The sequence below is a fragment of the Rhizobium sp. N122 genome (assembly GCF_002211295.1).
Taxonomy (GTDB): Bacteria; Pseudomonadota; Alphaproteobacteria; order Rhizobiales; family Rhizobiaceae; genus Rhizobium.
The window spans coordinates 54,501-109,290 of the sequence record NZ_LOKU01000010.1 but is presented as its reverse complement, the minus strand read 5'-3'; the positions used below and the strand labels follow the sequence as shown (position 1 = coordinate 109,290).

General features: G+C 63.1%; 56 protein-coding genes and 2 pseudogenes (2 of these 58 only partly in view). 34 read left to right on the top strand and 24 right to left on the bottom strand.

The genetic code is table 11. From position 1 onward, the window contains the following. A protein-coding gene (locus ATY75_RS09575) for a diguanylate cyclase (RefSeq protein WP_088937348.1) crosses the window boundary here: on the top strand, window positions 1-1,545 show its 3' portion. Its footprint begins 324 nt before the window's first position; 1,545 of the gene's 1,869 nt are visible here — the last part of the coding sequence; the start codon falls outside the window, past its left edge; it ends in the stop codon at window positions 1,543-1,545. A gap of 42 nt (window positions 1,546-1,587) precedes the next feature. Here the strand turns inward: ATY75_RS09575 and ATY75_RS09570 are convergent, their stop codons facing one another. Beyond that, window positions 1,588-2,559: a glycerophosphodiester phosphodiesterase family protein gene (locus tag ATY75_RS09570; RefSeq protein ID WP_088937347.1), complete on the bottom strand. Its 972-nt coding sequence runs from the start codon at window positions 2,557-2,559 to the stop codon at window positions 1,588-1,590. A gap of 116 nt (window positions 2,560-2,675) precedes the next feature. On the opposite strand from ATY75_RS09570, the gene ATY75_RS09565 reads away from it, so the two are divergent. The 11 genes and pseudogenes from ATY75_RS09565 to ATY75_RS09515 all read left to right on the top strand — a co-directional run bounded on the left by ATY75_RS09565 (window position 2,676) and on the right by ATY75_RS09515 (window position 11,223). Then, window positions 2,676-3,482 (top strand): alpha/beta hydrolase, encoded by an 807-nt coding sequence (locus tag ATY75_RS09565; protein ID WP_088937346.1) that lies wholly within the window; start codon window positions 2,676-2,678, stop codon window positions 3,480-3,482. A gap of 46 nt (window positions 3,483-3,528) precedes the next feature. Beyond that, the gene (locus tag ATY75_RS09560) at window positions 3,529-4,539 is read left to right on the top strand and encodes a ligase-associated DNA damage response exonuclease (protein WP_088937345.1); all 1,011 of its coding nucleotides are present in this window, start codon (window positions 3,529-3,531) and stop codon (window positions 4,537-4,539) included. 204 nt (window positions 4,540-4,743) lie between these two features. After that, window positions 4,744-6,369: a cisplatin damage response ATP-dependent DNA ligase gene (locus tag ATY75_RS09555; RefSeq protein ID WP_088937344.1), complete on the top strand. Its 1,626-nt coding sequence runs from the start codon at window positions 4,744-4,746 to the stop codon at window positions 6,367-6,369. 119 nt (window positions 6,370-6,488) lie between these two features. Further along, entirely contained in the window at window positions 6,489-7,409 is a 921-nt protein-coding gene (locus ATY75_RS09550) for an alpha/beta fold hydrolase (RefSeq protein ID WP_064837522.1), read from the top strand. A 65-nt stretch (window positions 7,410-7,474) separates the two neighbouring features. Continuing rightward, a pseudogene (locus ATY75_RS09545) lies at window positions 7,475-7,677 on the top strand (hypothetical protein). 96 nt (window positions 7,678-7,773) lie between these two features. Then, on the top strand, window positions 7,774-8,580 hold the full coding sequence (locus ATY75_RS09540) for a L,D-transpeptidase (RefSeq protein WP_088937342.1): 807 nt from the start codon (window positions 7,774-7,776) through the stop codon (window positions 8,578-8,580). Window positions 8,581-8,754: 174 nt separating this feature from the next. Continuing rightward, window positions 8,755-9,489, top strand: a complete 735-nt coding sequence (locus ATY75_RS09535) for a L,D-transpeptidase (RefSeq protein WP_088937341.1) — start codon at window positions 8,755-8,757, stop codon at window positions 9,487-9,489. Between the two features lie 270 nt (window positions 9,490-9,759). Beyond that, window positions 9,760-9,969 (top strand): cold-shock protein, encoded by a 210-nt coding sequence (locus tag ATY75_RS09530; RefSeq protein WP_003546468.1) that lies wholly within the window; start codon window positions 9,760-9,762, stop codon window positions 9,967-9,969. A gap of 212 nt (window positions 9,970-10,181) precedes the next feature. Continuing rightward, on the top strand, window positions 10,182-10,466 hold the full coding sequence (locus ATY75_RS09525) for a hypothetical protein (RefSeq protein ID WP_064837528.1): 285 nt from the start codon (window positions 10,182-10,184) through the stop codon (window positions 10,464-10,466). Between the two features lie 56 nt (window positions 10,467-10,522). After that, complete coding sequence (gene rpsU / locus ATY75_RS09520; protein ID WP_003569533.1) at window positions 10,523-10,759, top strand: 30S ribosomal protein S21; 237 nt, start codon at window positions 10,523-10,525, stop codon at window positions 10,757-10,759. A gap of 230 nt (window positions 10,760-10,989) precedes the next feature. Then, complete coding sequence (locus ATY75_RS09515) at window positions 10,990-11,223, top strand: hypothetical protein (RefSeq protein WP_003580252.1); 234 nt, start codon at window positions 10,990-10,992, stop codon at window positions 11,221-11,223. Window positions 11,224-11,267: 44 nt separating this feature from the next. Here ATY75_RS09515 and ATY75_RS09510 read toward each other — a convergent pair whose 3' ends face one another. After that, window positions 11,268-11,756: a MarR family transcriptional regulator gene (locus ATY75_RS09510; protein WP_064837532.1), complete on the bottom strand. Its 489-nt coding sequence runs from the start codon at window positions 11,754-11,756 to the stop codon at window positions 11,268-11,270. 116 nt (window positions 11,757-11,872) lie between these two features. Between ATY75_RS09510 and ATY75_RS09505 the strand changes: the two genes are divergently transcribed. Further along, window positions 11,873-12,295, top strand: a complete 423-nt coding sequence (locus ATY75_RS09505; RefSeq protein WP_064837534.1) for an organic hydroperoxide resistance protein — start codon at window positions 11,873-11,875, stop codon at window positions 12,293-12,295. A 262-nt stretch (window positions 12,296-12,557) separates the two neighbouring features. On the opposite strand, the gene ATY75_RS09500 is transcribed toward ATY75_RS09505, so the two are convergent. Next, window positions 12,558-13,052, bottom strand: coding sequence for a MarR family transcriptional regulator (locus tag ATY75_RS09500; protein ID WP_088937340.1), 495 nt, complete (start codon window positions 13,050-13,052; stop codon window positions 12,558-12,560). Window positions 13,053-13,138: 86 nt separating this feature from the next. Between ATY75_RS09500 and ATY75_RS09495 the strand changes: the two genes are divergently transcribed. The 3 genes from ATY75_RS09495 to ATY75_RS09485 all read left to right on the top strand — a co-directional run bounded on the left by ATY75_RS09495 (window position 13,139) and on the right by ATY75_RS09485 (window position 15,336). Then, the gene (locus ATY75_RS09495) at window positions 13,139-13,867 is read left to right on the top strand and encodes a thioredoxin family protein (protein WP_088937339.1); all 729 of its coding nucleotides are present in this window, start codon (window positions 13,139-13,141) and stop codon (window positions 13,865-13,867) included. Window positions 13,868-14,036: 169 nt separating this feature from the next. Continuing rightward, entirely contained in the window at window positions 14,037-14,504 is a 468-nt protein-coding gene (locus ATY75_RS09490) for a DUF1579 domain-containing protein (RefSeq protein ID WP_064837540.1), read from the top strand. 52 nt (window positions 14,505-14,556) lie between these two features. Beyond that, window positions 14,557-15,336 (top strand): VOC family protein, encoded by a 780-nt coding sequence (locus tag ATY75_RS09485; protein ID WP_088937338.1) that lies wholly within the window; start codon window positions 14,557-14,559, stop codon window positions 15,334-15,336. A gap of 163 nt (window positions 15,337-15,499) precedes the next feature. Here the strand turns inward: ATY75_RS09485 and ATY75_RS09480 are convergent, their stop codons facing one another. From ATY75_RS09480 to ATY75_RS09460, 3 genes are all read right to left on the bottom strand, one after another. Continuing rightward, window positions 15,500-17,020 carry an ABC-F family ATP-binding cassette domain-containing protein gene (locus ATY75_RS09480; RefSeq protein ID WP_088937337.1) on the bottom strand — a complete coding sequence of 507 codons (1,521 nt, stop codon included), beginning with the start codon at window positions 17,018-17,020 and terminating at the stop codon, window positions 15,500-15,502. A 577-nt stretch (window positions 17,021-17,597) separates the two neighbouring features. After that, entirely contained in the window at window positions 17,598-19,226 is a 1,629-nt protein-coding gene (locus ATY75_RS09465; protein ID WP_088937334.1) for an ABC-F family ATP-binding cassette domain-containing protein, read from the bottom strand. A gap of 315 nt (window positions 19,227-19,541) precedes the next feature. After that, a complete protein-coding gene (locus ATY75_RS09460; protein ID WP_088937333.1) occupies window positions 19,542-21,104 on the bottom strand; it encodes a helicase HerA-like C-terminal domain-containing protein in 1,563 nt (520 codons plus the stop codon). Between the two features lie 199 nt (window positions 21,105-21,303). Here ATY75_RS09460 and ATY75_RS09455 point away from each other — a divergent pair, with 199 nt between their 5' ends. Continuing rightward, the gene (locus ATY75_RS09455) at window positions 21,304-21,699 is read left to right on the top strand and encodes a hypothetical protein (RefSeq protein WP_049734489.1); all 396 of its coding nucleotides are present in this window, start codon (window positions 21,304-21,306) and stop codon (window positions 21,697-21,699) included. Between the two features lie 42 nt (window positions 21,700-21,741). Here the strand turns inward: ATY75_RS09455 and ATY75_RS09450 are convergent. Further along, window positions 21,742-22,057: pseudogene (locus ATY75_RS09450) on the bottom strand (type II toxin-antitoxin system RelE/ParE family toxin). 3 nt (window positions 22,058-22,060) lie between these two features. Then, window positions 22,061-22,327 carry a type II toxin-antitoxin system ParD family antitoxin gene (locus tag ATY75_RS09445; protein WP_088937332.1) on the bottom strand — a complete coding sequence of 89 codons (267 nt, stop codon included), beginning with the start codon at window positions 22,325-22,327 and terminating at the stop codon, window positions 22,061-22,063. A gap of 253 nt (window positions 22,328-22,580) precedes the next feature. On the opposite strand from ATY75_RS09445, the gene ATY75_RS09440 reads away from it, so the two are divergent. Then, complete coding sequence (locus tag ATY75_RS09440) at window positions 22,581-22,898, top strand: hypothetical protein (RefSeq protein ID WP_088937331.1); 318 nt, start codon at window positions 22,581-22,583, stop codon at window positions 22,896-22,898. 15 nt (window positions 22,899-22,913) lie between these two features. Here the strand turns inward: ATY75_RS09440 and zwf are convergent, their stop codons facing one another. The 5 genes from zwf to ATY75_RS09415 all read right to left on the bottom strand — a co-directional run bounded on the left by zwf (window position 22,914) and on the right by ATY75_RS09415 (window position 29,406). After that, the gene (gene zwf / locus ATY75_RS09435) at window positions 22,914-24,431 is read right to left on the bottom strand and encodes a glucose-6-phosphate dehydrogenase (protein ID WP_088937330.1); all 1,518 of its coding nucleotides are present in this window, start codon (window positions 24,429-24,431) and stop codon (window positions 22,914-22,916) included. A gap of 277 nt (window positions 24,432-24,708) precedes the next feature. Further along, window positions 24,709-25,479, bottom strand: a complete 771-nt coding sequence (gene tam, locus ATY75_RS09430) for a trans-aconitate 2-methyltransferase (protein WP_088937329.1) — start codon at window positions 25,477-25,479, stop codon at window positions 24,709-24,711. Window positions 25,480-25,556: 77 nt separating this feature from the next. Continuing rightward, window positions 25,557-26,831, bottom strand: a complete 1,275-nt coding sequence (locus tag ATY75_RS09425) for a hemolysin family protein (RefSeq protein WP_088937328.1) — start codon at window positions 26,829-26,831, stop codon at window positions 25,557-25,559. Between the two features lie 574 nt (window positions 26,832-27,405). After that, the gene (locus ATY75_RS09420) at window positions 27,406-27,873 is read right to left on the bottom strand and encodes a cupin domain-containing protein (RefSeq protein WP_088937327.1); all 468 of its coding nucleotides are present in this window, start codon (window positions 27,871-27,873) and stop codon (window positions 27,406-27,408) included. Between the two features lie 489 nt (window positions 27,874-28,362). Continuing rightward, a complete protein-coding gene (locus ATY75_RS09415) occupies window positions 28,363-29,406 on the bottom strand; it encodes a zinc-dependent alcohol dehydrogenase family protein (RefSeq protein WP_088937326.1) in 1,044 nt (347 codons plus the stop codon). Here ATY75_RS09415 and ATY75_RS33835 point away from each other — a divergent pair. Both ATY75_RS33835 and ATY75_RS09410 read left to right on the top strand, forming a co-directional pair. Further along, window positions 29,396-29,644, top strand: a complete 249-nt coding sequence (locus tag ATY75_RS33835) for a hypothetical protein (protein WP_143535279.1) — start codon at window positions 29,396-29,398, stop codon at window positions 29,642-29,644. The two genes, ATY75_RS09415 and ATY75_RS33835, sit on opposite strands and share 11 nt — an antisense overlap. Window positions 29,645-29,656: 12 nt before the next feature. Further along, complete coding sequence (locus tag ATY75_RS09410) at window positions 29,657-30,544, top strand: branched-chain amino acid aminotransferase (protein ID WP_088937325.1); 888 nt, start codon at window positions 29,657-29,659, stop codon at window positions 30,542-30,544. A gap of 145 nt (window positions 30,545-30,689) precedes the next feature. Here ATY75_RS09410 and ATY75_RS09405 read toward each other — a convergent pair whose 3' ends face one another. Both ATY75_RS09405 and ATY75_RS09400 read right to left on the bottom strand, forming a co-directional pair. Next, window positions 30,690-31,373 (bottom strand): hypothetical protein, encoded by a 684-nt coding sequence (locus ATY75_RS09405; RefSeq protein ID WP_245317551.1) that lies wholly within the window; start codon window positions 31,371-31,373, stop codon window positions 30,690-30,692. Window positions 31,374-31,386: 13 nt separating this feature from the next. Further along, the gene (locus tag ATY75_RS09400; protein WP_064837576.1) at window positions 31,387-32,286 is read right to left on the bottom strand and encodes a LysR family transcriptional regulator; all 900 of its coding nucleotides are present in this window, start codon (window positions 32,284-32,286) and stop codon (window positions 31,387-31,389) included. Window positions 32,287-32,424: 138 nt separating this feature from the next. Between ATY75_RS09400 and ATY75_RS09395 the strand changes: the two genes are divergently transcribed. From ATY75_RS09395 to nadE, 4 genes are all read left to right on the top strand, one after another. Continuing rightward, a complete protein-coding gene (locus ATY75_RS09395; protein ID WP_088937324.1) occupies window positions 32,425-33,666 on the top strand; it encodes an HlyD family secretion protein in 1,242 nt (413 codons plus the stop codon). Window positions 33,667-33,737: 71 nt separating this feature from the next. Further along, entirely contained in the window at window positions 33,738-35,357 is a 1,620-nt protein-coding gene (locus ATY75_RS09390; protein WP_088937323.1) for an MDR family MFS transporter, read from the top strand. 30 nt (window positions 35,358-35,387) lie between these two features. Further along, window positions 35,388-36,578, top strand: coding sequence for an adenylate/guanylate cyclase domain-containing protein (locus tag ATY75_RS09385; protein WP_088937322.1), 1,191 nt, complete (start codon window positions 35,388-35,390; stop codon window positions 36,576-36,578). Window positions 36,579-36,886: 308 nt separating this feature from the next. Further along, a complete protein-coding gene (gene nadE, locus ATY75_RS09380) occupies window positions 36,887-37,720 on the top strand; it encodes an ammonia-dependent NAD(+) synthetase (RefSeq protein WP_088937321.1) in 834 nt (277 codons plus the stop codon). A gap of 6 nt (window positions 37,721-37,726) precedes the next feature. On the opposite strand, the gene gstA is transcribed toward nadE, so the two are convergent. Further along, entirely contained in the window at window positions 37,727-38,410 is a 684-nt protein-coding gene (gene gstA / locus ATY75_RS09375; RefSeq protein WP_088937320.1) for a glutathione transferase GstA, read from the bottom strand. Window positions 38,411-38,537: 127 nt separating this feature from the next. On the opposite strand from gstA, the gene ATY75_RS09370 reads away from it, so the two are divergent. Next, window positions 38,538-39,149: a TetR/AcrR family transcriptional regulator gene (locus tag ATY75_RS09370; protein ID WP_088937319.1), complete on the top strand. Its 612-nt coding sequence runs from the start codon at window positions 38,538-38,540 to the stop codon at window positions 39,147-39,149. On the opposite strand, the gene ATY75_RS09365 is transcribed toward ATY75_RS09370, so the two are convergent. Next, window positions 39,146-40,387 carry a multidrug efflux MFS transporter gene (locus tag ATY75_RS09365; RefSeq protein ID WP_088937318.1) on the bottom strand — a complete coding sequence of 414 codons (1,242 nt, stop codon included), beginning with the start codon at window positions 40,385-40,387 and terminating at the stop codon, window positions 39,146-39,148. The two genes, ATY75_RS09370 and ATY75_RS09365, sit on opposite strands and share 4 nt — an antisense overlap. A gap of 111 nt (window positions 40,388-40,498) precedes the next feature. On the opposite strand from ATY75_RS09365, the gene ATY75_RS09360 reads away from it, so the two are divergent. Then, window positions 40,499-40,840, top strand: a complete 342-nt coding sequence (locus tag ATY75_RS09360) for a nuclear transport factor 2 family protein (protein ID WP_088937317.1) — start codon at window positions 40,499-40,501, stop codon at window positions 40,838-40,840. A 14-nt stretch (window positions 40,841-40,854) separates the two neighbouring features. Here the strand turns inward: ATY75_RS09360 and ATY75_RS09355 are convergent, their stop codons facing one another. From ATY75_RS09355 to ATY75_RS09345, 3 genes are all read right to left on the bottom strand, one after another. Then, a complete protein-coding gene (locus ATY75_RS09355; protein WP_064837596.1) occupies window positions 40,855-41,586 on the bottom strand; it encodes a sulfite exporter TauE/SafE family protein in 732 nt (243 codons plus the stop codon). 58 nt (window positions 41,587-41,644) lie between these two features. Further along, entirely contained in the window at window positions 41,645-42,298 is a 654-nt protein-coding gene (locus tag ATY75_RS09350) for a class I SAM-dependent methyltransferase (RefSeq protein WP_088937316.1), read from the bottom strand. Window positions 42,299-42,404: 106 nt separating this feature from the next. Next, complete coding sequence (locus ATY75_RS09345) at window positions 42,405-42,731, bottom strand: hypothetical protein (RefSeq protein ID WP_088937381.1); 327 nt, start codon at window positions 42,729-42,731, stop codon at window positions 42,405-42,407. Between the two features lie 211 nt (window positions 42,732-42,942). Between ATY75_RS09345 and ATY75_RS09340 the strand changes: the two genes are divergently transcribed. Then, on the top strand, window positions 42,943-43,545 hold the full coding sequence (locus ATY75_RS09340) for a superoxide dismutase (RefSeq protein ID WP_003569477.1): 603 nt from the start codon (window positions 42,943-42,945) through the stop codon (window positions 43,543-43,545). A gap of 133 nt (window positions 43,546-43,678) precedes the next feature. After that, complete coding sequence (locus tag ATY75_RS09335; protein WP_088937315.1) at window positions 43,679-44,524, top strand: metallophosphoesterase; 846 nt, start codon at window positions 43,679-43,681, stop codon at window positions 44,522-44,524. A gap of 211 nt (window positions 44,525-44,735) precedes the next feature. Here ATY75_RS09335 and ATY75_RS09330 read toward each other — a convergent pair whose 3' ends face one another. Next, window positions 44,736-45,428, bottom strand: a complete 693-nt coding sequence (locus tag ATY75_RS09330; protein WP_088937314.1) for a YafY family protein — start codon at window positions 45,426-45,428, stop codon at window positions 44,736-44,738. Between the two features lie 130 nt (window positions 45,429-45,558). Between ATY75_RS09330 and ATY75_RS09325 the strand changes: the two genes are divergently transcribed. From ATY75_RS09325 to ATY75_RS09315, 3 genes are all read left to right on the top strand, one after another. Beyond that, on the top strand, window positions 45,559-46,194 hold the full coding sequence (locus tag ATY75_RS09325) for a LysE family translocator (protein ID WP_088937313.1): 636 nt from the start codon (window positions 45,559-45,561) through the stop codon (window positions 46,192-46,194). Window positions 46,195-46,388: 194 nt separating this feature from the next. Further along, complete coding sequence (locus ATY75_RS09320; protein WP_049734463.1) at window positions 46,389-46,829, top strand: cytochrome c; 441 nt, start codon at window positions 46,389-46,391, stop codon at window positions 46,827-46,829. A gap of 136 nt (window positions 46,830-46,965) precedes the next feature. Next, the gene (locus ATY75_RS09315; RefSeq protein ID WP_088937312.1) at window positions 46,966-47,880 is read left to right on the top strand and encodes a cytochrome c; all 915 of its coding nucleotides are present in this window, start codon (window positions 46,966-46,968) and stop codon (window positions 47,878-47,880) included. A gap of 12 nt (window positions 47,881-47,892) precedes the next feature. On the opposite strand, the gene ATY75_RS09310 is transcribed toward ATY75_RS09315, so the two are convergent. Then, complete coding sequence (locus tag ATY75_RS09310; protein WP_088937311.1) at window positions 47,893-48,387, bottom strand: GNAT family N-acetyltransferase; 495 nt, start codon at window positions 48,385-48,387, stop codon at window positions 47,893-47,895. A 279-nt stretch (window positions 48,388-48,666) separates the two neighbouring features. Here ATY75_RS09310 and dmeR point away from each other — a divergent pair, with 279 nt between their 5' ends. The 3 genes from dmeR to bla all read left to right on the top strand — a co-directional run bounded on the left by dmeR (window position 48,667) and on the right by bla (window position 50,972). Beyond that, a complete protein-coding gene (gene dmeR / locus ATY75_RS09305; protein WP_010021162.1) occupies window positions 48,667-48,939 on the top strand; it encodes a Ni(II)/Co(II)-sensing transcriptional repressor DmeR in 273 nt (90 codons plus the stop codon). Window positions 48,940-48,957: 18 nt separating this feature from the next. Then, window positions 48,958-49,962 (top strand): CDF family Co(II)/Ni(II) efflux transporter DmeF, encoded by a 1,005-nt coding sequence (dmeF, locus tag ATY75_RS09300; RefSeq protein ID WP_088937310.1) that lies wholly within the window; start codon window positions 48,958-48,960, stop codon window positions 49,960-49,962. A 107-nt stretch (window positions 49,963-50,069) separates the two neighbouring features. Then, window positions 50,070-50,972: a class A beta-lactamase gene (bla, locus tag ATY75_RS09295; RefSeq protein WP_088937309.1), complete on the top strand. Its 903-nt coding sequence runs from the start codon at window positions 50,070-50,072 to the stop codon at window positions 50,970-50,972. 242 nt (window positions 50,973-51,214) lie between these two features. Here bla and ATY75_RS09290 read toward each other — a convergent pair whose 3' ends face one another. Both ATY75_RS09290 and ATY75_RS09285 read right to left on the bottom strand, forming a co-directional pair. Continuing rightward, window positions 51,215-53,554, bottom strand: coding sequence for a glucose/quinate/shikimate family membrane-bound PQQ-dependent dehydrogenase (locus ATY75_RS09290; protein WP_088937308.1), 2,340 nt, complete (start codon window positions 53,552-53,554; stop codon window positions 51,215-51,217). A 141-nt stretch (window positions 53,555-53,695) separates the two neighbouring features. Then, a protein-coding gene (locus ATY75_RS09285) for a protein adenylyltransferase SelO (RefSeq protein ID WP_088937380.1) crosses the window boundary here: on the bottom strand, window positions 53,696-54,790 show its 3' portion. The gene runs 408 nt beyond the window's last position; 1,095 of the gene's 1,503 nt are visible here — the last part of the coding sequence; its start codon lies beyond the right edge, outside the window — the gene reads right to left on this strand; the stop codon is at window positions 53,696-53,698.

Sequence of the window (54,790 nt, the reverse complement as noted above, 5' to 3'; positions counted from 1 at the left end):
ATGCTGGTGTCCGCATTTGGACTGGTGCTCCACTTTCTGTTCGGCAGGGGCGTGGCGGATGTCAGAAAGGCGCTTGCCTGTGCGGTCATGGTGGCCTCGGTCACCCTGGCGATGAGCATTTTCCATCGAGGCGGCTGGTCGCATATCACCACCGTCAGCCTTGCCGCAATAGGCGTGAAGTTCGCCGCGACTTTGGCCGCGGCATGCGTCATCACCTATTTCCATGCCTTTACCCTCGAGCGCGATATCTTGAAGGCCGCCCTGACCCAGGCGCCTGATTTCCACTATGTCAAAGACCGCAACAGCCGGTTCGTCGTCACCAACCTCAACGTCGCGCGAAACCATGACCGCACCAAATCTTCGGAGATGGTCGGCCTGACGGATTTCGATCTCTATCCCCGCGAGACGGCGCAAGCATTCTTCGATCGCGAGCAGGAGATCATGGCGAGCGGGGAACCGCTGGTGGATTTCGAGGAGCCTCTTGTTGAAGAAGACGGCCGGGAACGTTGGTTCCTGACGTCGAAGATCCCGCTGCGAAACCGCCACGGCGATCTGGTCGGGCTTGCCGGCGTGACCCGCGATATCACCGAGAAAAAACGTCTGGTTCAGGAAGCCCTCGACAGCAAGAATGTGCTTTCCCAGGCGATGACCGAAATGTCCGATGGGCTTGCCATGTTCAATCCCGAGGGCCGGCTGGTGTTTTGCAACGATCAATATCGTGCCGCCTTTCCCCGTTCCGCCCATGCCAGACAACCCGGCGCCGGTATAACCGATATCCTGCAGGCGGTCGTGCGCAGTGGCGAGCGGGTCGATGTGAGCCCGGATGCCGTCGATGACTGGATCGAGATCTCCGCGGCGCAGCTTTTCCTGACCCAGGACAGCGAAATACCGATGTTCGACGGACGCTGGCTCCGGCAGCGCACACGTTTGGCGGCCGATGGCTCTGCCCTGGTGGTGGTTTCGGATATCACCTCGATGAAGGATTCCGAGGAAAGGCTGACGCAACTCGCCCTGAAGATGAAAGGGCTGGCCGACACCGATGCATTGACCGGTATTGCCAATCGAAGAGTGTTCGACGAGGCGATCTCGGAAGAGTTTGCGCGCGCCCGCCGGGCCGAATCCTCTCTCGGCCTGTTGCTGATCGATGTCGATCACTTCAAGGCTTACAACGATACCTATGGTCACCTCGAAGGAGACAACTGCCTGAGGGTGATCGGCGAGGTTCTCAGGTCGATTACCAAGCGGCCCTCAGACCTCGCAGCGCGATTTGGCGGAGAGGAGTTTGCCATTCTGCTTCCCGGCACGGACAGGGATGGCGCGCTGCGGCTCGCCAGGATGCTGCGCTCGGCATTGCATCGGCGCGCAATCCCGCACAGCGAAAGCAGCAAGGCGATCGTGACGGTGAGTATCGGCGTTGCCAACATCTCCGATAGATTTGCGACGCCGGCAGAGCTGGTCTCGGCCGCGGACCAGGCGCTCTACGCGGCAAAGAAGCACGGCCGCGACCGTGTCGAGGCCGCCGCGCATCAGGCAAGAGCCGCGTAAGCCGAATGCCGTGGCATCGCCAACTCTGTTTGAGGGCCGACGTCATTTGGCAAGCTTGCCGATCGCCTCGATCTCGTTCGTCCATATGCCCGCCGCATAGTTCTCCGGCAGTCGCGCCAACAGCGCGGGATCGTCGATGCCGGTGGAGAAATCGCTGCCGCGATAGGGGCCGAGCACGAAAACCTCGGTTCCGGCATCCTGCATCCGGTTGAGAAAACGATCCGGCCAGCCCCAGAGCCAGGGCGCAATATTGATCGGCACCAGCATCATCCGCTGTTTGCAGGCCTCCGGCAGCACGCCTGTCCAGCCATAGCCGATATAGCCGAAAAGGCACCCCTTCAGGCTCTGGCGCGAGGCGGTCTTGATAGCGGGCACGCGCTGCCGGATGACGTCGATCGGCTCATCGCCGCCATAGACGATGATTTCTGCCCGTCGGGCGGGTGAAAGTCCGTTGAGCACGGCGGCGAGCTTTTCGCCCTCGGACGGATCGCGGCTCTTGACGTTGATGAGGAAACGCCGATCCGGAAACGTCGAGAGCACCTCGGCCAGCGTCGGCATCATGCCGATGCCGCGGCCGCGGAAGGGAAAGCTCTTGCCGCCGTCAGCGGTATAGCCATAGCCGATGTCGAGGTTCCGCATCTCCGCCATCGAATGCTCTCGGGTGACGCCGTGGCCGTCGGTGCGGCAGTCGAGCGTCCAGTCGTGAAAGACCGCGAATTGCCCGTCTGTCGTCGGGTGCACGTCGATCTCGATAAGATCGGCGCCGGCGGCAAAGCCTGCCTGCATCGAACGGATCGTGTTCTCGAGATAATCGTGTTTCGGCGGCAGCATGCGGCTCGCGGTGCAGGTATCGTTCTTCAGATCGGTCTCGTCGAACCGCTGGGCAATGCCGCGGTGGGCGAGCAGCACCGGCTTTCCCGGCCGATGCGCGGCAAGCAGGCTGCTATTGTTGAGATAGATGGCGGCCGCGGCAAGCGCGACCGCCGCCGCGCCATAGAAAAGCTTCCTGCCCATATTGCTCCTCCTGATTGCATCGAAGAAGACGACAGCTAGAAAGCGATTCTGGTTGTTCTTGGGCTGTTTTCCGGCTTTTCTATGCGCGGTTATCTCAGGAGAGGACTGGCATCACGATGGAACAACAGGACGACGAACTCATCCGTTTCGAAGCCGAGGGCGCCGCACCCTTGCCGCCGGCTTCTGTCGAAGGTCATGTCGGACGTGCCGGCGCCCGCATCTGGTATGCGAGCTACGGCGCCGGGCCTGCCGTCATCCTGCTGCATGGCGGCCTCGGCCACAGCGGCAACTGGGGCTATCAGGTCCCGGCGCTGCTCCAAAGCGGCCGCCGTGTCGTACTGGTCGACAGCCGCGGTCATGGCCGCAGCAGCCGTGATGCCCGTCCCTATACTTATGAGCTGATGGCATCAGACGTGCTTGCGGTCATGGACGAACTCTCTCTTGAGAAAGCGGCCTTTGTCGGCTGGAGCGATGGCGCCTGCATCGCGCTGATCCTCGCCGCGACGGCGCCGTCGCGTGTCGCGGGCGTCTTTTTCTTCGCCTGCAACATGGATCCGAGCGGCACGCTGGAATTCGTTGCGACCCCGGTCATCGACCGATGCTTCAGCCGCCATGCCAAGGATTATGCGGCATTGTCCGCCACGCCGGACGATTTCAAGGGCTTCGTCGAGGCGGTCAGCCTGATGATGCGCACGGAGCCGAATTATCGGGCCGAAGACCTCGGCCGCATCGGTGTGCCGGTTACGATCGTGCTCGGCGAACATGACGAGTTCATCAAACCGGAACATGCCGAATATCTCGCCCGCAGCATTCCGGACGCTCAGATGATCACTCTCAGGGGCGTCAGCCATTTTGCGCCGCTGCAGCGGCCGGCCGAGTTCAACGCCGCAGTGCTGTCCTTCCTCGACGGGCTCCCGTCTTGAATGGCTCCCTCTGGCCTCGCGCCCATTTGCCGCTATCTCTTGCTGCATGAGAGCTGATGCACTGCTTTATCCCGCCCCGGAAGGGCTTTATTGCCCCGAAGGCGGATTCTATGTCGATCCGGTGCGGCCGGTGGAGCGGGCGCTCGTCACCCACGGCCATTCCGATCACGCTCGGCCGGGCCATGTGAACGTGCTCGCCACTCGCCAGACGCTCGACATCATGCGCCTGCGCTACGGCGTGGGTTTCTGCGTCAGCGAGCAGGCTGCCGCCTTCGGCGAGGAACTGCTGATCAACGGCGTCAAGGTGAGTTTTCATCCGGCCGGCCATGTGCTCGGCTCGGCGCAGATCGCCATCGAGAAGAACGGCACCCGCATCGTCGTCTCCGGCGATTACAAGCGCCGCCCCGACCCGACCTGCGCCGCCTATGTGCCGGTTGCCTGCGATGTCTTCATCACCGAGGCAACCTTCGGCCTGCCGGTCTTCCATCATCCCGATCCGATGTACGAGATCGGCAAGCTGCTGGCATCGCTCCGGCAGTTTTCCGAGCGCACCCATCTCGTCGGCGCCTATGCGCTAGGAAAGGCCCAGCGGGTCATAAGGCTGCTGCGCGATGCCGGTTACGGCGAGCCGATCTATATCCACGGTGCCATGGAAAAACTCTGCGATTATTATATTGGCGAGGGCATCGCTCTCGGTGAGTTGCTGCCGGCGACCATCGAGAGCCGCGACAAATCCGCCTTCAAGGGCGCCGTCGTCATCGGCCCGTCCTCGGCCTTCGCCGACCGCTGGGCGCGGCGCTTCAACGAACCGCTGCCGGCCTTCGCCTCCGGTTGGATGATGGTGCGCCAGCGCGCAAAACAGCACGGCGTCGAACTGCCGCTCGTCATTTCCGATCATTGCGACTGGCCGGAACTGACGGAAACCATCCGGGAGCTGCACCCGGCCGAAGTCTGGGTGACCCACGGCCGCGAGGAGGCGCTGGTGCGCTGGTGCCAATTGCAGGGCATCAAGGCGAAACCGCTGCATCTGGTGGGCTATGAGGATGAGGCGGATTGAGATGAGCGGCGTGCTGGATCAAAACCCCTCCCCAACCCCTCCCCACAAGGGGGAGGGGTTAGCCTGTTGCGCCCACCGCATTTTACCTGAGGCGGCTCTGCATGCAGGAGCGTTGCTTTGGGGCAAGACCCCGCCGCGGGTTAGTCCCTCCCCCTTGTGGGGAGGGGTTGGGGAGGGGTCTTTCTTTCAAGCCCGGAGGCCCACATGAAAGCCTTCGCCGACCTCCTCGACCGCCTCGTGCTGACCCCCAGCCGCAACGGCAAGCTGAAGCTGTTGACCGATTATTTCCGCGACACGCCGGATCCCGATCGCGGCTATGGCCTTGCCGCCATTGCCGGCACCCTGGAGGTGCGCAACGTCAAACCCGCCATGCTGCGCGAACTGGTGCTGGAGCGCATGGACGAGGTGCTGTTCCGCTATTCCTACGACTATGTCGGCGATCTCGCCGAAACCATTTCGCTGGTCTGGGACAATGAGCGGGATATCGACCGCTCCGCCCTTGCCCAGCCGCGTCTCGGCGATGTCGTCGCCGGCATGAATGCGCTCGGCCGCACGGAAGTGCGCAGCTTCGTCCGCGACCTGCTCGACCGGCTGGATTCATCCGGCCGGTTCGCCTTCATCAAGCTGGCGACCGGAGCCATGCGCATCGGTGTCTCAGCCCGTCTTGCCAAACAGGCGCTGGCCGATCTCGGCGATAAGGACGTCAGCGAGATCGAAACGCTCTGGCACGGTCTGCAGCCGCCCTATGAGACGCTGTTCGAATGGCTGGCGGGCGGCGGCGAAAAACCGGTTCTGGCGACGCCGGCGATCTTCCATTCGGTCATGCTCGCCAATGCGGTGGAGGAGGGGGATCTGACCGGCCTCGATCCGGCCAATTACGCCGCCGAGTGGAAATGGGACGGCATCCGTGTCCAGCTCTCCCGTTCCGGCGACCGGCGCAAGATCTATTCGCGCTCCGGCGACGACATTTCGGGCGCTTTTCCCGATATTCTCGATGCCATCAGTTTTTCCGGCGTTATCGACGGTGAGCTGCTGGTCGGCGGTACCGCCCGCTCCAATAGCCCGACCCGGACCTTCTCCGACCTGCAGCAGCGCCTGAACCGCAAGACGGTGACGCCGAAGATGCTGGCCGACTACCCCGCCTTCATCCGCACCTACGACCTCCTCTTCGACGGTGACGAGGATGTTCGCGGAAGAAGCTATACCGACCGCCGCGACCGTCTGACCGAGATCATCGATCGTGCCCCCCATGACCGTTTCGACCTCTCGCCGCTGGTGCCTTTTTCGTCCTGGGACGAACTCGACCGTCTGCGCGCCGCTCCGCCCGATCCGGTTATCGAGGGCGTGATGATCAAACGCCGCGATAGCATCTATCAGGCTGGCCGAATGAAGGGGCCTTGGTTCAAGTGGAAGCGCAATCCCTATAATGTCGATGCGGTGCTGATGTATGCCCAGCGCGGCCACGGCAAACGCTCCAGCTACTATTCCGATTTCACCTTCGGCGTCTGGGCCGACGATGAGGATGGCGAACAGCTGGTGCCTGTCGGCAAGGCCTATTTCGGTTTTACCGATGCCGAGCTCGAAGTGCTCGACAAATTCGTGCGCAACAATACCACCGAGCGCTTCGGGCCGGTGCGCGCCGTGCGCGCCGACAAGGATTTCGGCTTCGTCGTCGAGGTGGCCTTCGAGGGCATCAACCGCTCGACGCGGCACAAGTCGGGTGTCGCCATGCGCTTCCCCCGCATCGCCCGGCTTCGTCCTGACAAACCGACTTACGAGGCCGACCGGCTGCGCACGCTGATCGCCATGATCGACGCCAAGCCGGAATAATCTCCGGTCCCCCTGCGCAACAATGACGCAGTCCCAAAATTTCAACAGGATGTGTATTGGCGGCAACGATCTTCCGGTGCAAATCTGGTGTGCCGGGAAAATGATTTGGGTGCTGCGTTATGAGCTCGCATGAACGAAATTCCTTTTTCCGCCAACGCCGTGCCGTGCTGGCCGGTCTTGCCGGTGCACTCGTCCTGCCGCGCATGGCGGCCGCTTTCGATGTCCCGGAGGAGCCGCGCCTTGCCACGCATGATTACGCCAAGGTCCGCGGCCATTTCCGCACGAAGCTGTTGCAGAAGGGGCCGGCGCCCGACAAATACGAACCGCTGAGCACGCCTGCCGACGCCGAGAAGATCTTCTACCGCTCCGGCTACGGCGAGCTCGAACTGGCCGCCTGGGTCTCGAAGTACAAGCGCGAGCGCGCCGCCAAGCCTGCCGTGCTCTTCCTGCACGGCGGCAATGCCATGGGTATCGGCCACTGGCAGCTGATGAAGCCCTATATGGATGCCGGCTATGTCGTGATGATGCCGTCGCTGCGCGGCGAAAACGGCCAGATGGGCAACTTCTCCGGCTTCTACGATGAGGTCGACGACGTTCTTGCCGCCGCCGAGCGCATGGCGCATCTGCCGGGCGTCGATTCCGGGCGCCTGTTCATCGCCGGCCACAGCATCGGCGGCACGCTGACCATGCTGACGGCGATGAGCACCCATAAATTCCGCGCCGCCGCGCCGATTTCCGGCAATCCCAATGCCTTCCGCTTCTTCAACCGCTATCCCCAGGATATCCGCTTCGACGACAGCAATACGCATGAGTTCGAGGTGCGCTCGGCGCTCTGTTACGCCCAAAGCTTCAAATGCCCGGTCCGGGTCGTCCACGGCACTGAGGAAGCCCATTTCAACGACCGGGCCGATCTGCTCGCCCGCCGCGCCCGTGCCGCCGGCATCCATATCGAAACCGAAACCGTCGCCGGCAACCACACCTCGGCGCTGCCGGCCGAGATCGAACAGAGTATCCGCTTCTTCCACGGGGTGGCGGCCTGATTTTGCGCCGCCGCTTCAAATACAGGCCCGTTAGGCCTGCCGGCCTGACGACGAACGCAGAGACCATGATGTGCCGAACGACTTCCTCGAGCTGAAATCGCTCGTCTGGAATCGTGATCCCTTGGGCGCGATGCCTGCCTGCGAGGCTTTCGCGCTTTATGAACGCAACTGGCGTTTCGTCGATACAGGCAGGCTGACCGAGCGGGAGATGCGACTGATCCGCGATCTGGCTGGGGCCTACGGCAACGGCGCCCCGCTGATTTCCTGATTTCCGATCATAAATGACACCAGCCTCGCGCCAGCCGGGGATGCCATCGTCGCGACAGATATCGCTGTCTCGCCGATCGTTGATAAGGGTGGTTCCATGAATTTTCTGCGCCGGGTCCTCCCGATTGCCGGGCTCGTCATTGCAGCCGCGTCGCTGAGCGGCTGCAACATCCTCATTCCCGACGTCGCCGCCGATTTGCCCGCCCGCTTCGTCCAGGAAACCTCGCCGGTCTTCTATCAGCCGCCGGGTGTCGATCCGCGCCGGGTGCGCCCGATACCCGATCAGCCGGTGCCGCAGACGCGCGAGCTCTACAAGACCCAGTTCCACCAGACCTACGGCCTGCCGGTCACCAATCCGGTGCATACGGCGATGTATGGCGCTTTGCGCGACGAGGATTTCACCCTGCCGGCGATCCCGGTCACCCGCGTGCAGCCGCAGTTCCTGCGCCAGGAAGTCGATTACCAGACGACAGAGCGCCCCGGCACGGTTGTCGTCGATACCAAGGCGCATTTCCTTTATTTCGTCGAGGCGGGCGGCAAGGCGATGCGTTACGGCGTCGGCCTCGGCCGCGATGGTTACGCCTGGTCGGGCCGCGGCGTCATCCAGTGGAAGCAGAAATGGCCGCGCTGGACGCCGCCGGTCGAAATGGTTTCCCGCCAGCCCGAGGTTCGCGCCTTTTCGGCTGAAAACGGCGGCATGAATCCGGGGCTGCAGAACCCGCTCGGCGCCCGCGCCATGTATATCTTCAAGGACGGGCAGGATACGCTCTACCGCATCCACGGCACACCCGACTGGCAGTCGATCGGCAAGGCCACCTCGTCGGGCTGCGTGCGCATGCTGAACCAGGACGTCGTCGATCTCTACGACCGCCTTCCCGCCAAGGCGGAGATCGTTGTGATGTAGCGCTGCAACAGCGCCGCCGATATCGTCCGCTCAAGGCCGGACACGTCTGCGTGAAGCTATGGTTTATTTGGCGCAAGCCGATAGATCTTCTGATGTTGTTCTCGGCATCGGACGAATCGCCGCTCAAGCGCGGTCTCGTCCGGCTTCCGCATCAGAGGAAATCAGTCCCGCGTCATGAGCTTCGATAGACACCTTTCCCGCCGCAGCTTTCTTTCCTTTTCGGCATTGACCGCAGCCTCCGCGCTCACTGGCTGCGCCTCTTCGGCCAATACGGTCACATCGGGCGATACGACGATCATCTACCGGTCGCCGATGCGCCTGTTCCAGTCCCCTGGAGCGTCGAGCGTGCCGAGCGGGGCCGAGCTTGCCGTCATGTATGGCCCTGTCGAGGATGGCGGCTTTCTCATTCCCGCCGTCCCCTATGAGCAGATCGACCCGCGCTATTATCGCCAGCGCGTCCTCGATCCCACCGGTCAGCCGCCCGGCACCATCGTCGTCGATACGCCGTCGCGTTTCCTCTATCTCGTCCAGGGTGACGGCATGGCGATGCGTTATGGCGTCGGCATCGGTCGCGAGGGTTTCGCCTGGCAGGGCTCGGGCGTCATCCAGTGGCGTCAGAAATGGCCGCGCTGGAAGCCGCCGAACGAGATGGTCGCCCGCCAGCCCGAACTCGTGAAATATTCGATCGAGAACGGCGGCATGGAGCCCGGCCTGAAGAACCCGCTCGGCGCCCGCGCCCTCTATATCTTCTCGAATGGCGAAGATACGCTCTACCGCCTGCACGGCAATCCCGACTGGCGCTCGATCGGCAAGGCCGTCTCCTCGGGCTGCGTCAGGCTGCTGAACCAGGACATCATCGATCTCTACGACCGCGTTCCGACGAAGGCGCCGATCGTCGTCTGGCAGTGATGTCGATCCGGGCGACCACGATCCGGTCGCCCGATCTTTGCCTGATCCAGGCGCCGTTCAGGGGTAAAAGTTTCCGGTTTTCCCGCGCCGAGAAAGTTTTATTTTCAGAAAACCATTGCTTAATTCGCTAAATAACCTACATCGTGCGTATCGAATTGCTTGCGACCTTTGTCCAGGCGCTGAAGCGCTCCGTCAGATATCCTCTCAACATCGATATGGCTTGTCGGACATTCCGCAAGCGAAACACAAACGGTTGAAAAGGAGATCGTTATGAATTCAGGCGTCGTCAAGTGGTTCAATGGTACCAAGGGTTTTGGCTTCATTCAGCCCGATGATGGTTCTACGGACGTTTTTGTCCATATTTCAGCGGTCGAACGCGCCGGCATGCGCGAACTCGTTGAAGGCCAGAAGATCCGCTACGATCTCGTCCGCGACAAGAAGTCGGGCAAGAATTCGGCGGACAACCTTCAGGCCGCATGATTTGTCATTCGCCTGTGCTGACCAGATGCTGGCAGCGCGCTGACCACGGATGTACTGGCAGCGAGTTGACCTACTGGCAGAGAAAAGGCTGAGTGACTGGAAGAGGTCGGGTGCCAACCCGGCCTTTTTGCTTTGATCGCTGGTCATCCGGAACGGGCCTCGGCCGTTCCGGATGACCGGTTGAGCAGCCGAAGAGTTGAAGGGACGCTGAAATGGGCAGACCAAATTATAAAATCGGCGATATGATCGTGCTGAAATCGGGTCTCACCCGCACGGCGAAAGCCGATATGCGCTGCCGGATCGCCAGCATCCTGCCCAACGACCACGGGCATGTGCAATATCGCGTCCGGTTCGAGGCGGAGAATTTTGAGCGCCGCATCACCGAGGCCGACATCGATACCGGGGAATCGCCCTCAAGGCTTTCCCCCGAGGCGGTCGCCAAATCCGACGGCGCCGAGCCTTGGTTGAAGTTTTCGAGCATTCGGACGGGCAAGTAGTCCAGCCGTTTTCACTATCACAGCGCGGCTTGGCCGCCGACAGGAAGGATATCACTTTGCAGGTTCTCGTCAGGGATAACAATGTCGATCAGGCGCTCCGCGTGCTCAAGAAGAAGATGCAGCGGGAAGGCCTGTTCCGGGAAATGAAGGCGCGCAGCGCTTTTGAAAAGCCGTCCGAGAAGCGCGCCCGCGAAAAGGCCGAAGCCATTCGCCGCCAGCGCAAGCTGGCCCGCAAGAAGCTGCAGCGCGAAGGCCTGCTGCCGGCACCGAAGAAGGTTCTCCGCGCCCGCTAATCCCCGGCCGCGGAATCACGGTCCAGCCGCGGAATCGCGGCCAACGTGGAATCACGGTCCGGCCGCGGAATTTGCGGCTAACGTTGAATCATGGCTAACTGTGAAATTACGGTCCGGCCGCGGAATTGCGGCCAACCGTAGGATCATGGCCTAGCCGCGGAATCGCGGCAACCATGGTTTCAGCCGTGAACCACGCCTAATTCAGCCGTCATCACCTGAGAAAGGGGCACATGACCGCCACCAAGGGAGAATTCTTCAATCCCGCCAAGCTTTCGTCTCGCGACAAGGCGGAAGCGACCGATCACACGGCGCGCGCCATCATCGCGGCCGAGGCGTCGGCCCGTGACAAGAAGACGGAAAAGCTGAAGGCTCTGCGTCTGCAGCAGGAGGCCGAGGCCGCACCTGAAGCGGCGCCTGCAAAGAAACGCCGGTCGCCGGCCAAGGCGGCTGTGAAGCGGCCCTGATCCTCGGGCGTACACCCGTTTTGGGCTAACCGGGCGGAATACTGTCAGCCGCTACCCGTGCCGGCCCGGCCGAGATTGCCGCGCAGCCGATGCAGCATGTCGCGCATGTCGGCCATTTCCTCCATCGTGCAGCCGGCGGCTTGGCCGATCGCCGTCATGATCGTATCGATCTCCCCTTTCATCGCCTCGCCCTTCGGGGTCAGCGACACGATCACCTGGCGTTCGTCGCGCAGATCGCGCAGGCGCTTGATCAGTCCGCTCTGCTCCAGCCGTTTCAACAGCGGCGACAGCGTGCCGGAATCGAGATCGAGCTGCTCGCCGATCGTCTTCACCGGCAGTTCGCCGCGTTCCCACAGCACCAGCATCACCAGATATTGCGGATAGGTCAGGCCCACCCTGTCGAGGATCGGCTTATAGGCGCGGGTGAAGGCGTGCGCCGTCGCGTAGACCGCGAAGCACAACTGCTTTTCCAGCCGTTTCTCCTCCTGCGGTATCTCCATCGTCTTTACCGTTTGCGCTTTCATATCCATCATCCCTACTGTCCGCTTTTCGAGTTCGAAATGCAATTTGCAAAATTCACTTGCGTGCAATTTAATTGTGCGATAATAAAAATCCAACCCGATCGAAGGGCCAACCAAAGGAGATCGTCATGCCTATTCTCTATACGACCAAAGCCTCTGCCACCGGCGGCCGCGCCGGCCGCGCCGTTTCTGAAAACGGCGTTCTGGACGTGACGCTGACCGTTCCGAAGGAGCTCGGCGGCGACGGCGCCACCGGCACCAATCCCGAACAGCTCTTCGCTGCCGGCTACTCCGCCTGCTTCCTCGGTGCCCTGAAATTTGTCGCGGGCCAGCAGAAGGTCAAGATTCCAGAGGAAACGACGGTTTCCGCCAAGGTCGGCATCGGCCCGCGCGAAGACGGCACCGGCTTCGGCATCGAAGTGGCCCTGACGGTCGACATCCCCGGCCTCGACCGCGAAACGGCCGAGAAGCTCGCCGCCGCCGCCCACATCGTCTGCCCCTACAGCCACGCCATGCGCACCTCGACCGAAGTTCCGGTCACGGTGGCCTGATTGGAGTAACAACCGGAAGATCGGTGAGGCGGCCCCTCATCCGCCTGCCGGCACCTTCTCCCCGTAAACGGGGCGAAGGGAACATGCCGCACACTCTCCGATCCCCCGAGACCTCGCGTGGGGCACGTCCCCTCTCCCCGTCAAAACGGGGAGAGGGCTAGGGTGAGGGGCAGCCGTTGGCGCAGACCGAACAGCTGCAGACATATTCGAACAGTGGCGGAGTGACGTTTCGCTCGCCCTATTGGCCGAACGCCCGTGCGCCTTAACGTGGTCGGCGCGTCTCAGCCGATTTCGGCGTCTCAGCCGCCATCCCTGAAACCGCCAGCAACTCCTGCCGTAGCCGCGCCGAACCGCCATCCGGCAGCCTGCCGTCAAGCATTGCATGCGTCTCTTTCCAGATCGGCAGCGCTGTTGCGAGCACCGCCTTGCCTTCGCCGGTGAGAACAAGCAGCCGGCGGCGCCGGTCCTTCGGATTTTCCATCACCATCACCCAGCCTTTGCGCTGCAGCGGCTTCAGCGCCGCCGTCAGCGTCGTCTGGTCCATGGCGAGCAGGGAGGCGACCGGCCCCATCGGCGGCGGCTCCGGCCGGTTCAGCGACATCATCAGCGAAAACTGCCCGTTGGTGAGCCCGGCCGGCCGCAGTGCGTCGTCGAACAGCCGGGCGAGCGCCCGGGCCGCCCGCTGCGCATGCAGGCAGAGGCAGGTATCGCGCACCAGCAGCGTTGTAGAGAAAGGAATTTCAACCGAATTTGACATGCTTCATTTCTATTGATATCAATGTATTTAGTCAAGGAGAAGGAGATATGCCGGCTCGCCGGCAGCGCCGGAGGAGGGCGCATCCCATGCAGAACGAGGTTGTGTCCCGTGAGCAATGGCTTGAGGCCCGCCGTGCCCTGCTCTTAAAGGAAAAAGAGGCGACGCGGCTGCGCGACAGCGTCAATGCCGCCCGTCTGGCGCTGCCCTGGGTGAGGGTCGACAAGGATTACATCTTCGACACGCCCGAGGGCAGGAAGTCGCTTGCCGGTCTCTTCGATGGCCGCAGCCAGTTGCTGATCTACCATTTCATGCTGGGCCCGGATTGGGATGCCGGCTGCCCCGGCTGCTCCTTCCTGTGCGATCACGTGGACGGTGCGCTGCCTCATCTCAACCATCACGACGTCACCTGGGTCGCCGTCTCGCGCGCCCCGCTCGACAAGATCGCCGCCTACAAACGCCGCATGGGCTGGAAGTTCCCCTGGGTCTCGTCCTTCGGCAGCGATTTCAATTTCGATTATCACGTCTCTTTCAGCCCCGAGGACCTTGCCAAAGACAAGGTCCTCTACAATTTCACTGCAATCGAGCCGGCCGAGGCCCATGACGAACTGCCGGGGCTGAGCGCCTTCTACCGCAACGACAAGGGCGAGGTCTTCCATACCTATTCGAGTTATGCCCGCGGGCCGGAGGAACTGATCGGCACCCTGATGATCCTCGACCGCGCCCCGAAAGGCCGCAACGAGGACAGCACGATGAATTTCGTGCGCCGTCATGACGAATACGAGGAGGCCCCCAAGGCGCCATCCTGCTGTCACTGAGCCGGAGCATGATGGCGAAAAGCCCGAGCGGTTTTCGACCGGCATCATGCCCAGCTCGCCAGCGCAAATTCCAGCAGACCTGCGCAGCGGTTCTGCCGGCAAAGTCGCGAAACGGCTTCCCGGAATTGCGCCGACAAAGTGATTGGCCAATATCACGCAAGGGAGAAGGATGATGAAGACCGCGGAAGTGCTGAAGGAACATTCCTTTCTGGAAAGACTGGTCGGCGACTGGACCGTCACCGCGCCCGAAATGTCCGGCGGCGAGCCCTGGACGGAGACCGTCCGCTCGCTGCACGGCATCTGGTTCGTCGCCGAGGGCACCGGCAGCATGCCGGATGGCAAGCAGGCCACAAGCATCCTGACGCTCGGCTACAACGCCGCCAAGGCCAAATATGTCGGCAGCTGGATCGGCAGCATGATGGATTATATGTGGGTCTATGAGGGCGAGCTCGACGCCTCCGGCAACGTGCTGGACCTTTATACGACGGGGCCCGACTTCAACGGCGAAGGGCTTGCCGACTACCGCGAGCAGATCGCCTTTGTCGATGCCGACCACCGCACCTTCATCTCCAGCGCCAGGCAGCCGGATGGCGCCTGGAAACAATTCATGGAAGCGCATTACGCCCGCAAGATCTGACAATCACGGCGCTCAAGCCTCGGAAAAGGGGCGCCTCAAAAGGGAGAGTACGATGTCTGAGACGCATGGAAAGTTCATCTGGTGCGAATTGATGACCCCCGATACATCGGCCGCCGCGAAATTCTACAGCTCGGTCGTCGGCTGGACGACCTCCGAGATGAAAGTGGAGGGCATGCCGACCTATACGATCTTCGAGGCGAACGGCATCGGCGTCGCCGGCCTGATGGAATTTCCGGCCGAACTCGAAGGCCAGGGCATCCCGCCGAACTGGACGGGGTATGTCGATGTAGACGACGTCGACCAGTCGGCCAAGGATTTCGCCGCCAATGGCGGATCGGTCCGCCGTCCGCCGGACGACATCCCGGGCATCGGCCGCTTCGCCGTCGTCGCCGATCCGCATGGCGCGGTTCTCTGCATCATGACGCCGGCGCCGATGGACAAGACCTGGCCGGAACTGGCCCCCGATGCTTCCGGCAATATCGGCTGGCACGAACTCTACGCCGGCAACGGCAAGGACGCCGTCGCCTTCTATTCCAAGCTGTTCGGCTGGACGAAGGACAGCGAAATGGACATGGGTCCGATGGGCGTCTACTACCTCTTCGCCCGCAATGGCCGGCAGATCGGCGGCATGATGACCAAGCCGGACAATATGCCGATGCCCTTCTGGTGCTATTATTTCATCGTGCCGGCGCTTGACGCCGCAATCGACCGCGTTACCTCGGGCGGCGGCAAGGTCGTCAACGGGCCGATGGAAGTCCCCGGCGGCAGCTGGATCATCCAGGCCACCGACCCGCAGGGTGCCTTCTTCTGCCTGGTGGCGCCGAAGCGGTAGGCGCTGTGCCGGGCGGCAAGCCCTTCAGCCGGCTGCCGCCACCTTCTCCCCGTTCTGACGGGGAGAAGGGATATGCCGCGACGCCTCGATTCCCTTCTACCCAACGGGGAGAAGGTGCCCGAAGGGCGGATGAGGGCGCCACACGGCACGCCGCCGCCGTCCATTACCCCGCCACCGAAGCAAAGAACCCTTCCGGGCTCTCCACTTCCACCAGCCGCTTCTTTTCGATCAGCCAGAACCGGTTGCCCACCGCCCGCACGAAACTGCGGTCGTGCGAGACCAGCAGGCAGCTCGCCTCCTGCGCCATCAGTTCGCTCTCCAGCGCTTCCTGTCCCTCGATGTCGAGATGGTTGGTCGGTTCGTCCAATAGATAGAAATTCGGCTCAGTCAGTCGCAGCACCAGCATGCCGAGCCGCGCCTTCTGGCCGCCGGAAAGCTGGCCGATCGGTTTTGCCTGCATGTCGATCGTCATGCCGGCGCCTGCAAGCAGCGCGCGCGCCCGCTGATCGCCGACATCGAAGCGGCGGATGATCGTGCCGATCGGCGTGTCGGTATCGGCAAGGTCGGCAAGCGCCTGGTCGCCATAGCCGAGAACCAGCGACGGCGTTGCCTTGATGCCGTTCTCTCCCGCCTCCGGTCTTTCGATCGCCTGCTTCAGCATCGACACCAACCGCGACTTGCCGGCGCCGTTGAGACCGAGAAGCACGATCCGGTCGCCCTGGCAGATGAATTGCCGGCCGGTTTTGAACAGCTGCGTCCCATCCGGCGTCGTCACCGCCGCATCCTCCAGCGTCACCAGCACCTTGGCATGGGTGCCGCGGTTGGCAAGCCGGATGGCGCCGGCAGAGCGTTCCAGATGCGCCGGTTTTGCCGCATCCTCCAGCTTCTCCGCCCGCTGCTTCAACTGCTTCGTCTTGACGACGAGCAGGTCACTGCCGGAATTGATGCCGATATTGTTGAGCTTGGCCGCCTGTTTGCGCAACTGCTCGGCCACCTTGATGTCGCGCTCGTAGCGCCGGGCTTCGGAGGCGTCGGACTCGTAGAGGGCGGCACGCGCCCGGGTGTAAGGGAGCGCAAAGACCGGCGATTGCTCGGGCCGCAGGAACAGTGTCCGGTTGGTCGTCGCATCGAGGAAGGCGCGGTCGTGGCTAGACAGGATGACCGGCACGTCGCGCGGCAGCGCATTCAGCCAGCCCTCCAGCTGCGCGATCTTTTCGAGGTCGAGATGGTTGGTCGGCTCGTCGAGCAGCAGCACGTCTGGTTCGCTGACCCAACTGCGGGCCAGCATGGCAAGCCGCTGCCATCCGCCGCTCAGCTGCTTCAGCGGCCGCCGGCGCATGACCTCCGGCACCTCAAGCGATTCCAGCACCACATCGACACGCCAGCTCTCGCTGTCGGCCTGGTCGGCCGGCAGCGCCCGTAGCACCGCATCGTAAAACGGCGTGTCGAAAAGGGCAGGTGGCACATTCTGGGCGACATGGCCGACGGTCAGCCCGCGCGCCTTGGTGATCTCGCCCTCGCTCGGCTCCAGCGCGCCGGTGATGCAGGCAAGCAGCGTCGATTTCCCCCGCCCGTTGGCGGCAACAAGGCCGATGCGGTCGCCCGCATTGACCACGAGATTGAGTTTCGAAAACACCGGATTGCCCAGCGTCACCCCGAGATTGCGGATATTGATGAGGGTCATGATCGTTCTCTGGTCTTGACCGGGGAGGCGATCCGGGGCGTTCAGCCATCACGGAATTGCGCCTATCAGGCCCGGGAAATTACAGGAATGCGGGCGCGAACCATGGGTTACGGCGCCGCATTGGCCACGAAGGGCAGACCAGGAAGAGATGTCGGGAAACGGTCTCTGGTCAGCCCTGCAAACGCATTTGCAGGGCGTCGACGGGACCACGCTGGCGATTAAACCGGAAATAATACTGCATGGCGTGATCCTCCTTTCTCGAAAGGGTTGTGAGATTGAAATACCATTGCCTGGAGTAGGAGGCAAGGGAGGCGCCGTTGCTCGGGCGCCCAAGAGAGCCTCATCCTGAGGTGCCCCGCCGGGGCCTCGAAGGACGAAGCGGGTGCACTGGTGGTTGGACGCAAGGAGCAGCGCTGGAGCGCGTCCTTCGAGGCTCCGACCTTTGGCCTACGCGCCTCAAATGAGGGAGGTTGGGAGGGTGCCGCGCCCTCTCTCCGACCTCACCTGAGGTGCCCAAAGGGGCCTCGAAGGACGAGGTCGGCCACCGGCGGTGGAGCGCGTCCCTCGAGGCTCCGCCCTATGGGCTGCGTGCCTCAGAATGAATGCAGCCTAAACCCGCCGTATCACCGCCAGCCAGCTCCAGCCGCCGCTCTATTCCGATGCTCTCGAGAAACGTCTCGTCATGACTGACGACCAGCAGCGCGCCGTCGTAAGCACGCAGACCCGCCTCGACCGCAGCGATCGAGTCGATGTCGAGATGGTTGGTCGGCTCGTCGAGGATTATCAGCGGCGGCGGTGCGGAGCCGAGAATGCAGGCCAGGCCGGCGCGCAGTAATTGGCCGCCGCTCAGCGTCGAGACGGCCTGCAGCGCAGCATCGGCCCTGAACATGAAGCGGGCAAGGGCGGCCCGGCAGGTGTTTTCGTCGGCCTGCCGGTTGATCCGCCGGAAATTGTCGCGGATCGAGGTTGAGGGATCGAGAAGGCTAACCTTCTGATCGAGCATGGCAAAGCCAGTCAGGACGGCGACAGTGCCGGCCCAGGGCGCGAGTTCGCCGGCGATAAGCGCAAGCAGCGTCGTCTTGCCCGAGCCGTTGCTGCCGGTGACGGCAATCCGTTCCGGCCCCGTCACGGCGAAAGAGAGATCGCCGATGACCGGATCGCCCGGCCGGTAGCCCACGGTGACGCCCTCCAACTTCAGCACGGTCTTATGGGCGGCGAGCCCGGTCGGCGGCAGGCGCACCGACAAGGGCTGGAGGATCTCGATCCTCTCGCGCGCCGCCTTTGCGTCTTCCTGTGCCGCCGCGCGCCGGCGTTCGGCAAGGCGGGCGTTGTCGCCGCCGGTCGTTTCGCTCCGCTCCTTCATGCCGCCGAGCATGATGCGCGGGATGCCGCCCTTGGCGGCCATCTTGCGTCCGGCGCTATCCCTGTGCGCTTGACGCTCCACCGTCGCCTGCGTCTTGCCGGCAACCTCGGCAATCCGCTTTTCGGCATCGGCGAGGTCATGCCGTGCGGCGGCAAGCTCCAACGCCTTGCGCTCGCGATAATGGCTCCAGTTGCCGCCGTAGCGGGTGGCACCGAGCGACGTCAATTCGACGATTGCATCCATGCTTTCGAGCAGTTCCCGGTCATGGCTGACGATGATTGCCCCGGCCCGCCAGCCCGATATCAGCCCGATCACCGCCTCGCGGCCGTCGCGATCGAGATTGTTTGTGGGCTCGTCGAGCAGCAGAAAATCCGGTTCGGCGAAGACCAGGGCGGCCAGCCCGGCACGGGTGCGCTGCCCGCCGGAGAGCGCGGCAAGCCGTGTCTGCGGCTGTGCGTCGAGCCCGGTGCGATCAAGGGCCGCAGCCATGCGCGCCTCCAGCGTCCAGTCCGCCGATGAAAGTTCTTCGGCTGTTGCCGTGCCTGTTTCGGCCCGGTGAAGAAGGCCAAGCGCATCGGTGACGCCGAAGAGATCGGCCACCGTTTCGTCAGGTGCGACCTGAACGCTCTGCCGGAGAATGCCGAGGCTGCCACTAACCGAGTGCGTCCCCGATTGCGGCCGGATGTCGCCGGAGACAAGCTTCAGCAGCGTCGTCTTGCCGACGCCGTTGCGCCCGACGAGACCGCTGCGGTCCGTCCCGAAACTCAGGTCGAGATCGGAAAAAAGCGGCCGCCCTTCAGGCGTGGCCCATGAAATTTTGGAGAGAGTGATGGATGCAGGCATGGATATGGATTTCCCTGTTGGCAAGGCGAACTGGCGTTGCGATCAGGTTGAAATCCATTGCGGCACACATCCTGTTGAAATGGTCGATAGCAGGTAATTTAGGGGAGGAAGGCTTGCGGTTCAAGGCAGGGAACGCAGTCTTCCAGAAAGCTGCCCCTCACCCTAACCCTCTCCCCGTAAACGGGGCGAGGGGACGTGCCCTGCGAGACGCTGGTGAGGAATTGAGAGGTCGCGGCAATCGTCCTTCGCCCCGTTTACGGGGAGAAGGTGCCGGCAGGCGGATGAGGGGCTTACCGCGCGCCGCCTGCGAAATAGCTACCGCTTCAAGCTCCCCAAGATCCCGCGCACCAGCGCCCGGCCGACCTGGGTTGCGACCGTGCGCGCCACGCTCTTCATCGCCGCTTCCACCACCGTTTCGCGCTGATAGCCGGAAGACCGGCCGCGGGATTGGCCGCGGCCCTGCTGATTGTCGTCATTGCTGCCACCAAAGCCCGGCAGGCTCCAGCCGGATGTGCTGCTCGGCTGCTGCTCGGCCGCTTCCTGTGCCCGTTTGGCGGCCTCGGCATCCGCCGCCTTCTTGGCGCGCGCCGCCAGGATCTCGAAGGCGGATTCGCGGTCGACATCTTCGTCATAGACGCCGAGAACCGGGCTCCGGTCCATGATCTGCTGGCGCTCGCCATCGGTCAGCGGGCCGACGCGGCCGGAGGGCGGGCGGATCAGCGTGCGCTCGACGATCGACGGCGCGCCCCTAGCCTCCAGCGTCGAGACCAAGGCCTCGCCGGTGCCGAGATTGGTGATGACGGTGGCGCAATCGAAGGCCGGATTCGGGCGGAAGGTATCGGCCGCCGTCCGTACTGCCTTCTGCTCGCGCGGCGAATAGGCGCGCAATGCGTGCTGCGCCCGGTTGCCGAGCTGGGCGAGCACCGTTTCCGGCACGTCGAGCGGGTTCTGCGTGACGAAATAGACGCCGACACCCTTGGAGCGGATCAGCCGCACCACCTGCTCGACGCGTTCGACCAGCACCTTCGGCGCGTCGTTGAAGAGCAGATGCGCTTCGTCGAAGAAGAAGACGAGCTTCGGCTTGTCCGGATCGCCCACTTCGGGCAGTTCCTCGAACAGTTCCGAGAGCAGCCAGAGCAGGAAAGTGGCGTAAAGGCGCGGGTTCATCATCAGCTTGTCGGCGGCAAGCACCGAGATCTGGCCGTAGCCGTTATTGCTGGTGCGCATGATGTCGGAGATCTTCAGCGCCGGCTCGCCGAAGAAGTGTTCCGCACCCTGCTGTTCGAGAACGAGCAGCGCCCGCTGGATCGAGCCGACCGAGGCCTTGGAGATCAGCCCGTACTGGTTGGAAAGCTCGGTGGCGTTCTCGCCCATATAATTGAGCAGCGAGGTGAAATCCTTGAGGTCGAGCAGCGGCAGTCCGGCCTGGTCGGCGAGTTTGAAGGCGATGTTGATAACGCCTTCCTGCGGTTCGGAGGCATCCATCAGCCTGGCGAGCAGCAGCGGCCCCATCTCGGCGACGGTGGTGCGCACCCGGTGGCCTTTTTCGCCGAAAAGATCCCAGAAAATCACCGGAAACTGGTCGAACTCATAGTCGGTGAAGCCGATCTGGTCGGCCCGTTTGGTGAGGAAATCCTTGGCCTCGCCCTTGGCGGCGATGCCGGAGAGATCGCCCTTGATGTCGGCGGCAAAGACCGGGACGCCGGCCCGGGAGAAGCCCTCGGCCAGTACCTGCAGCGTCACCGTCTTGCCGGTGCCGGTGGCGCCGGTGACGAGGCCGTGGCGATTGCCGAACTTCAGGTCGAGATATTCCGGCTTGTTGATGCTGTCGTCGGGGTTGCGGCTCGCGCCGATGAAAATCTTGCCATCCTCGATCATCCGCAATTCTCCCTTCGGCGCTGCCGCTCTTTGTCCGAAGACGGGCTTGCGCCGCCTTCATCGAACCATCGTTTCTCTGTTATAAGCAGGCAGGCGGATGCGGACAACTGTTTGCATCGAAAGCAAAACCGGACATTGAGTTGCGCTCGAAACTCGATTAACGCTGACGTTAACGTCAAAAAATAACAGGAGGCTGACGATGAATGAAATTGTGACCCAGATCGCCGATCGTGTGGGGATCGCGCCTGATTTGGCCGAAAAGGCGCTCGGCATGATGCTCGGCTTCCTGCAGCGCGAGGCGGCCGACGGCCCGGTCGCCCGGATGATCGAGGCAATCCCGGGTGGCGCCGATCTCGTCGCCCAGTTCAACGGCGAAAGTGCCGGCGGCGGTGGCGGCCTGCTCGGCGGGCTGATGAGCGCGCTCGGCGGCGGCGGCATCATGGGCCTCGGCCAGCAGCTGATGGCCGAAGGCCTCGGCATGGGCGAAATCACCTCGCTTGCCAAGGAAACCATCGCCATCGCCAAGCAATATGCCGGCGAAGAGGTCGTCGACGAAGTCGTGGCTTCGGTCCCCGGGCTCAGCCAGTTCGTCTAAGCGACAGCGGCGAGAAGGAGCTTCGCGGCGTCGCCGCGGGGCTCACCGTTTTCGCTCTTCCAGAATCTCGTCAGTAATATCACGGCCACGCGCGAACACGCCCAATATGACGATTTCATCGCCGCTGACTGAGAATGCCACGCTGACGCTGCGCCGATAGCCAATAACCCGCAAACCGGGGATGCGGCTTTGCCGTACTGTGCCTCGTTTCGGAAACGTCTTCAGGGCCTCGATAAAAGGTAATCACCGCGTCGACGAAGTCGCCGGCGATAGCCGTTCCAGCCTCGGCGGCGATATCGGCATAGAGCTTGTCGAGTTCGGCTTCTGCTTTGGGATGGTAGATAATGCGGTAGGCCATCCCCTACTTGGCTTTCGCCGCGTCGCTTCGGCGCTTGGTTTCAAAGCGGGCGCGTACCGTCTCCGCCGGGATGCCAAGCTCAGGCTTATTCATCAACTCGTCGTAGCGCGCCGGGATTGCCTCATTGAGCCAGCGCTCGCGAGCCGTCTCATGGTCCTCCAGCAACCTCAGGCCTGCCCGAACAACCTCGCTGGCGTTGTTGTAGCGGCCGGACTCCAGCTGCTTCCGGACAAATTCGTCGTAGTGGCTTCCGAGCGCGACGTTAGGCATCGGGATTTCCTTTCGTTATCATCAGTATGAAGCAGCCGTGTTTGTATGGCAATAGATGTCTATTTTTGACATTCATCGCCAGATCCAGATTGATGGGCATCCGAGCTTTTCGGCTGGAATCACCGGAACTGGAGTCGCTGCAAGATCCTTCATCGCTCCTCAAACTTTGATCGTCCGCGCCCGCTCCATGGGGAACAATGTGCACATATTGCCTGTTTCTATCTGCATCGCTGAAACCAGAAGGAATAGCATCATGCGCAGGTTTATTGCAGCAGCCTCGATCGCTCTCCTCAGCCTCTCCACCCCGGTTCTCGCCCAGTCGAATATGGGCATGGACGCCAGCGGTCGGATCGACGGAACGCCGCCGCTCGGCACCGCGCCGGGCGCCGAAACGCAAAGCGGGCTGATCATTCCGCTCGAGTCGATCGAAACCGGCAGCGTCGACGGCGGCGCCCCGACCGGACGGGTCGATTGGGCGCGCTGCCCGCCGCCCAAGGCGCGTGGCGCGCTTGCCACCGAAGGCGGCAATAGCGGCGCCTCCGTCAGCCCCGCTTGCCGTCAAGGCCGATAATTCAAGCGACGGGTATTATTTGCCGTTCTTCCCGTCGCCATGCAGGATGACACCGAGTTCATGCCATTTGCGTCCGTCGCGCTCGATGAGATCGTCGGCTGAGGCCGGCCCCATGCTGCCCGGGGTGTAAGCGTCGGGCGTGCTCGGGTCTTTCGCCCAGATATCGAGGAAGGGCTGTACCGCCGCCCAGCCGGCCTCGATGCCGTCCGCGCGCTGGAACAGCGTCTGGTCGCCGATGAAGAGATCGTAGAGCAGCGATTCATAACCGGTGGTCTTGCCGATATCGAACTTGTCGGCATAGCGGAAGTCGAGTGAAACCGGCGTGGTATCGACCGAAAGCCCCGGCGACTTGATCGAGATTTCCATGCTCATGCCTTCATCCGGCTGCACCTGGATCACCAGCCGGTTGGGCGGCAGGCGGCGATTGACCTCGGTCTCGCGGAACTGCGCGAAGGGCACCGGCTGGAAGGTGATGACGATCTCCGTGTCGCGCGCCGTCAGCGCCTTGCCGGTTCTGAGGTAGAAGGGCACCCCCGCCCAGCGCCAGGTGTCGGCGTAGAGCTTCAACGCCACATAGGTCTCGGTCCGGCTGTCGGGCGAGACGTCCTTGCTGCCGCGATAGGCCGGAAGATCGGCGCCGTTGAGCGGGCCTGCGCCATAGGCGCCGCGCACGCCGTGCGTCTTTGCCTCTTCGGGCGTATAGATGCGCAGCGCCTTCAGCACCTTGCTCTTCTCGTTGCGGATCGCTTCGGCATCGAAACTGTTCGGCGGTTCCATCGCAATCATCGCCAGCAGCTGGAAGAGATGGTTCGGCACCATGTCGCGCAGCGCGCCTGTCGCATCGTAGAATTTGCCGCGGCTGCCGACATCGACGATCTCGGCGGCGGTGATCTGCACATGGTCGATGTAGCGGCTGTTCCACAGCGACTCGATGATCATATTGGCAAATCGCGCCGTCATCAGGTTCTGCACCGTCTCCTTGCCGAGGAAATGATCGAGCCGGTAGACTTGGCTCTCGCCGATCTGGGCGAGAATCTGCGCATTGAGCGCCCGCGCCGAGGCGAGATCTGTGCCGAACGGCTTCTCGATGGCGACACGGCGGAAGGTGCCGTCTTTTTCATCGGTCAGGCCATGGGCGGCGAGTTTCTCGACGATCGAGCCGAAGAAGGACGGCGGCACGGCGAGATAGAAGGCGGCATTGGCATCCGGCCCCAGCCGTTTGCCGATCTCGAGGAAAATATCGTCCTTGGTGAAATCGCCCGATGTGTAGCTTATGCGCCGGCGCAGGCTCTCCCAGGCCTCGTCCTTTTGCGTCTGCTCCTCACCGCTCAGATGGGCGAGGAAGTCGTCGAGCCGCTTGCGCAGGAATTCGTCGTCGCCCGGTTCGATGCCGATGCCGAGAATGTGGAGATCCTCGCCGACGAGGCGGCCGCGCGTCAAATTGATGATCGCCGGCACCAGCAGCCGGCGCGTCAGGTCGCCGGTGGCGCCGAAGATGACGAGGGTGACCGGCGGGGTAGGGGTAGTGTCCATGTGTGTCATCTCCGAGATTTTCCGGGCCGACTATATCGCGCGCCGGTTTCGCCGCAACATATGAGGGTGGGGGTAACAGGCATTTGACAGCTTCGGGCGCGCCCTCATCCGCCTGCCGGCACCTTTTCCCCGCTTGCGGGGCGACGGGGGCATGTCGCACCCGCTCGCCCGAATCTCGACGCTGCGTTTGGCACGTCCCCTCTCCCCGTCAAAACGGGGAGAGGGTTAGGGTGAGGGGCAGCTATTGGCACAAACCGAGCATGTCGGAGGCAACCGCTTACCCCTTCACCGCCACCATGAAAATCCGCGGAAACCGCAGCAGCACCCGGCCGTCCGACATTTTGGGATAAGCCTTTTCCACCCGCGCGAGATAATCCGCCAGAAAGGCCTCGCGATAGTCCTCGCCGGCCCGGGCGAGATAGGGCATCAGCCCGGTGCCTTTCACCCATTCGACGATATCAGCCGCATCCGCCATCGGGTGATTGTAGATGGTGTGCCAGATATCGACGCGCGCGGCCTTGGCGATCAGCCTGGAATAATAGGCGGACGGCGCAGGCAGTCCCTTGCGGCGCACGCTCTTTCCCTCGAAGGCGCTCTTCCAGGAGCCGCTAATCGCCGTTTCCTCCATCAGCAGATGGGTGGGTTCGCCGAGATTGTCGGGCATCTGCACGGCGAGCACGCCGCCTGGAGAAAGCCCATCCATCAGCCTGTCGAAAATGTCGAGATGATCGGGCAGCCATTGGAAGACGGCATTGGCAAAGAGCAGGTCGGCGGGCTCTGTCGGCTGCCAGCTGCCGAGATCGGCCTCGACGAAGGCGGTGCCGGGAAGCCGCTTGCGGGCCGCCTCCAGCATGTTGACGTCGCTGTCGAGGCCGCAGACGCCTTCGGCGCCGTAACGCTCGATGATGAGTTCGGTCGAATTGCCCAGCCCGCAGCCGAGATCGACGGCGCGGCCGATGCTCTGCAGCGGCACCTGCGCCAGAAGATCACGCGCCGGTCGTGTGCGTTCGTCCTCGAATTTCACATATTGCTGAGCGGACCATGCCATGGCGCTATCTCCTGAAGTCAGGCCACATTTCCCTGTGGCGAATGCGGATCTTCTCGATGTTACGGCGCCGCCGGCTTTCACTCCGCGGACACGAGTATCTTGTCCACGCGTCTGCCGTCGAGATCGACGACTTCGAAGCGCCATCCATCCCTCGTGAAGCTCTCCCCCAGTTCGGGCAGATGTTTCAGCTCTTCCAGCACCAGCCCGGCCACCGTCTGATATTCGAGATCGTCATCGAGCTTGAGGTTCAGGAATTCGGCGAACTCGTCGATCGGCGTCCAGCCGGACACCAGGTAGGAACCGTCGTCGCGACGCGCGATGGCCTGTTCGTCCACAGGTCCCTCCTGGAGAGCGCCCATGATCGCTTCCAGAATGTCGCCAGAGGAAACGATCCCCTCGAAATGGCCGTATTCGTCAAAAACCAGCACCATATGGACCGGCGATTTGCGGATGGCTTCAATCACGTTGATGGCGGTTGCAAGGTCTGAAACGACGGGCACGTCCTGCGTCAGAGCCTTGATATCGGCACTGCCGTGTTCCGACATCGAATCGTAAAAATCCTTGACCGGCAGGATGCCGATCACCTCGTCGGAGCTGCCCTTGCGAACGGGCAGCCGAGACCGTTTCGTCCGGTGCAGCTGCGCTCGGATTTCATCAAGGCTGTCGTCGATATCGACAATTTCGACGTCGCGCCGGGGTGTCATCAGCGCCCGGGCGGTGCGGTCCGCCAGCCGCATGACGCCTGATATCATCGCCGACTCTTCGCTCTCGATCACACCGGCCGACTGTGCTTCGGCCAGCACGGTTTTGATCTCCTCGTCGGAGACATTGTCGCCGCTTTTTCCCGTTTGGCCGAGGAGCTTCAGCACAAGATTTCCGGAGGCGTTCAGAAGCCAGACGAGAGGCAGCGCAATTTTGGAAAGCACTGCCATCGCCGGTGCGACTTTCGCCGCAACCGCTTCGGGTTCCCGCAACGCGATCTGCTTTGGCACAAGTTCGCCGACGATCAGAGAAAGATAGGTGATGGCGACGACGACCGAACCGACGCCGACAGCGTCGGCGGCCGTCGACGACATGCCCTGCGTCTCCAGCCATCCCGCCAGGCGGCCCCCGAGCGTCGCCCCCGAGAAGGCGCCGGAGAGAACACCGACCAGCGTGATGCCGATCTGAACCGTGGAAAGAAAGCGGCCGGGGTTTTCGGCAAGTTTGATGGCCTGCGCCGCCCCCTTGCTCCCATTGTCGGAGAGAACCTTCAGGCGGGCCGTTCGAGAAGACACAACGGCCAACTCCGACATGGCGAGCACACCATTGAGGATGGTGAGAAGCACCACAATTCCAATTTCCAGAAACACAGGGACCCTATTCGTTGAGGTTTCAATGCCGCATTGATCAGGTGATGCGGCGCGGCGTTCGACGAGACGCTATATCAGCATCGCCCATCGTCTTGGCATCATGGTGGTAACATCTGGAGCACATCTCGCAAAACTGTGCTGCGGTTTTGCGAGAAACGCATGCGTAAAAACAAAAACCCAAAGCGTGACAAGCGACCCTGAAGGATGGCGACACGCTTTCGGCGGCCCGTCATTCGCAATGATCTGGAAGAAGGCAGCGCCCTGCGGGATATGCCCGAGGCAAGGCGGAGGTCATCGCGCCGTCTACAGCGGTCGCCTCCATCGTCGGTCGGGAAATCCCGGCTGGAACGGGTGGAGCTTGTACTGGATGGGTCGCTGTCGGGCATGTCGCAATTTTGGCGGTGAAACGATGCCGGCGCAAGAGGCACCGGGCAAAAATCATAGTACCGCTTTGATGTGACAGTTTCGAAAAGGACGACGAGCCCACGTTCCGGCTGGCAATTTCAGCGGAATTTTTCGCATGTCTGCATGATGCCGAACCGCACGAAATGGTCCGGCATCATGTATTCGCGCATCAGGCCGCCAGGATCGTGATCCCGTAGGCATTGGCAGCCGCCGTCATGCGGGCGATGGTCTCCGCCGAAGGGCTGGCCTTTGGCGGCTCCGTCGCGCCTTCCGCTTCGATGAATTCGGCCATGTCGCGATCGACGACCGAGGAAAAGACCGCCGGAACGCTTCCGCGATTGGCGTAGCCGTGCACCATGAAAGGTGGAATGCTGACGATGTCGCCGGCGCCGGCCTCGATCTCCTCAGGGCCGTTGTCGGTCAGACGCCAGATCGTCAGCCGCCCCTGAAGGATGCGGAACACCTCGGGGCTCGCATGCGCATGTCTCGGCGTCCGGCTGCCGGGCGGCACCGTGACGTCGAAGATGTTGAGCCAGGTTCCGCGGATCCGGACCTGTCGTTCGATCCGGTCGCCGAGGACGAAGAAGCGCTTCGCTTCCTCGCTGGCATACGTTTTCACAAATGAGTTGGACATCATGTCTCTTTCTTCTTCTTGTTGGTTTTTCTGGCGGACGCAGCCGTTAGGCTTTTGCGCCGTCTTTGGCAACCACCGCAATAATGCGCGTCGGGAACCAATGGCCCCGATATCGGTGCGGCAGAGCGCTTTCGCAAGACCTGCCGGGCAGTGCCGACAGCTGGCTGTTCGCATCGCCCGCTTTGCCATGTGTTCTTGGCAAAGCGGGAAGCCTGAGAGGATGATTGAGCTTGCGGCTTGGCTCCCTCTTCTCCCCAAGCGGGGGTCCGAAGGACGGGTCGAGACCCGCGGCTCGACCCAGGTTGGTGGCCCGAAGGGTCGGATGAAGGGGCCACACGGCACGCCATTCATTGCCGTTCGCTTGCGCTCAGCGCATTCGCGGCACTGCCGCTCACCCCCTCATCTGCCTGCCGGCATTGACCGGGGTCGAGCCGCGGGTCTCGACCCGTCCTTCGGACCCCCGATGGGGAGAAGAGGGGATGTGGCGGCGTCCTACAAAAACCGCGTGATCACGCTGATTCCCGTCGCCTCCGCCTTGTCGAGCGCCATCAGCGCCGGCACGGCTTCCTCCAGGCTGATCCGCCGTCCGATCAGCTTCTGCGGCGCGATCTTGCCGGCGGCGAGCATCGACAGCATGGCGTCGTAGCGCCAGGCCTGCATGCCGTGGCTGCCGTAGATCTCCAACTCGTGGCCGATCACTTGCGCCATCGGGATTTGCGGTGTTGCCTGTTCGCCGAGCATCAGCCCCACTTGCACGTGCCGGCCGCGCCGGCGCAGATTCTTGATCGAGTTGAAGCAGGTGGCGGGATGGCCGAGCGCGTCGATCGAGACATGCGCGCCGCCTTTGGTGATCTCGCGCACCGCCTCGGCCACGTCGGCAACGCTCGAGGCATTGACCGTCGCCACCGCGCCGCATTCTCTGGCGAAGGCGAGTTTCTCCTCCGATATGTCGATGCCGATCGCATTGGCGCCGAGGGCGGTGGCGATCATGATCGCCGACAGGCCGACGCCGCCGCAGCCATGCACGGCGATCCATTCGCCGGGCCGGGTGCGCGCCTGGTCGGCGACGGCGCGGAACGAGGTGGCGAAGCGGCAGCCGAGGCTTGCCGCCGTCGCATCGTCGATCGTGTCGGGCAGGTGCACCAGATTGGTGTCGGCATAATCGATCGCCACATATTCGGCGAAGGATCCCCAATGGGTGAAGCCCGGCTGGAACTGGTTCGGGCAGACCTGCTGGTTGCCGGAATGACATTCGCCGCAGTGGCCACAGCCGGAAACGAAGGGCACGGTCACCCGGTCGCCGACCTTGAAGCGCATCACACCGCGGCCGGTGGCGACGACTTTTCCGGCAAGCTCGTGCCCCGGCACATGCGGCAGGCGGATATCGGGATCGTGCCCCATCCAGCCGTGCCAGTCGCTGCGGCAGAGCCCGCTGGCGCCGACCGATATGACGACGCCGTCCTCGGTCGGCGTCGGATCGGGCAGGGTGCGGATTTCGGGCGCCTGTTCGAAGGCTTCGTAATACATGGCTTTCATCGGCGTGTTCCCTTGCTGCTGTCCCGCGATTTTTCCCTATGATCGCATGCGGCAGGCCGCCATTCCAACATTTCATTCCATCATTTTTGCTGATGCACCCATCGCTCGCTGGGCAGGTGTCGCGCACGAATATTGCGGCCGGACGCTGTCCCCCGGCATTTTCTTGCTTCCGTATTTCCAGCCGGGATTTGCCCTTGACCCGGCTTGCCGCCGGGGCTTTTGCTGTCCCGGATTATGAAGGGAGGGCAGCATGCCCGTCGATACATCACCGCGTTCAACCACCTGGACTCATGTCGATGGTGAATGGCTCCCCGGCAACCCGCCGCTGATCGGCCCGACCTCGCATGCCATGTGGCTCGGCTCCACGGTCTTCGACGGCGCCCGCTGGTTCGACGGCATCGCCCCCGATCTCGACCTGCACTGCCAGCGCATCAACCGCTCGGCGCTTGCCATCGGCCTGCAGCCGGTGAAATCGGCCGAGGAGATTGCCGCGCTCGCCTGGGAAGGCGTTGGCAAATTCGATGGCGCGACGGCGATCTACATCAAGCCGATGTATTGGGGCGAACATGGCGCGCCGGGCAGCATCGTCTCCGTCGACGCGGCATCGACCCGCTTCGCGCTCTGCCTGTTCGAGGCGCCGATGGGCGGCCATGGCGGCACCAGTCTCACCGTCTCGCCCTATCGCCGCCCGTCGCCGGAAACGGCGATGACCGAGGCCAAGACCGGCTCGCTCTATCCCAATAGCGGCCGCATGATCGCCGAAGCCCGCAGCCGCGGTTTCGACAATGCGCTGGTGCGCGACCTCAACGGCAACGTCGTCGAAACCGCTTCTTCCAATGTCTTCATGGTCAAGGACGGCATAGTGATGACGCCGGCCGCCAACCGCACCTTCCTCGCCGGCATCACCCGCGCCCGCGTCATCGGCCTGCTTCGCAAGGCCGGTTTCGACGTGCATGAAGCAACGCTCTCCGTCGAGGATTTCCTCGCCGCCGACGAAATCTTCACCACCGGCAACTACTCCAAGGTCGTCGGCGTCACCCGCCTCGACGACCGCAACCTCCAGGAAGGCCCGGTCACCCGCAAGGCGCTGGAACTTTACATGGACTGGGCCTACGGAAGAAGCGAGAGCGAGGAGTGAGGAATGGTCCCGCGCAGCGGGAGCAATCGATCCAGTGAATCGATTGCAGTGGCGAACGCCCGGAGCGCAAGCGCAGGGCTGGCGCGGTCGTTCCCCTTGGAGTCATCTGCAAAACCACCAATGACAACTTCAAACCGACGCGGCGTCACCAGTACTCATCTCGCCTGTAGAAATTGCCGTAGAGGTGGGTCAGCGCCGAATTGGATGCCAGTTTTTCTTCATCGCTGTCGCTATAAACATGTTTGTGTGGATCGCCTTCGCTGTAAATGAGAGCGACGAAATGATTGAGACCCACGCCGGCGATTCCCGTCGAAACGTCGCGCGCCTCGATGATGGCAAACTTTGGACTGTTCTGTGAAGAACCACTCGTGGCTGCGGCAGCTTCGAAACTCGATTTATTGAAAATGGCGTACCATGCCCAAGGATCGAATAGTGGCACGGTGACGATCGTCCCAAAGCAAACCGGAACAATGATGATGGCGATGAAGCTACTCGCCATCCCACGGAGACAACGATCATATTGGGCAGCAATGGCGCTGATAAACCAAACGAGCAGTATACCCACGACCGAAAGAACGAGCAGCGGACCGCCCAACAGATCAAAGAGTCCTCGTAGCCCATTGGCAAAACCAAGCGGCCAAAAATCCAAGGCGCGAACGTAGGCGGCACATGCGGTGCCAAGAAAAGCGGCGATGACCATTCGCCGAACATTCCAAATGTCTACGCGCTCAACCGACACATTAACCTCGTTGTTTTTTAACGTCGAATGGTGTCCAGCGAAGTCGAGGCATTTTGATGTCCGATCGGCATTGCTGCCGAGCTTCGCCATGTTGAATTCCCCCTCACGTCATCCACTTCCGATGTTCCGCAAATCGCTCCGCCAAGAGGTCGATGAACAGCCGCACCTTGGTCGGCAGATGGCTGCGGTTGGGGTAGACGGCGTTGATGGTGAATTCCACCGGCTTGTAATCCGGCATGATCCTTATCAGCCGCCCTTCGGCGATGTCGTCGAACACCACGAAGCTCGGCGCCAGGAAGAGGCCTCGTCCGTTCAGTGTCAGGAAGCGCAGCATCTCGGCATTGTTCGAGACGACATTGCCGCTGATCTTGACGCTCTCCTGCCGGCCGTCGCCGTCCTCGAAGCGCCATTCATCGCCATAAGGGTAATAGGCATATTGCAGGCAATTGTGATCGGCGATTTCGGCAGGCTTCAGCGGGATCGGATGGCTGTCGACATAGGCAGGCGAGCAGACGAGCATATGGCGCCAGGGCGTCAGCTTGCGCGCGATGAGCGACGAATCCGGCGGCAGGGTGCGAATGACAAGGTCGTAGCCATCCTCGATCATGTCGACCATCCGCTCGCCGACGCTGAAATCGACTGAGATCGATGGATAGAGCTCCATATATTCGCTGAAGACGGGCAGCAGGAAACGCACGATGGAGCCGCTGGTATAGACCTTCAGCGTGCCGCGCGGGGTCGTGCTCAGCGCGCTTGCCGTCCGGTCCGCCTCATCGAGTTCGGCGAGAATCTGTGCCGAGCGCTCATAATAATATTTGCCGGTTTCCGTCAGGCTGACCTTGCGCGTGGTGCGGTTGAGCAGTCGCACGCCGAGTCGGTCCTCCAGCGACTGCACATGATTGCCGACCATGGTGACCGACATGTTCAGCCGGCGCGCGGCGGCGGAAAAACCGCCGCATTCCACCACCCGGCCAAAGACGGCGAGACTTGTCAGCCGATCCATATTGTCTCCGGATTATCCGCTGAGAGTTGATGATCCTTCCCGATATAAGCAGATTATCAAAACGAATGGCAGGGTGCATTTTCCGTCGCATCGAACAGGGCCTCGCAGAAACGGGGCGACAGACGAAGGAAAAGGACGATGGTCGAGCTACCCCGCAAGCAGGTTTTCGAAAGCGCTGGAGAGGCCGAGCGGATCTTGGCCGAGGAGGCCGCCAGAGCGCCTGCCGCCGAGGCACCCGCGATGCCCGTGGCCGGAACCCCGGTTGCGCAAGCGCCGGAAAAGACCGGCCGCCGGATGCTCAAGCGTGCGGTCATCGCCGCAGCACTGCTTGCCGGCGCCGCGTTCGCGGGCGATTTCGGCCATCGCTACTGGACGGTCGGCCGCTTCATCGAATCCACCGACGATGCCTATGTGAAGGCCGATTACACCACCGTCGCCCCGAAGGTTGCCGGCTATATCAGGCAGGTGCTGGTCAATGACAACGACCAGGTCAAATCAGGCCAGGTTCTCGCCCGCATCGACGACCGCGACTTTCAGGCCGCATTGTCGCAGGCGAGGGCCGATGTGAAAGCGGCCGAGGCCGCCATCGCCAATATCGACGCCCAGATTGCCCTACAGCAATCCGTCATCGGCCAGGCCAAGGCGACGATCGATGCCTCGCAGGCGTCGCTAGATTTTGCTGTGTCCGATGCCGCCCGCTCCGCCCGCCTGATCACTAGCGGCGCCGGCACCCAGTCGCGCGCCGAACAGAGCCAGTCGGCCCGCGACCAGGCCGTCGCCGCCGTCGAGCGCGATCGGGCAGCGCTCGTCGCGGCTGAGAACAAGGTGCCGGTGCTCCGAAGCCAGCGCGAACAGGCGGTTGCCGAGCGCGACCGGGCGGCCGCGGCCGCGCAGCAGGCCGAACTCAACCTCTCCTATACTGATATCGTCGCCGCCGTCGACGGCACGGTCGGCGCCCGCTCGATCCGCGTCGGCCAATATGTCACCTCGGGCACCCAGCTGATGGCGGTCGTGCCGCTGCATGCGGTCTATGTCGTCGCCAATTTCAAGGAAACGCAGCTGACCTATGTCCGTCCCGGCCAGCCGGTCGAGATCAAGGTCGACAGCTTTCCCGATATCGCCATCAAGGGTCATGTCGACAGCGTTTCGCCGGCAAGCGGTCTCGAATTCGCGCTGCTGCCGCCGGACAATGCCACCGGCAACTTCACCAAGATCGTCCAGCGTATCCCGGTCAAGATCGTCATCGACGACGAGGCTTTGAGCGGACTGCTGCGCTCGGGCATGTCGGTCGAGCCCGAAGTCGATACCAAGGCTGCCCAGGGCGAGGCTTCCCAAGCCTCTGGAGAAGCCGAGGAGGAATTATCCAGCCACGCTGGATGATCCTTCTCCTCCCGAAATATCGCGAACTCCGTCCTCAGAAAGTTTCCGCAACAGCCGGAAAGAGATCAGCCATGGCCACTCTTCAGATCGCCGCAAACAGCAATTCGCTCACGCGTCCCGCCGCTGCGGCGCCCGCGACACCCGCCGTCATCAGCCCGGTCCGTATGTGGATGGCCGTCGTCGGCTCGACGCTCGGCGCCTTCATGGCGGTCCTCAACATCCAGATCGTCAATGCCTCGCTTGCCGATATCCAGGGCGCCATCGGCGCCGGCACGGATGACGGCGGCTGGATCTCGACCTCCTATCTGATCGCCGAGATCGTCGTCATTCCGCTCAGCGCCTGGCTGGCGCGGGTCTTTTCGCTGCGCAGCTATCTGCTGGCCAACGCCATCCTGTTCCTGATTTTTTCCGTTGCCTGCGCCTTCGCGGCAAACCTGCAGCAGATGATCATCCTGCGCGCCATTCAGGGCTTTGCCGGCGGCGTGCTGATCCCGATGGCCTTCACCATCATCATCACGCTGCTGCCCAAGGCCAAGCAGCCGATCGGCCTTGCCCTTTTTGCATTGTCAGCCACCTTCGCACCCGCGATCGGCCCGACGATCGGCGGTTATCTCACCGAGAACTGGGGCTGGGAATATATCTTCTATGTCAATCTGGTGCCGGGCGCGCTGATGGTCGGCCTGCTCTGGGCCTCGCTCGATCGGGCGCCGATGAACCTGAAGCTGCTCGCCAAGGGCGACTGGCCTGGCATCGTCACCATGGCAATCGGCCTGGCCGCTTTGCAGACCGTGCTGGAAGAGGGCAACAAGGAAGACTGGTTCGGCTCCGATTTCATCCTGCGCCTGTCGGTCATCGCGGCCGTCTCGCTGACGCTGTTCATCGTCATCGAGCTGAGAGCGGCTCATCCGCTCCTGAACCTGCGTCTGCTGCTGCGGCGTAATTTCGGCTTCGGCATCGTCGCCAACTTCCTGCTCGGCATCGCGCTTTACGGTTCGGTCTTCGTGCTGCCGATCTATCTCACTCGCATCCAGGGCTATAATTCCGAGCAGATCGGCATGGTTCTCGCCTGGACCGGCATTCCGCAGCTGCTGCTGATCCCGCTGGTGCCGCGCCTGATGAAGCGTTTCGATGTCCGCCTGCTGATCGTCGTCGGCTTTGCCCTCTTCGCCGCCTCGAACTTCATGAACGTGCACATGACCGGCGATTATGCCAGCGACCAGCTCTTCTGGCCGAATATCGTCCGCGCCATCGGCCAGGCGCTGGTCTTCACGCCCCTTTCGGCGATCGCCACATCAGGCATCGAGCCGGAGAATGCCGGCTCGGCCTCCGCCCTCTTCAACATGATGCGCAATCTCGGCGGCGCCGTCGGCATCGCCTTGCTGCAGACGTTCCTGTCGAAGCGCGAGCAGTACCATTCGAACATTCTGACCAACTCGGTCTCGGTTTTCGAGGAAGCCACCCGCGATCGCATCGCCCGGCTTACCGGCTACTTCATGAGCCACGGCGTCAGCGACCAGGCGCTCGCCGGCCACAAGGCCGTCGTCGCTATCGCGCTCAAGATACGCAAGCAGGCCAATATCATGGCCTTCAGCGACGCCTTCTTTCTGCTCGGCGTTGCCCTCGTCGTCGCCCTGCTTGCGACCCTGCTTCTGAAGAAACCCGGTCAACTCTCGGGCGGCGGCGCCCACTAGTCAGCGCCGCCGCTTCAAGAAGGAGAAGCCATGACAACCGCGATCCATGTCCCGAATTCCGCAAGACAGAGCGATGCCGTCAATGCCGGAGCGCTGCTCGCTATCATCGAATGGCTCTCTGGCGACGAATGCCATGCGCTCGACGAGGCAGGTCTTGTCTCCGGCCTCGGCCGCCGGCTTCAGGCGCTCGGCCTGCCTGTCGACCGGATGACCCTGCATCTGATGACGCTGCATCCGGAGCTCGTCGGGCGCACCATTGCCTGGGCGCCGGGCGAGCCGGTCGAGATCCACGACCGCGAACACGGCGCGCGCGTCGCCATAGCAAACACGCCGCTGCGCAAGGTCATGGAAACCCGCGAGCCGCTGGTCGTCGGCCCCGGCGAAAGCATCCATGGCCGCTGGCAGCATATCGACGTCTTCGCCGATCGCGGTCTGATGCAACTGATGATCGCGCCGCTCTGCAATATCGATGGACCGGTCGGCGCTGCCGTCTTCGCCACGCGACGGCCGGTTGGCTTCACCGCCTCCGAACGTCAAGCGATCGAGCGCATCCTGCCGGCGCTGCGCAACACCAGCGAGCTGCGTATTCTTCGCCAGGTCGAGCTCAGCCTGCTCGATACCTATGTCGGCCCGCTGACCGCAAGCCGCATCCTTGCCGGCCGCATTCGCCGCGGCGACATCGAATCGATGGAGGCGGCCCTGCTGCTTTGCGATCTGCGCGGCTTTACCGAGCTGTCGAACCGGCTGCCCGGAAATGCCGTGCTCGGGCTGCTCAACGCCTATTTCGACAGAATCGTGCCGGCTATCACCCGGGAAGGCGGCGAACTGCTGAAATTCATGGGCGACGCCGTGCTTGCCTTCTTTCCGAACTACGCGGCGGTCCATTCCTGCAGCGCCGCACTCGCATCGGCCCGCGCCATCCTCGATGAGATCGACCATTTCCAGTACGAAGGCATCGGCGTGAAGGCCGGCATTGCGCTCCATTACGGCGAGGTCAGCTACGGCAATATCGGCTCCGGCCGCCGCCTCGACTTCACCCTCATCGGCCGCGATGTCAACCTGGTCAGCCGCGTCCAGACCGCCTGCGGCGAATTGGGAGAGGCTCTGTTGATGTCAGAGCCGTTCCGCCGAGAGGCCGGGGCAGGGGTCGCGGTGTCTGTCGGGGCGCACGGGTTGAAGGGGTTTGCGGAGCCGGTGGAGCTGTTTACGATTGTGCGGTAGGCGCCATGTTTACCCCCCTCTGCCCTGCCGGGCATCTCCCCACAAGGGGGGAGATCGGATGGGCGCGACGGTTTCCTCAAAGAACTGTCCGTCACATGAATCGTAAATTGAGGGCGAGGCATGGCTTCTTGCCGATCTCCCCCTTGTGGAGGAGATGCCCGGCAGGGCAGAGGGGGGTGCTGCACCCACCGGGATGCCAAACCCCCACTTGCATAAAATGCATGGCAGGTCTGCCCGAAACGGCTTCGTCTTCCCTCATCTTTTCGCCATAGTGGCGCCGGAATTCCGTAAGCCGGGAGGAAGAGCTTATGACCATGCTGTCCGACGAACAAGGCGAGATCATCCGTGAACTGGGCGTAGCCGCCGACATCGATCCCGAGCGCGAGATCGCGCGGCGAACCAATTTTCTCAAGGATTATCTCGTCGCCTCAGGGCTGCGCGGCTTTGTCCTCGGCATCAGCGGCGGCGTCGATTCGCTGACGGCCGCCTTGCTGGCGCAGAAGGCGGTGCGCGAGCTGCGTGATAGCGGCCATACGGCGGAATTTATCGCCGTGCGTCTTCCCTATGGCGTCCAGGCGGATGAGGCCGATGCGCAGAGGGCGCTCGCAACGATCGGTGCCGATCGTTCGGTAGTGGTCAACATCAAGGCCGCGGCGGATGCGATGCTGGCCGCCGCTCAGGACGGTGGCCTCGCTTTCGCCGATGCCGGCCGCCAGGATTTCATCCTCGGCAACATCAAGGCCCGCCAGCGCATGATCGCCCAGTTCGCCCTGGCCGGTGCGCTCGGCGGCCTCGTCATCGGCACCGACCATGCCGCCGAGGCGGTGATGGGCTTCTTCACCAAGTTCGGTGACGGCGCTGCCGATATCCTGCCGCTCGCCGGGCTCAACAAGCGCCGTGTGCGCCTGCTGGCAAAGCGGCTCGGCGCTCCGGACGAACTGGTCTTCAAGGTCCCGACCGCCGATCTCGAGGACCAGCGGCCGCTGCGCCCCGACGAGGAGGCCTATGGCGTCAGCTATGACGAGATCGACGACTTCCTCGAAGGCAAGCCGGTCGGCGAGATCGCCCGCCGCCGCATCCTTGCTGCCTATCGCGCCACCGCCCACAAGCGCGCGCTGCCGGTGGCCGTCAACACGCTCTGACGGGCGTTACGGCCTGACCGGCGAGCCCGTGCGCCCGGACGAGGCGACATAGGCATGCGGCGCGAAGAAGACACCGCCGGCATCGAAGGCTTCGAGATCTTCGGCCTGCATCGCCGCGCGCACCTTCGGACGCCCCGCCACACGGGCCATGAAGCCGTGCAGCGCCGGCCATTGCTTGAGATCGATGTCGATCCAGGGCGACCAGTTCAGGCAGACGAAGAGATAAGCGTCCGCCACGGTGAAGGCATCGCCGGTGAGATAGGGGCCGGCAAGACGGCCGTTCAACCAGGAAAGCCGCTTGGCGATCAGTGCGCGGATCGGCTCATGCACGCTCGCATAAAGCGGGCTGAAGAGCAGCACCATCGGCTTGTGCAGCTCGGCGGTGATGAAGTTCAGATAGGATTGCACCTCGTTGCGGCTGAGATTGCCGACTTCGGGCAGCATGGCTGATCCCTGCGGCACGCTGTCGGCGAGGAACTGCACGATCGCCGGCCCCTCGGTCAGCACCTTGCTGTCGTCGAGCACCAGGGCCGGCACATAGCCGTTGCCGTTGATGGCGAGATAGTCCTTGCCGTCGCTCGTCCGGTAGCTTTCCCGGTCGACCTCGACGAGTTCGATATCGAGCCCCAGCTCCCGGCAGACGATATGCGGCGAAAGCGAGCAGGCGGCGGCGTTCATATAGAGTTTCATGCGATTTCCTCTCTCAATTCCTCTCTGGGCGCAGGCGATCGATGCCGTCTGCCAAGGTCGTTGAACATCTGTACTGTTTCGCATAAAATAACTTGGGTCAAGAATTTAATGCGAAACGGTACAAAATATGAAGGATGAGAAGAAGCGCGGCCGCCCGAGGGGCTTCGAGGCCAAGGCAGCACTCGGCAAGGCGCGCGACGTTTTCTGGGACAGGGGCTTTGCCGCCGCCTCGCTCGACAATCTCAGCGCGGCGACCAATCTCAATCGCCCAAGCCTCTACGGCGCCTTCGGCGACAAGGAGGATCTCTATCTCGATACGCTGGAAGGTTATCGCCAGGACGGCATGGATGCGCTGGCCAAAGCGCTCGACCCGTCGCTGCCGCTGCGCGACAATCTCGCCCGCGTCTATGAGAGTGCGCTTTCGATCTATCTGCACGGCGAAACCGCCGCCCGCGGCTGCTTCCTGATCGGCACGGCAACGGTCGAGGCGGTCGAGCGCGAGCGGGTCCGCGAGGTGCTCGGCCGCAGCCTCAGCGATTTCGACGGCGAGATCGAAAAGCGCATGCGCCTTGCCGTCGAAAACGGCGAACTTGCCGAGGGCGCAGATCCGCAGATGCTGGCAAGGCTCGCCTCCGCCGTCATGCATTCGCTTGCCGTGCGCGCCCGCGCCGGCGATAGCCGCGAGACGCTGGAGGCGATCGCCCGCTCCGGCGTCGAGCTGATCTGCGGACGGCCCTAAGCTGAGCCTGGTGACTTCTGATCGCGCGGCCGCACCAGCCAGGCATAGGCAGCACCGGCGACCAGCAGCATCGAGGTGCCGAGGAAAACCGCCCGCATGCCGATATGCCCGCCGACAAAGCCGCCGAGAATAGGGCCGGCCACCTGGCCGACATATTGCGAGGAAATGGAAAAGCCGAGAATGCTGCCCGCCGCACTGTCCGGCACGCTGTGGCGGATGACGGCGGCGATGCAGGGCAGCAGTCCGCCAAGTGCTGCGCCCATCAGGAAGCGCAGGACGATCAGCTGCCAGGCGCTGGTGACGAAGGCCTGCGGTATCAGCAGCAGCCCGGCGACGGCGAGCGCGCCTGAGATCACCGGCCAGTGGCCGATTCTATCGGCAAGCCGGCCGAGCCATGAGGCCGAAAGAATGCTGCCGAGGGCGGCGGCCGACATGACGATGCCGGAGATCATCGTCACCTCATCGGCGGCCGGCACGATCTGCGCGACATAGACGGTGATGATCGGTTCGATCGACATATTGGCGAACATCAACAGCATGCCGGTCGCCAGCATGGCGATCACAGGCCGCCTATCGCTGATGGATTTCCAGCCGCCGCTTGCCTTGGCAGCCTGTTTGCGGGCCGGCGACTTCTCCTCCTTGATCAGCAGGGCGGTGGCGAGAAAGGCGAGGAAGATCATCGCCCCGGCGGCGAGAAACGTGCCGCGAATGCCGATGATGGGCGGCAGTGCCCCGCCGATCAGCGGCCCGACGAGATTGCCGGCCATGATGCCGGAGGAGAGCACGCCGAGCGCCCAGGCCGAGCGGTCTTTCGGCGTCTGCGTCGCCACCAGCACCATCGATCCGGAGGAATAGCCGCCGGCAAGCCCGACGAAGAGGCGCAGTGCCACCAGTTGCCAGACATTGCCGGCCATGCCCATCAGCGAGATCGCCACCGTCATGCCGAGGCTGGCGCGTACCAGCATCAGCTTGCGCCCGTAAATATCGCCGAGCCGGCCCCAGAGCGGCGCAACAAGCGCGGCGGCCAGGAAGGTGGCGCCATAGGCAATGCCCGACCATTGCACGATCGCCGCGTGGTCGGCCACACCGAGCTCCTCGACATAGAGCGGCAGGAAAGGCAGCAACAGCGTCATCGCCACGATCGTCGTGAAGGAGCCGATCAGCGAGACCGTGAGATTGCGCTTCCAGTGTATCGAGCCTGTTTTAACGCTCGCCGCGTCCAATTGCGTATCGGTCATTCCTTGCCTCGGCGTCGATCACGAGGGCGCAATTGCGCCGAAACTGGATCATCTGAGGTAGATGTGCTAAACCGATTGCAGCATGCAATCGGTTAATCGGAGGACATTGCTATGAACGATATGCGCACGAGGCAGCAGACCGTCCGCGATCTCTACGCCGCCTATCTGGATGACCGCAAGGATAAAGTCGGCGCCATGCTGACGGAGGATTTCACCTTCTCCACCCCGCGCGACGACCATATCGACCGGGCGACCTATTTCGAACGCTGCTGGCCGAAGCAGCCGGTCTTCCGCGCTATCACGATCGAATTCCTGGCGGTCGAAGGCGACGAGGCGGTTGTTCGCTATCGTGCCGAGAAACTCGACGGCGGCAGCTTCGGCAACATGGAGAGCCTGCGCTTCCGCGGTGAGAAGATCGCCTCCGTGGAGGTCTATTTCGGCCGGAATCTGTAGTCCGGCGGTGCCGTTTAAAGAAGCCGTATCGCCGAAGTGGCGATGATGACCATCGAGACCGCCACCATCAGCGCCCGCACCGGCAGCCGCTTGACGAGGATGGCGCCGAAAGGGGCGGCGATGACGCCGCCGATGATCAGGCCAATCGCCGAATTGAGTTCCGACCAGCCGAGCGTCAGGATGAAGGTCAGCGAAATCGTCAGCGTGACCGCGAATTCGGTGAAGTTTGTGGAACCGATCACCCGCTTGAGATCATGGCCGCGCCCGACCAGCGTGCTGGTGACGACAGGTCCCCAACCGCCGCCGCCGATCGCATCGAGCACGCCGCCGCAAAAGCCGACGGGCGGCACCGCCCAGTCGCGCACCTCGCGCCTGCCCGGCGGCCGAAAGGCCTTGTAGAGGATCAACAGGCCGATGGCGATCAGATAGGCCGACACGAAGGGCGCGATCACCTTGCCGTCGATATTGGCCAGCAGATAGGCCCCGATCGCGCCGCCGATCATCCCGGCCGGCGCGAGCCGCGCCACCAGCCGCCAGTCGACATTGCGATGATAGGCATGCGAGATCCCCGATGCGGCGGTCGTGAACATCTCCGTCACATGGGTCATGGCGCTGGCATTGGCAGCCGGCACGCCGAAGGCAAGGAGGCTCGTCGTCGACAGCACGCCGAAAGCCATGCCGAGCGCGCCGTCGACGATCTGCGCGCAGAAGCCCACCACGATGAAAAAGAAGATGTCCGATGTCATGCGGTCCCCTCAGACGAACGGTAGCATCAGAATCCGCGATGCGGGAAAAATTCTGGTGTCAGGCGGAAAGTCCGCGCTGCTTCAGCCGGACGATCTTGAAGAAGCCGTTCGGAAAGACCGGCACTATATCGGTCGCGGAAAAATCGCCGCGCCGCTCCGCCCAGGCGAGTATGCGATGGATGCGAAAGGCGGAGGACCAGCCGATGTGACGCACCAGGGGCGCCACCGCCGCCTCGATCGCGCCCTGCAGGCCGGCGCCGTCGCCAAGCTTGCTGGCGAGGATGATCTCGCCGCCCGGCCGCAGCACCCTGGCGCATTCGTCGAGCGCCCGCTCGGGCTCGGGGATCAGGGTGATGACGAAGGGCAGGCAAACCGCATCGAAAGAGCGGTCGGCAAAGGCAAGCGCATGCGCATCCATCACCTCCAGCGCCTCGACATGCTGCAGCTTGGCGCGGCGTACCTTTTCGCGTGCCCGCGCGATCATGTGTTCGGAAATGTCGATGCCGGTCACCCGGCAGCGGCTGGGATAGTGGCCGAGCGTCAGCCCCGTGCCGACGCCGACCTCCAGAATATCGGTGCCGGCTGCAGCGGCGAGCGCGGCAAGCTTGCGGTGGCCATCACTGAGGATGCCTCGATAGACACGGTCATAGACCGGCGCCCAGCGCTGATAGATTTTCTGCTGATCGTCCGCCCTGCCGCGAATCGCTGCCATCCCGCACCTCCCTGAAGCCCAGTCCTCAACTCCTAAGGGTAGCGTCCGGTTCCCCCAGAAATGTGACGAAAGGCACATATTCGCAGAGCGGATCGTACCGGGCAGCCTATCTTGCCGGCGCGAGACCAAGTTTCTTGGGGTCGAGTTCGCTGCCGATCTCGACGGTTTTCTTCTGCTTGTCGTAGACGCAGATCTGCGCGACCAGTCCCTTGGCGCCCTTCGGCTTTCCCGTCACCAAAGCCAGTCCGTAATGGCTGGTGCCGAAGGGATCGACGCTGGCCGCAGGGTTTTCGATCGCGACAGCCGCCGTCTTGCACTTGGCTTCGACGTCGGCTGCCAGCTGTTTCCAGGCATCGTCCGAAGAGGCATGCACTGGCCCCGAAAGCAGAGGAAGTGCTGCCATGACCAGCAGCGGGATTATATTCCTGTTCATATTGATCTCCATTGCGGTGTGTCGCCGGGGAAGCGGCTTTCAAGGCGGACATCCCGGGCGATTTTCCCGCCCGATTCCAGCCCGGCAACTGAGGCAAATTTTCCTCCGACGGATCGTTTTTTGACATTTCGCCGGTTGCCTCTCCCCCTTTCCCCTCCTATGTTCCGCCTCACCTGCCGATGACGCAATCTATTGCAAGAGGAGATCTGATATGGCTTTCGAATTGCCTGAACTTCCCTATGATTACGAAGCGCTTGCTCCCTTCATGTCGAAGGAAACGCTGGAGTTTCACCACGACAAGCACCACAAGGCCTATGTCGACAACGGCAACAAGCTCGCCGCCGAAGCCGGCCTTTCGGATCTGTCGCTCGAAGACGTCGTGAAGAAGTCCTTCGGCACCAATGCCGGCCTCTTCAACAACGCTGCCCAGCATTACAACCATATCCATTTCTGGAAGTGGATGAAGAAGGGCGGCGGCGGCAACAAGCTGCCGGGCAAGCTCGAAGCGGCCTTCGCCTCCGATCTCGGCGGCTACGACAAGTTCAAGGCCGATTTCGCCAATGCCGGCGCCACCCAGTTCGGCTCCGGCTGGGCCTGGGTTTCCGTCAAGAACGGCAAGCTCGAAATCTCCAAGACCCCGAACGGCGAAAACCCGCTCGTCCACGGCGCCACGCCGATCCTCGGCGTCGACGTCTGGGAACACTCCTATTACATCGACTATCGCAACGCCCGCCCGAAATACCTCGAGGCCTTCGTCGATAGCCTGATCAACTGGGACTACGTCCTGGAGCGCTACGAAGAAGCCACGAAGTAAGCGGCCCCGGACCCGCCGCCACGCGCGGCGATGTCGCAGCCTCTCTGAAGTCGGCACCCGGCGCTCCAAGCGCCGGGTGTTTCGCTTTGAAAGCCGTCACATCCCTGTCACCCGCCGCTCCTAATCACGCCCCATGTCGTCGCCCGATTCTCCCCTGTTCCGCTTCGGCATCATCGCCGACCCGCAATATGCGGCGATCCCCCCGCATGCGGCCATGGACCGCTACTACGCCAACAGCCTCGCCAAGGTCGCCGAGGCGATCGAGGTCTTCAACAGCGAGGAATTGAGCTTCGTCATGACGCTCGGCGATGTCATCGATCGCAGCTTCAAAAGCTTCGACGATATCCTGCCGATCTATGAGACGCTCCGGCACGAGGCGCTCTTCCTGCTCGGCAATCACGATTTCTCCGTCTCTGCCGGGCACCTGTCCGAAGTCGCCGGACGTCTCGGCATGCCATCGCCCTATTACAGCTTTTCCCGCCATGGCTGGCGCTTCGTCGTGCTCGACGGCAACGAGATCAGCACCTTCGCGCCGCTAGAAGGCCATCCGCACCGCGCCCTGGCGGCAAAGATGCTGGCGGAACTGCGGGCGAGGGGCGAAAGAAACGCCCATCCGTGGAACGGCGCGCTGAGCGACGAGCAGTTCGCCTGGCTCGGCGATGAGATCGCAAGCGCTGCCGCGACCGGCGAGAAGGTGATCGTCATGAACCACTATCCGGTCTATCCCGCCGGCGAGCACGATATGTGGGACTGCGACCACATTGTCGCGCTGCTCGCCGCGCACGACAACGTCGTCGCCTATTTGAACGGCCATAACCACGCCGGTAATTACGGCAAGGTCGGCGCCTGCCACTTCGTCAATTTCAAAGGCGTGGTCGACACCGAGAGCGAAAACGCCTTCGCCATCGTCGAGGTCCATGCCGACCGCATCGAAATCCGCGGCTTCGGCCGCGAGGACAGCCGGACGCTGGTTTATTAGACTGCAACGGACTTCTTGCAAAATCCAAGACCCCTCCCCAACCCCTCCCCACAAGGGGGAGGGATTAATCTGCGGCACGCTCCCGCCACCAAGACGCGCTGCCACATGCGGTATCGTCAGAATTGAAGCGTGACGGGCGCGGCACGGTAGTCCCTCCCCCTTGTGGGGAGGGGTTGGGGAGGGGAAAGCGGCAATCTCAAGTCTCAGATTTTCACACCGGCACAGCCTTCTCCGTCCACCCGCTCGTCCACAATTCCCGCAGCCTGTCGCCGTCGCCCTTGAAGAACTCCTCGGCTGCCGTGCAGCGCTCCACCCGGTCGCTGCGGAAATTGCGGATCGCCTGGCGCAACTCGCACCAGGCGACGATATTGGCGGTCTGCGAATAATAGATCAGCGCGATCGGCCGGATCGTCCGTTCGCTCGCCCGGCCGAGCTCGTCGCGATAGCCGAGCATCAGCTTGCATTCGTCGCGGATCGCCCGGCGCACGATCGCAAGGTCGAAACCCGCCGGCTGCGCGATCGAGCCCCAGGCATAAAGCGCCTTGCTGTCCATCGCCTGGCGCAGCGGCGCCGGCACGGCGCCTGATATCTTCCGGTTGACCCGGCGAGCGGCCTGCTTGAGTTCCTCGTCGGCGGTGCGTTCGAGCAGCGCCAGCGACAGCACGATTGCCTCCATCTCTTCGATCGAAAACATCAGCGGCGGCAGGTCGAAGCCTGGCCGCATGATGTAGCCGATGCCGCGTCCGCCCTCGATCGGCACCCGCATCGCCTGAAGGGCGGCGATGTCGCGATAGATCGAGCGCACGGTCACCTCAAGCGTCTCGGCCATCGCCGCTGCCGTCATCGGTTTTCTGGCCAGTCTCAGGATCTGAATGATCTCGAACAGCCGCGAGGCCTTGCGCATTTTGCCGCTCCCGTCCCTTACCCTCCTGACAATACACTGTCAGTTGGGTTTGCGTATAGAGCCGCCTATCGGATTGAAATCAATCAGGGTCTTTCAAAACGGCCCGTGGACCGACAAGGCGGTAACTGACATGAACTACCACGAAAACCTCTGGCTCTTCTTCACCCTTCTCTTCGGCATCATCATCGTGCCCGGCATGGATATGCTCTTCGTGCTCGCCAATTCACTGACCGGCGGCATCAGGCGCGGGCTGGCGGCGACCGGCGGCATCATGGCCGGCGGCGCGGTGCATTCGGCCTATGGCGCGGCCGGCGTCGGCTTGCTCGTCACCATGCTGCCGCAGCTTTTCAACGTGCTGCTCCTTGCCGGCGTCGCCTACATGATCTGGATCGGCATTTCGCTGATCCGCAGCTCGATCACCGTCGAGGCGGTCGGGCCGGGAACGGCGCGCTCCAGTTGGCGCGCCTTCCGCCAGGGTGCGGTCACCTGTCTCGTCAATCCGAAGGCCTATATCTTCATGTTCGCCGTCTATCCGCAGTTCCTTAAGCCGGAATACGGCCCGGTCTGGATGCAGGGGCTGATCATGGGCGCCATGACGGTCGCCACCCAGTTCGCCATCTATGGCACGCTGGCGATGACCGCCGGCCGCAGCCGCGACCTGCTCGTCGCCAATCCCGACGTCACGGCCTTCGTCGGCCGCTTCGCCGGGCTGCTCTTGGTTGCGGTTTCCGCCTTCAGCCTCTGGCAGGGATGGAAAAGCGCGTGAGTCTGCATGTCGCCCGGAAATGTGCAGCGGTTCCGGGATAACGACTGCAGAAAAGCAAAGAGCTTTCGCTGCTTATCACATTGTTTTTATGATGATCCGGCAAAACGTGACTGCCCGGAGGGTATGGATTTTGTCATGCTCCCGGGGCAGATTGGCCATCGGCCGCCTTGGCCTCAGAAAACTGGAGAGGAAATATGAATTGGAAAGCAGTAGCTGCCGCCGCAGCGATGGCGGGGATAGCGCTCGGTTCGGTGACCGCCGCCGACGGCACCCATGATTCGCGCATTGCGCTGATGAAGCAGATCGGCGGGGCGGCCGGCGCCCTGGGAGCCATCGCCAAGGGCACCAAGCCTTACGATGCCGAAGCGGTGAAAACGGCACTGACGACGATTGCCGCAACGGCCAAGGTCTTCCCCGATCAGTTCAAGCCGGGCACGGAAACGGGCGACGCGGAAGCGAGCCCGAAAATCTGGGAAAACATGGACGACTTCAAGGCGCGCGCCGCAAAGCTCTCCGCCGATGCCGAAACCGCGCTCGCCCAGCTTCCGGCCGATGCCGCGGCTGTCGGTGCCACGGTCAACACGCTCGGCGCCAGCTGCGGCGGCTGTCATAAGGCCTATCGCATCAAGGAGTGAGCGATAGGTCATTCCCATCCGACACCGATCCGCGCCGGCCTTGCCGCCGGCGCGGATCACTTTATTCTCCGCCCGTGCGGGGCTGGTCGCAGAATCGGTCCCTATCGGAAAATCTCGGCAAAAGGGGAGGCGGAGCATGATCCGCAGGTTCATCCGGTTTCTGCTCTGTCTGATCGGCGTCGCCGTGCTCGGCGGAGGCGCCTTCTATCTGGTGACCGCGCCCGATCCGCTGCCGGAGAGCCATTGGAGCGGTCTCGGCGCGCCGGACCCGGCAAACGGCCAGATGGTGTTCTGGGCGGGCGGCTGTGTCAGCTGTCATTCAGCCCCCGGTTCCGAAGGCGATGCCAAGCTGACGCTTTCAGGCGGTCTGGCGCTGAAGAGCCCTTTCGGCATCTTCCACGTGCCGAATATCTCGCCGGATGAAAAGGCCGGTATCGGCGGCTGGACGCTCGCCCAGTTCGGCAACGCGATGAAGCGCGGCGTCGGCCCCGGCGGCGAACATCTCTACCCGTCCTTTCCCTATGGCTCCTATTCCAGGATGAGCGACAAGGACGTCAACGATCTCTTCGGCTTCCTGAAGACCCTGCCGAAGAGCGCCAACGTCGCGCCCCCGCATGAGCTGCCGTTCCCCTTCAACATCCGGCTGGCGCTCGGCGGCTGGAAGTTCCTCTATTTCAACGATCAGCCGCGCGTCGCGCTTGCCAAGAGCGACGACAAGATCAAGCGCGGGCAATATCTCGTCGAAGGCCCCGGCCATTGCGGCGAATGCCACACGCCGCGCGATGCGCTCGGCGGCTTTGAGGCCGGTCAGTGGCTTGCCGGCGCGCCCAATCCGGAAGGCAAGGGCCGTATTCCCGACATCACGCCATCCTCCAAAAGCATCGGCGGCTGGAGCGAGCCCGACATCGCCAATTACCTCGAAACCGGCTTCACCCCGGATTTCGATAGCGTCGGCGGCTCGATGGTCGATGTCCAGCAGAACATCGCCCGCCTGCCGGCGGCCGACCGTGAAGCGATCGCCGCCTATCTGAAGGCTGTGCCGGGAGGGTAGGCCAGGGCTGTCTCAGGCGATCGACTGCATATAACGCATGCCGGTGACCGGCCGCGGGGTGAAATCCAGCTGTTCGTAGAAGCGGTGCGCCAGCACGTTGCCGGTGGCGGCACTGACGGAGAGGTAGCCGCAGCCGGCATTGCGGGCGGTTTCGCGGGCCCGGTCGACGAGCAACTGGCCGGTTCCGTGGCCGCGGTGGCCGTCGCGCACGAAGAGATGGTGCAGATCCATGCCGCGCTTTCCCTCCTGCCCCCTGTAGAGCGGCACGAGAATGGCATAGCCGATCAGCCCTTCGCCGGTCTCGGCGACCAGCGCATGGATCCAGGGCAGCGGGCCGAACAGGTCGCGCTCCAATTGTTCCGGCGTCGTTCCGGCCGCATCGCCGTGATGGGCGGCCAGCAGGGCGATCATGTCGTTGAGTTCGGGCAGGTCGCGCGGCTTGGCGGTACGGATCGTCACCACCGACGGGCGCATCAATGAAATTTCGCTGTCTTCGATTTCGGTCATGGTCTTCGCGTCCTTTGATAGTCTGCCGTCAGGACGCTGCCGATACAACAAAGCCGCCTGACGGCGGCTTGTTGACAATATGATCTGTCCGGCCGCCCTTTACAGGTACAGCCAAAAATACGAGCGGCTCTGGTGCGCGTTTTTGATCATGCCGCATCAATCGCCGCAAAAGCGGCATTTGTCAATGGCGTTGGAGGGTGAGGCTCAAAAGCCGTGACGGGCATTGATGTCAGCCGGTACGCCTGATAGGATACCCCCCTATATTATAGAAGGCCGATCATGTCCCATACGACCCTGCAGAAGAAGAAGCTTATTGCCCGCATCAGCCGCCTGAAGGGGCAGATGGAGGCGGTCGAGCGGGCGCTGGAGGCCGAACGCCCCTGCGGCGAAATCCTCCAATTGCTGGCCTCGATCCGCGGCGCCTTGACCGGGCTGACCGGCGAGGTGCTGGACGATCATCTGCGCGAGCATGTGCTGAATGCCGCCGACGATGCGGCGAGGGCCGAAGCGGTCGAGGAAATTTCGGAAGTGCTGAGAACCTATATCCGCTGAGCAGAGAAGGAGCCTGGAATGAATGCCGGGATCGGACGGGCTGAGACGAATGCCCTGGAACATGACCATATTTTCCTCGGCGCCGATCATGCGGCGAACGAGCGGCGCATCTGGCTGGTGATCGCGCTGACGGCGGTGATGATGGTGGCGGAAATCGCCGCCGGCACGGCCTATGGCTCGATGGCGCTGGTCGCCGATGGCTGGCATATGTCGACCCATGCCAGTGCGCTGCTGATTTCGGCGCTTGCCTATCTCTTCGCCCGAAGGCAGGCGCGCAATCCGCGCTTCACATTCGGCACCGGCAAGCTCGGCGATCTCGCCGGCTTCGCCAGCGCCATCGTCCTGGCGCTGATAGCCCTCTTGATGGCTTGGGAAAGCTGGTTGCGCCTTTCAAATCCGGTGCCGATCGGTTTTGCCCAGGCGATCGCCGTCGCGGTGATCGGCCTTGCCGTCAACGTCGTCAGCGCCTGGCTGCTTGGTGGCGGCCATCACCCACACGGCCCTCACGCGCATCATCATCACCACCAGCACAATCATGGCGATCACACCCATGATCGCCACGCCCACGATCATCATGCCCATGATCATCGTGCTAAGCCCGGCGACAACAATATCCGCGCCGCTTATCTGCATGTCATCGCCGATGCCATGACCTCCGTGCTCGCCATCGCGGCGCTGACGCTCGGCAGCCTCTATGGCTGGCTCTGGCTCGATCCGATCATGGGCATCGTCGGCGGCCTGGTCATCGCCAACTGGTCCTGGAGCCTGATGAAATCCTCGGGCGGTGTGCTTCTCGACGTCGTGCCCGAGGGCGAAACGCTGCCCGCCGAGATCCGCGAGGCGATCGAGACCGACGACGACCGGATCACCGACCTGCATGTCTGGCAGGTCGGCCCCGGCCACCATGCCGCCATCGTCGCCGTGCTGACCTCCACGCCGCGCGACCCGGCCTTCTACAAGAGCAGGCTGTCGGCGCTCAAGGAATTGTCGCATGTGACGGTCGAGGTGACGCGCGCGGCATGACTGCCGCGCGGACAACAAATTGCTGGGCGGACAACAAATTGCCGCGGGAACGAGATGCCGCCGCAATCGCGTCTTAGCTCTGTCCTCCCGATCTGCCGGAGGATTTCATGGATCTCAGTCTTACCCGCCGTCTGCTGATAGGCTCGGCATTGTGTCTGCCCGCGCTGGCGCTCTCCGCCAGGGCTGAGGACACGCCCAAGGAGAGTGGCGGGGAGGGCGAAGACAATATCGAGAAGCGCCTTGCCGCGCTGGAAAAACGCACCGGCGGCCGCCTCGGCGTCTCGGTGCTCGACACCCAAACGAGCATTTCCTTCAACTATCGCGGCGACGAGGCCTTTCCGATGTGCAGCACCTTCAAGGCGCTGGCGGCGGGCTTCGCACTCGCCCGTGCCGACAAGGGCGAGGAGAGCCTCGACCGCCGCGTGACTTACGGCAAGGACAAGCTGGTCGACTATTCGCCGCTCAGCGAAAAACACGCCGGCGCCGACGGCATGACCATCGCCGAACTCTGCGAGGCGGCGGTGACGGTCAGCGACAACACCGCCGGCAACCTGCTGCTCGAAAGTTTTGGCGGTCCGGCCGGTTTGACCGACTGGCTGCGCTCGATCGGCGACGGCACCACCCGTCTCGACCGCACCGAACCGACGTTGAACGAAGGCAAGAAGGACGACCCGCGCGACACGACGACACCGGATGCGATGCTCGACACGCTCGGCAATCTGACGCTCGGCTCGGTGCTCACAGAAGCCTCTTCGGACAAGCTGATCGCTTGGCTGGTGGCCAGCACCACCGGCGGCGAGCGGTTGCGGGCCGGCCTGCCGGCGGAGTGGAAAGTCGGCGACAAGACCGGCACCGGCCAGAACGGCTCGCTCGGCGACATCGCCGTCATCTGGCCCCCCGACCGCGGCCCGATCGTCGCCGCCGTCTACATCGCCGAAGCGACCGCGCCGGCGAAGGAGCTAAATCCGGTCTTTGCCGAGCTTGGGCGGATGATTGTCGAGATGGTTTGAGTTGAGGGATACGACAGCTGTCCGGTGTACCCGTGAAAACCCCTCCCCAACCCCTCCCCACAAGGGGGAGGGACTAAGCTGTTGTGTCCAGTGGCGACCAAAAGCAGAGGTCTTGCTGGCTGTTACCGTTCGACGGATTGATACCATAGAGTTTATGTGAAGCAGTGCGGCATCTTAGCCCCTCCCCCTTGTGGGGAGGGGTTGGGGAGGGGGCTGGCTTCCGCAAGGAGCGCGCTCCTCCATCACGGCAGCGTATAAGCAATCACAAAATCGCCGGGCTTGGTGCCGACCGAGCCGTGGCCGCCGGCGACCATGACGACATATTGTTTGTTGTCTTCAGTCGTGTAGGTCATCGGCGTCGCCTGGCCGCCGGCCGGAAGCCGGGCCTGCCAAAGCTCCCGGCCGTTCGTCACGTCATAGGCGCGCAGATAGTTGTCGACCGCGGCCCCGAGGAAGGCGACGCCGCCTTTGGTCAGCATCGGTCCGCCGATGCCGGGCACACCCACCTTGAAGGGCAGGGGCAGCGGCGTCATGTCGTGCACGGTGCCGTTCTTGTGCATATAGGCGATTTTGCCGGTGCGCAGATCGACGCCGGCGACATAGCCCCATGGCGGCGCCTGGCAGGGGATTTTCAAGAGCCCGAGGAACGGCCCCATGAAGACGCCGTAGGGCGCGCCGTCATTGCGGTTGAGCCCCTGTTCGCTGCCCTTCTCGTCCTGGCCGCGCGGCGGAATGTCGGCAGCCGGCACCAGGCGCGAGGTGAAGGCGAGATAGGTCGGCATGCCGAACATGATCTGCCGCTCGGGATCAACGGCGACGCTGCCCCAGTTGAAGGTGCCGAAATTGCCGGGATAGACGATCGTGCCGACAAGCGAGGGCGGCGTATAGCGGCCCTCGTAGCGGTAGCGGTGGAAATCGATACGGCAGGCGAGCTGGTCGAACAGCGACACGCCCCACATGTCCTTTTCCCGAAGCGGCTCGGGCGAGAAGGTGAGATCGGAGATCGGCTGGGTCGGCGCGGTATGATCGCCCGAGATCGCGCCGCCCGGGGCTGCGATTTCCTTGACCGGGATGATCGGCTCGCCGCTGCGTCGGTCGAGCACGTAGAGATCGCCCTGCTTGGTCGGGCCGACGAGGGCGGGAACCACCGTGCCGTCCGGCTTTGTCAGATCGATCAGCGCCGGCTGGGCCGGCACGTCCATATCCCAGAGATCGTGATGCACGGTCTGGCGCACCCAGCGCAGCTGGCCGGTGGCGATGTCGAGCGCGACGATCGAGGAGGAGAATTTCTCGACATTGTCGCTGCGGTTGATGCCGAGCTGGTCGGGCACCTGGTTACCGAGCGGGATGTAGACCATGCCGAGGCTCTCGTCGACGCTGAAGACCGACCAGCTGTTCGGTGAATTGGTCGTATAGGTCTGGCCGGCGGCCAGCGGCGTCGTCACGTCGGGATTGCCGGAATCCCAGTTCCAGATCAGCGCGCCGGTCTTGATGTCGAAGGCGCGGATGACACCGGATTGCTCCTCAGTGGAATAATTGTCGTTCACCGCGCCACCGACGATGATCTTGCCGGCCACCGCGACCGGCGGCGAGGTGGAATAATAATAGCCGGCCGGATTGTAACGCATGCCGGTCTCCAGATGCAGCACGCCCTGATCGGCAAAGCCGGTGCAGACCTTGCCGTCCGCCGCATCGAGGGCGATCAGCCGGGCGTCCGATGTCGGCAGGTAGACGCGCTCGGCGCAGGGCTGGCCGGCGGCGACATCGGGATCGGCATAATAGGTGACGCCGCGGCACGTCTGGTGCTGCCGGTCGGGGTTCATGCCCGAGTTGGCATCGTATTTCCATTTCTGCTTGCCGGTCTTGGCGTCGAGGGCGATCGCCCAATTGTGTGGCGTGCACAGATAGAGCGTGTCTTTCACCTTGAGCGGCGTCACCTGATAGGTCGTCTCGCCGACATCCTCAGGCCGTTTAACGTCGCCGGTCTGGTATCGCCAGGCTTCCTTGAGGGTGGCGACATTCTCCGTGGTGATCTGGTCGAGCGGCGAATAACGCTGGCCGAAGGGCGTGCGGCCGTACTGGTGCCACTCACCATCCGGCACGCTGCCGCCGAAGGCGGGGTTGGCGGCGACCTGATCCTTCGGCAGCTCGCCGGCGAGGTCGTGCGGATCCGTGGTCATCGAATAGAGGGCGACGAGGATGGCGAGGATGACAGGCACGGCGAGCGGCCAGGGATTGGCGCCGTAGGTGATGCCGGTCGGGCTGCGAAAGCCGAGTGGCCGGCGGATCCAGGGCGTCAGCAGCCAGAGCCCGAGCAGGATGATCATGCCGCCACGGGGCCCGAGCTGCCACCAGTCGAAACCCACCTCCCAGATCGCCCAGGCGAGTGCTGCGACGACGAGCACTGCATAGATCCAGAGCGCCACCGCCTTGCGCATCAGAAGCAATCCGGCGGTGATCACGAACATCAGCCCGGCGAAGAGATAGAAGACGCTGCCGCCGAGCGTGACGAGCCACAGCCCGCCGCCGCCGAGCGTAAGACCGATGATGATGAAGAGGATGGAGGTGATGACGATCGCCATAAGGCTGTCTCCCGCTGAGGTGAGCCGGGTGAAGGGGCGGCGGAAAATCGCCGCCGATCAGCCAGATAGCGCGAAGGAGATGCCTTTCAACGGCCGCATTTGCCGCAGGCTGATGTCACGGTACGGTTGTATCGAGCCCGCTTACGTCCCGCAGAAGGTCGCGAGCACCCGTTCGCTCGGTTTCGGCGGCTCGCTATAGGCGGCAAAGTCCGCCTGGTCCTCATAAGGTTTCGAAAGCACGCTCAGCAACGCCTCGAACAGCGAGAAATCGCCATTTTCGACCGCGGCCTCGATCGCCTGTTCGACGCGGTGATTGCGCGGAATGAAGGCAGGATTGACGCGGCGCATGGCGGTGGCGCGCTCCGACTGCGTTTGCGGGTCGCGCGACAGCCGCTCGCGCCACTGCGCAAGCCAGGATCCGCAGGCCTCCGGCTCCCGGAAACTGGCCGCAAAGGCAGGCTCTGCGGCGGCATCGCCGGCAAGATCCGACAGCCGCCGGAAGGTCAGGGTGAAATCGGCACCTTGCGTCTGCAGCAGCGACAACAGCGCCTGCACCAGGTCGAGATCGCCATCCTCTTCGCCGGCAAGGCCGATCTTCTTTCGCATCCCGGCCAGCCAATGCGCCTGGAAGCGTTCGCCATAGGCGCGGATTATGGCATTCGCCTTGTCGACCGCGCCGTCGGGTTCTTCGTCGATCAGCGGCAGCAGCGTTTCGCCGAGCCTTGCAAGGTTCCATTGGCCGATGCCGGGCTGGTTGGCATAGGCATAGCGGCCGTGCTGGTCGATCGACGAGAAGACGGTCGCCGGATCATAGGCATCCATGAAGGCGCACGGGCCGAAATCGATCGTCTCGCCGGAGACAGTCATATTGTCGGTGTTCATCACGCCATGAATGAAGCCGACATGCAGCCAGCGGGCGATCAGCGCCGCCTGGCGCTCGCAGACCGCCTCGAACAGTGCGAGATAGGGATTGTCGGCTTCCTTGAGCGCCGGATAGTGCCGGTCGATCACGTAATCGGCAAGCGCCCGCACGCCGTCGGTATCGCCCCGCGCCGCAAAATACTGGAAGGTGCCAACCCGGATATGGCTGGCCGCCACCCGGGTGAAGACAGCGCCCGGCAGCACCTCTTCGCGATAGACCGGCTCGCCCGTCGTCACCGCCGCCAGCGCCCGCGTCGCCGGAATGCCGAGCGCAAACATCGCCTCGCTGATGATATATTCGCGCAGGACCGGCCC

Bases quoted from the DNA above. Each gene is read 5' to 3' on its own strand.
- ATY75_RS09350 (WP_088937316.1), bottom strand. From the start codon at position 42,298: ATGGCAGCGATTCGCGGCAGGGCGGACGATCAGCAGAAAATCTATCAG.
- ATY75_RS09495 (WP_088937339.1), top strand. From the start codon at position 13,139: ATGCAGAACGAGGTTGTGTCCCGTGAGCAATGGCTTGAGGCCCGCCGT.
- ATY75_RS09500 (WP_088937340.1), bottom strand. From the start codon at position 13,052: ATGTCAAATTCGGTTGAAATTCCTTTCTCTACAACGCTGCTGGTGCGC.
- zwf (WP_088937330.1), bottom strand. From the start codon at position 24,431: ATGGACACTACCCCTACCCCGCCGGTCACCCTCGTCATCTTCGGCGCC.
- ATY75_RS09360 (WP_088937317.1), top strand. From the start codon at position 40,499: ATGAACGATATGCGCACGAGGCAGCAGACCGTCCGCGATCTCTACGCC.
- nadE (WP_088937321.1), top strand. From the start codon at position 36,887: ATGACCATGCTGTCCGACGAACAAGGCGAGATCATCCGTGAACTGGGC.
- ATY75_RS09480 (WP_088937337.1), bottom strand. From the start codon at position 17,020: ATGACCCTCATCAATATCCGCAATCTCGGGGTGACGCTGGGCAATCCG.
- ATY75_RS09560 (WP_088937345.1), top strand. From the start codon at position 3,529: ATGAGAGCTGATGCACTGCTTTATCCCGCCCCGGAAGGGCTTTATTGC.
- ATY75_RS09540 (WP_088937342.1), top strand. From the start codon at position 7,774: ATGAATTTTCTGCGCCGGGTCCTCCCGATTGCCGGGCTCGTCATTGCA.
- ATY75_RS09290 (WP_088937308.1), bottom strand. From the start codon at position 53,554: ATGGCGATCGTCATCACCTCCATCCTCTTCATCATCATCGGTCTTACG.
- ATY75_RS09505 (WP_064837534.1), top strand. From the start codon at position 11,873: ATGCCTATTCTCTATACGACCAAAGCCTCTGCCACCGGCGGCCGCGCC.
- ATY75_RS09405 (WP_245317551.1), bottom strand. From the start codon at position 31,373: ATGGCGAAGCTCGGCAGCAATGCCGATCGGACATCAAAATGCCTCGAC.
- ATY75_RS09390 (WP_088937323.1), top strand. From the start codon at position 33,738: ATGGCCACTCTTCAGATCGCCGCAAACAGCAATTCGCTCACGCGTCCC.
- ATY75_RS09340 (WP_003569477.1), top strand. From the start codon at position 42,943: ATGGCTTTCGAATTGCCTGAACTTCCCTATGATTACGAAGCGCTTGCT.
- dmeR (WP_010021162.1), top strand. From the start codon at position 48,667: ATGTCCCATACGACCCTGCAGAAGAAGAAGCTTATTGCCCGCATCAGC.
- ATY75_RS09440 (WP_088937331.1), top strand. From the start codon at position 22,581: ATGCGCAGGTTTATTGCAGCAGCCTCGATCGCTCTCCTCAGCCTCTCC.
- ATY75_RS09345 (WP_088937381.1), bottom strand. From the start codon at position 42,731: ATGAACAGGAATATAATCCCGCTGCTGGTCATGGCAGCACTTCCTCTG.
- ATY75_RS33835 (WP_143535279.1), top strand. From the start codon at position 29,396: ATGGCTTTCATCGGCGTGTTCCCTTGCTGCTGTCCCGCGATTTTTCCC.
- ATY75_RS09490 (WP_064837540.1), top strand. From the start codon at position 14,037: ATGATGAAGACCGCGGAAGTGCTGAAGGAACATTCCTTTCTGGAAAGA.
- ATY75_RS09385 (WP_088937322.1), top strand. From the start codon at position 35,388: ATGACAACCGCGATCCATGTCCCGAATTCCGCAAGACAGAGCGATGCC.
- bla (WP_088937309.1), top strand. From the start codon at position 50,070: ATGGATCTCAGTCTTACCCGCCGTCTGCTGATAGGCTCGGCATTGTGT.
- ATY75_RS09365 (WP_088937318.1), bottom strand. From the start codon at position 40,387: ATGACCGATACGCAATTGGACGCGGCGAGCGTTAAAACAGGCTCGATA.
- ATY75_RS09400 (WP_064837576.1), bottom strand. From the start codon at position 32,286: ATGGATCGGCTGACAAGTCTCGCCGTCTTTGGCCGGGTGGTGGAATGC.
- ATY75_RS09535 (WP_088937341.1), top strand. From the start codon at position 8,755: ATGAGCTTCGATAGACACCTTTCCCGCCGCAGCTTTCTTTCCTTTTCG.
- ATY75_RS09515 (WP_003580252.1), top strand. From the start codon at position 10,990: ATGACCGCCACCAAGGGAGAATTCTTCAATCCCGCCAAGCTTTCGTCT.
- dmeF (WP_088937310.1), top strand. From the start codon at position 48,958: ATGAATGCCGGGATCGGACGGGCTGAGACGAATGCCCTGGAACATGAC.
- ATY75_RS09455 (WP_049734489.1), top strand. From the start codon at position 21,304: ATGAATGAAATTGTGACCCAGATCGCCGATCGTGTGGGGATCGCGCCT.
- ATY75_RS09330 (WP_088937314.1), bottom strand. From the start codon at position 45,428: ATGCGCAAGGCCTCGCGGCTGTTCGAGATCATTCAGATCCTGAGACTG.
- ATY75_RS09460 (WP_088937333.1), bottom strand. From the start codon at position 21,104: ATGATCGAGGATGGCAAGATTTTCATCGGCGCGAGCCGCAACCCCGAC.
- ATY75_RS09320 (WP_049734463.1), top strand. From the start codon at position 46,389: ATGAATTGGAAAGCAGTAGCTGCCGCCGCAGCGATGGCGGGGATAGCG.
- tam (WP_088937329.1), bottom strand. From the start codon at position 25,479: ATGGCATGGTCCGCTCAGCAATATGTGAAATTCGAGGACGAACGCACA.
- ATY75_RS09445 (WP_088937332.1), bottom strand. From the start codon at position 22,327: ATGCCTAACGTCGCGCTCGGAAGCCACTACGACGAATTTGTCCGGAAG.
- ATY75_RS09310 (WP_088937311.1), bottom strand. From the start codon at position 48,387: ATGACCGAAATCGAAGACAGCGAAATTTCATTGATGCGCCCGTCGGTG.
- ATY75_RS09415 (WP_088937326.1), bottom strand. From the start codon at position 29,406: ATGAAAGCCATGTATTACGAAGCCTTCGAACAGGCGCCCGAAATCCGC.
- ATY75_RS09315 (WP_088937312.1), top strand. From the start codon at position 46,966: ATGATCCGCAGGTTCATCCGGTTTCTGCTCTGTCTGATCGGCGTCGCC.
- ATY75_RS09555 (WP_088937344.1), top strand. From the start codon at position 4,744: ATGAAAGCCTTCGCCGACCTCCTCGACCGCCTCGTGCTGACCCCCAGC.
- ATY75_RS09525 (WP_064837528.1), top strand. From the start codon at position 10,182: ATGGGCAGACCAAATTATAAAATCGGCGATATGATCGTGCTGAAATCG.
- ATY75_RS09410 (WP_088937325.1), top strand. From the start codon at position 29,657: ATGCCCGTCGATACATCACCGCGTTCAACCACCTGGACTCATGTCGAT.
- ATY75_RS09420 (WP_088937327.1), bottom strand. From the start codon at position 27,873: ATGATGTCCAACTCATTTGTGAAAACGTATGCCAGCGAGGAAGCGAAG.
- ATY75_RS09485 (WP_088937338.1), top strand. From the start codon at position 14,557: ATGTCTGAGACGCATGGAAAGTTCATCTGGTGCGAATTGATGACCCCC.
- ATY75_RS09530 (WP_003546468.1), top strand. From the start codon at position 9,760: ATGAATTCAGGCGTCGTCAAGTGGTTCAATGGTACCAAGGGTTTTGGC.
- ATY75_RS09355 (WP_064837596.1), bottom strand. From the start codon at position 41,586: ATGACATCGGACATCTTCTTTTTCATCGTGGTGGGCTTCTGCGCGCAG.
- ATY75_RS09325 (WP_088937313.1), top strand. From the start codon at position 45,559: ATGAACTACCACGAAAACCTCTGGCTCTTCTTCACCCTTCTCTTCGGC.
- ATY75_RS09510 (WP_064837532.1), bottom strand. From the start codon at position 11,756: ATGATGGATATGAAAGCGCAAACGGTAAAGACGATGGAGATACCGCAG.
- ATY75_RS09465 (WP_088937334.1), bottom strand. From the start codon at position 19,226: ATGCCTGCATCCATCACTCTCTCCAAAATTTCATGGGCCACGCCTGAA.
- ATY75_RS09550 (WP_064837522.1), top strand. From the start codon at position 6,489: ATGAGCTCGCATGAACGAAATTCCTTTTTCCGCCAACGCCGTGCCGTG.
- gstA (WP_088937320.1), bottom strand. From the start codon at position 38,410: ATGAAACTCTATATGAACGCCGCCGCCTGCTCGCTTTCGCCGCATATC.
- ATY75_RS09395 (WP_088937324.1), top strand. From the start codon at position 32,425: ATGGTCGAGCTACCCCGCAAGCAGGTTTTCGAAAGCGCTGGAGAGGCC.
- ATY75_RS09335 (WP_088937315.1), top strand. From the start codon at position 43,679: ATGTCGTCGCCCGATTCTCCCCTGTTCCGCTTCGGCATCATCGCCGAC.
- ATY75_RS09570 (WP_088937347.1), bottom strand. From the start codon at position 2,559: ATGGGCAGGAAGCTTTTCTATGGCGCGGCGGCGGTCGCGCTTGCCGCG.
- ATY75_RS09370 (WP_088937319.1), top strand. From the start codon at position 38,538: ATGAAGGATGAGAAGAAGCGCGGCCGCCCGAGGGGCTTCGAGGCCAAG.
- ATY75_RS09565 (WP_088937346.1), top strand. From the start codon at position 2,676: ATGGAACAACAGGACGACGAACTCATCCGTTTCGAAGCCGAGGGCGCC.